Annotated in this window: 52 protein-coding genes and 2 pseudogenes (1 of these 54 running past the window's edge); 29 read left to right on the top strand and 25 right to left on the bottom strand. The window is 64.6% G+C overall.

What is annotated here, in order from left to right; genetic code table 11:
* Window positions 1–9, top strand: partial view of an NAD-dependent succinate-semialdehyde dehydrogenase gene (locus P0R31_RS31850; protein ID WP_275518536.1) — the 3' portion only. 1485 nt of this gene lie to the left of the window's left edge; 9 of the gene's 1494 nt are visible here — the last part of the coding sequence; its start codon lies off the left edge, out of view; the stop codon is at window positions 7–9.
* Window positions 10–214: 205 nt separating this feature from the next.
* Here the strand turns inward: P0R31_RS31850 and P0R31_RS31845 are convergent, their stop codons facing one another.
* Window positions 215–1129 carry a phosphoribosylaminoimidazolesuccinocarboxamide synthase gene (locus tag P0R31_RS31845; protein WP_275518535.1) on the bottom strand — a complete coding sequence of 305 codons (915 nt, stop codon included), beginning with the start codon at window positions 1127–1129 and terminating at the stop codon, window positions 215–217.
* 63 nt (window positions 1130–1192) lie between these two features.
* Entirely contained in the window at window positions 1193–2110 is a 918-nt protein-coding gene (locus tag P0R31_RS31840; protein WP_157284916.1) for a pirin family protein, read from the bottom strand.
* Window positions 2111–2404: 294 nt separating this feature from the next.
* Between P0R31_RS31840 and P0R31_RS31835 the strand changes: the two genes are divergently transcribed.
* Together P0R31_RS31835 and P0R31_RS31830 are read left to right on the top strand one after the other, a co-directional pair.
* Window positions 2405–3460: an AraC family transcriptional regulator gene (locus tag P0R31_RS31835; protein WP_275518534.1), complete on the top strand. Its 1056-nt coding sequence runs from the start codon at window positions 2405–2407 to the stop codon at window positions 3458–3460.
* 142 nt (window positions 3461–3602) lie between these two features.
* Window positions 3603–5072, top strand: coding sequence for a serine hydrolase domain-containing protein (locus tag P0R31_RS31830; RefSeq protein WP_275518533.1), 1470 nt, complete (start codon window positions 3603–3605; stop codon window positions 5070–5072).
* 93 nt (window positions 5073–5165) lie between these two features.
* Here the strand turns inward: P0R31_RS31830 and P0R31_RS31825 are convergent, their stop codons facing one another.
* Window positions 5166–6533 carry an MmgE/PrpD family protein gene (locus tag P0R31_RS31825; protein ID WP_275518532.1) on the bottom strand — a complete coding sequence of 456 codons (1368 nt, stop codon included), beginning with the start codon at window positions 6531–6533 and terminating at the stop codon, window positions 5166–5168.
* 117 nt (window positions 6534–6650) lie between these two features.
* Here P0R31_RS31825 and P0R31_RS31820 point away from each other — a divergent pair, with 117 nt between their 5' ends.
* Complete coding sequence (locus P0R31_RS31820) at window positions 6651–7766, top strand: FUSC family protein (RefSeq protein WP_275518530.1); 1116 nt, start codon at window positions 6651–6653, stop codon at window positions 7764–7766.
* A gap of 297 nt (window positions 7767–8063) precedes the next feature.
* Window positions 8064–8558, top strand: a complete 495-nt coding sequence (locus P0R31_RS31815) for a septal ring lytic transglycosylase RlpA family protein (protein WP_275518529.1) — start codon at window positions 8064–8066, stop codon at window positions 8556–8558.
* Window positions 8559–8593: 35 nt separating this feature from the next.
* On the opposite strand, the pseudogene P0R31_RS31810 reads toward P0R31_RS31815, so the two are convergent.
* Together P0R31_RS31810 and P0R31_RS31805 are read right to left on the bottom strand one after the other, a co-directional pair.
* Window positions 8594–9081, bottom strand: a pseudogene (locus P0R31_RS31810) (DUF2867 domain-containing protein).
* Complete coding sequence (locus P0R31_RS31805; RefSeq protein WP_275518528.1) at window positions 9050–10477, bottom strand: MATE family efflux transporter; 1428 nt, start codon at window positions 10475–10477, stop codon at window positions 9050–9052. The pseudogene P0R31_RS31810 and the gene P0R31_RS31805 overlap by 32 nt, the downstream one beginning before the upstream one ends.
* A gap of 158 nt (window positions 10478–10635) precedes the next feature.
* On the opposite strand from P0R31_RS31805, the gene P0R31_RS31800 reads away from it, so the two are divergent.
* The 5 genes from P0R31_RS31800 (at window position 10636) to P0R31_RS31780 (ending at window position 13256) form a co-directional block, all read left to right on the top strand.
* Window positions 10636–11364: an outer membrane protein gene (locus tag P0R31_RS31800; protein ID WP_275518527.1), complete on the top strand. Its 729-nt coding sequence runs from the start codon at window positions 10636–10638 to the stop codon at window positions 11362–11364.
* Window positions 11365–11371: 7 nt separating this feature from the next.
* The gene (locus P0R31_RS31795) at window positions 11372–12010 is read left to right on the top strand and encodes an RNA polymerase sigma factor (protein WP_275518526.1); all 639 of its coding nucleotides are present in this window, start codon (window positions 11372–11374) and stop codon (window positions 12008–12010) included.
* Window positions 12007–12435, top strand: coding sequence for a hypothetical protein (locus tag P0R31_RS31790; protein WP_275518525.1), 429 nt, complete (start codon window positions 12007–12009; stop codon window positions 12433–12435). Before P0R31_RS31795 ends, P0R31_RS31790 begins: the two co-directional genes overlap by 4 nt.
* Complete coding sequence (locus P0R31_RS31785) at window positions 12432–12875, top strand: periplasmic heavy metal sensor (RefSeq protein ID WP_275518524.1); 444 nt, start codon at window positions 12432–12434, stop codon at window positions 12873–12875. The genes P0R31_RS31790 and P0R31_RS31785 overlap by 4 nt, the downstream gene beginning before the upstream one ends.
* Before the next feature lie 78 nt (window positions 12876–12953).
* Window positions 12954–13256 carry a hypothetical protein gene (locus P0R31_RS31780; protein WP_275518523.1) on the top strand — a complete coding sequence of 101 codons (303 nt, stop codon included), beginning with the start codon at window positions 12954–12956 and terminating at the stop codon, window positions 13254–13256.
* Between the two features lie 6 nt (window positions 13257–13262).
* Here P0R31_RS31780 and murA read toward each other — a convergent pair whose 3' ends face one another.
* The 10 genes from murA to rpsT all read right to left on the bottom strand — a co-directional run bounded on the left by murA (window position 13263) and on the right by rpsT (window position 27386).
* Window positions 13263–14555: a UDP-N-acetylglucosamine 1-carboxyvinyltransferase gene (murA, locus tag P0R31_RS31775; RefSeq protein WP_128265862.1), complete on the bottom strand. Its 1293-nt coding sequence runs from the start codon at window positions 14553–14555 to the stop codon at window positions 13263–13265.
* A 258-nt stretch (window positions 14556–14813) separates the two neighbouring features.
* Window positions 14814–15281: a hypothetical protein gene (locus tag P0R31_RS31770; protein WP_275518522.1), complete on the bottom strand. Its 468-nt coding sequence runs from the start codon at window positions 15279–15281 to the stop codon at window positions 14814–14816.
* 263 nt (window positions 15282–15544) lie between these two features.
* Window positions 15545–17980 carry a DNA topoisomerase (ATP-hydrolyzing) subunit B gene (gyrB, locus tag P0R31_RS31765; protein ID WP_275518520.1) on the bottom strand — a complete coding sequence of 812 codons (2436 nt, stop codon included), beginning with the start codon at window positions 17978–17980 and terminating at the stop codon, window positions 15545–15547.
* A gap of 325 nt (window positions 17981–18305) precedes the next feature.
* The gene (locus P0R31_RS31760; protein ID WP_275518519.1) at window positions 18306–20468 is read right to left on the bottom strand and encodes a hypothetical protein; all 2163 of its coding nucleotides are present in this window, start codon (window positions 20466–20468) and stop codon (window positions 18306–18308) included.
* Between the two features lie 120 nt (window positions 20469–20588).
* Window positions 20589–21323: a hypothetical protein gene (locus P0R31_RS31755; protein ID WP_275518517.1), complete on the bottom strand. Its 735-nt coding sequence runs from the start codon at window positions 21321–21323 to the stop codon at window positions 20589–20591.
* Between the two features lie 108 nt (window positions 21324–21431).
* Window positions 21432–22568 carry a DNA replication/repair protein RecF gene (gene recF / locus P0R31_RS31750; RefSeq protein WP_275518515.1) on the bottom strand — a complete coding sequence of 379 codons (1137 nt, stop codon included), beginning with the start codon at window positions 22566–22568 and terminating at the stop codon, window positions 21432–21434.
* A gap of 46 nt (window positions 22569–22614) precedes the next feature.
* Window positions 22615–22902, bottom strand: coding sequence for a GIY-YIG nuclease family protein (locus tag P0R31_RS31745; protein ID WP_275518514.1), 288 nt, complete (start codon window positions 22900–22902; stop codon window positions 22615–22617).
* A 55-nt stretch (window positions 22903–22957) separates the two neighbouring features.
* Entirely contained in the window at window positions 22958–24076 is a 1119-nt protein-coding gene (gene dnaN / locus P0R31_RS31740) for a DNA polymerase III subunit beta (protein WP_036002613.1), read from the bottom strand.
* Between the two features lie 378 nt (window positions 24077–24454).
* Complete coding sequence (gene dnaA / locus P0R31_RS31735) at window positions 24455–25864, bottom strand: chromosomal replication initiator protein DnaA (RefSeq protein WP_036002610.1); 1410 nt, start codon at window positions 25862–25864, stop codon at window positions 24455–24457.
* Window positions 25865–27119: 1255 nt separating this feature from the next.
* On the bottom strand, window positions 27120–27386 hold the full coding sequence (gene rpsT, locus P0R31_RS31730) for a 30S ribosomal protein S20 (RefSeq protein ID WP_157284863.1): 267 nt from the start codon (window positions 27384–27386) through the stop codon (window positions 27120–27122).
* Window positions 27387–27809: 423 nt separating this feature from the next.
* Between rpsT and P0R31_RS31725 the strand changes: the two genes are divergently transcribed.
* Together P0R31_RS31725 and P0R31_RS31720 are read left to right on the top strand one after the other, a co-directional pair.
* Window positions 27810–28127, top strand: a complete 318-nt coding sequence (locus P0R31_RS31725) for a hypothetical protein (RefSeq protein ID WP_100236171.1) — start codon at window positions 27810–27812, stop codon at window positions 28125–28127.
* A 177-nt stretch (window positions 28128–28304) separates the two neighbouring features.
* Window positions 28305–29051 carry a polysaccharide biosynthesis/export family protein gene (locus tag P0R31_RS31720; protein ID WP_275518510.1) on the top strand — a complete coding sequence of 249 codons (747 nt, stop codon included), beginning with the start codon at window positions 28305–28307 and terminating at the stop codon, window positions 29049–29051.
* A 154-nt stretch (window positions 29052–29205) separates the two neighbouring features.
* On the opposite strand, the gene P0R31_RS31715 is transcribed toward P0R31_RS31720, so the two are convergent.
* The 3 genes from P0R31_RS31715 to P0R31_RS31705 all read right to left on the bottom strand — a co-directional run bounded on the left by P0R31_RS31715 (window position 29206) and on the right by P0R31_RS31705 (window position 31165).
* On the bottom strand, window positions 29206–29877 hold the full coding sequence (locus P0R31_RS31715) for a dienelactone hydrolase family protein (RefSeq protein WP_275518507.1): 672 nt from the start codon (window positions 29875–29877) through the stop codon (window positions 29206–29208).
* A gap of 163 nt (window positions 29878–30040) precedes the next feature.
* On the bottom strand, window positions 30041–30376 hold the full coding sequence (locus tag P0R31_RS31710; RefSeq protein ID WP_275518506.1) for a hypothetical protein: 336 nt from the start codon (window positions 30374–30376) through the stop codon (window positions 30041–30043).
* A 24-nt stretch (window positions 30377–30400) separates the two neighbouring features.
* A complete protein-coding gene (locus P0R31_RS31705; protein ID WP_275518505.1) occupies window positions 30401–31165 on the bottom strand; it encodes an alpha/beta fold hydrolase in 765 nt (254 codons plus the stop codon).
* Between the two features lie 369 nt (window positions 31166–31534).
* On the opposite strand from P0R31_RS31705, the gene P0R31_RS31700 reads away from it, so the two are divergent.
* The 3 genes from P0R31_RS31700 (at window position 31535) to P0R31_RS31690 (ending at window position 35778) form a co-directional block, all read left to right on the top strand.
* Window positions 31535–32026, top strand: coding sequence for a (2Fe-2S)-binding protein (locus P0R31_RS31700; protein ID WP_025033225.1), 492 nt, complete (start codon window positions 31535–31537; stop codon window positions 32024–32026).
* Complete coding sequence (locus tag P0R31_RS31695; RefSeq protein WP_275518504.1) at window positions 32023–34305, top strand: xanthine dehydrogenase family protein molybdopterin-binding subunit; 2283 nt, start codon at window positions 32023–32025, stop codon at window positions 34303–34305. The genes P0R31_RS31700 and P0R31_RS31695 overlap by 4 nt, the downstream gene beginning before the upstream one ends.
* 378 nt (window positions 34306–34683) lie before the next feature.
* Window positions 34684–35778 (top strand): HD-GYP domain-containing protein, encoded by a 1095-nt coding sequence (locus P0R31_RS31690; protein WP_275518503.1) that lies wholly within the window; start codon window positions 34684–34686, stop codon window positions 35776–35778.
* Between the two features lie 129 nt (window positions 35779–35907).
* Here P0R31_RS31690 and P0R31_RS31685 read toward each other — a convergent pair whose 3' ends face one another.
* Together P0R31_RS31685 and P0R31_RS31680 are read right to left on the bottom strand one after the other, a co-directional pair.
* On the bottom strand, window positions 35908–37488 hold the full coding sequence (locus P0R31_RS31685) for an AMP-binding protein (protein ID WP_275518502.1): 1581 nt from the start codon (window positions 37486–37488) through the stop codon (window positions 35908–35910).
* 221 nt (window positions 37489–37709) lie between these two features.
* The gene (locus tag P0R31_RS31680) at window positions 37710–38120 is read right to left on the bottom strand and encodes a VOC family protein (RefSeq protein WP_275518501.1); all 411 of its coding nucleotides are present in this window, start codon (window positions 38118–38120) and stop codon (window positions 37710–37712) included.
* 124 nt (window positions 38121–38244) lie between these two features.
* Between P0R31_RS31680 and P0R31_RS31675 the strand changes: the two genes are divergently transcribed.
* The 4 genes and pseudogenes from P0R31_RS31675 to P0R31_RS31660 all read left to right on the top strand — a co-directional run bounded on the left by P0R31_RS31675 (window position 38245) and on the right by P0R31_RS31660 (window position 40921).
* Window positions 38245–39219: a Bug family tripartite tricarboxylate transporter substrate binding protein gene (locus P0R31_RS31675; RefSeq protein WP_275518499.1), complete on the top strand. Its 975-nt coding sequence runs from the start codon at window positions 38245–38247 to the stop codon at window positions 39217–39219.
* Between the two features lie 150 nt (window positions 39220–39369).
* Window positions 39370–39822: an ArsR/SmtB family transcription factor gene (locus P0R31_RS31670; protein WP_275518497.1), complete on the top strand. Its 453-nt coding sequence runs from the start codon at window positions 39370–39372 to the stop codon at window positions 39820–39822.
* Window positions 39823–39830: 8 nt separating this feature from the next.
* Window positions 39831–40166, top strand: a pseudogene (locus P0R31_RS31665) (SRPBCC family protein); the annotation flags it as partial.
* Window positions 40167–40183: 17 nt separating this feature from the next.
* A complete protein-coding gene (locus P0R31_RS31660; protein WP_275518495.1) occupies window positions 40184–40921 on the top strand; it encodes a DUF899 domain-containing protein in 738 nt (245 codons plus the stop codon).
* A 300-nt stretch (window positions 40922–41221) separates the two neighbouring features.
* Here P0R31_RS31660 and P0R31_RS31655 read toward each other — a convergent pair whose 3' ends face one another.
* A complete protein-coding gene (locus P0R31_RS31655; protein WP_275518494.1) occupies window positions 41222–42469 on the bottom strand; it encodes a S1C family serine protease in 1248 nt (415 codons plus the stop codon).
* A 200-nt stretch (window positions 42470–42669) separates the two neighbouring features.
* On the opposite strand from P0R31_RS31655, the gene P0R31_RS31650 reads away from it, so the two are divergent.
* From P0R31_RS31650 to P0R31_RS31635, 4 genes are all read left to right on the top strand, one after another.
* Window positions 42670–43287 carry a hypothetical protein gene (locus P0R31_RS31650; RefSeq protein ID WP_036002509.1) on the top strand — a complete coding sequence of 206 codons (618 nt, stop codon included), beginning with the start codon at window positions 42670–42672 and terminating at the stop codon, window positions 43285–43287.
* Window positions 43274–43648 carry a transcriptional regulator gene (locus tag P0R31_RS31645; protein WP_025033235.1) on the top strand — a complete coding sequence of 125 codons (375 nt, stop codon included), beginning with the start codon at window positions 43274–43276 and terminating at the stop codon, window positions 43646–43648. The genes P0R31_RS31650 and P0R31_RS31645 overlap by 14 nt, the downstream gene beginning before the upstream one ends.
* A 28-nt stretch (window positions 43649–43676) precedes the next feature.
* Window positions 43677–44417 (top strand): di-trans,poly-cis-decaprenylcistransferase, encoded by a 741-nt coding sequence (locus tag P0R31_RS31640; protein WP_275518493.1) that lies wholly within the window; start codon window positions 43677–43679, stop codon window positions 44415–44417.
* A gap of 101 nt (window positions 44418–44518) precedes the next feature.
* Entirely contained in the window at window positions 44519–45004 is a 486-nt protein-coding gene (locus P0R31_RS31635) for a Crp/Fnr family transcriptional regulator (RefSeq protein WP_275518491.1), read from the top strand.
* On the opposite strand, the gene P0R31_RS31630 is transcribed toward P0R31_RS31635, so the two are convergent.
* Complete coding sequence (locus P0R31_RS31630; protein ID WP_275518489.1) at window positions 44943–45770, bottom strand: metallophosphoesterase family protein; 828 nt, start codon at window positions 45768–45770, stop codon at window positions 44943–44945. The two genes, P0R31_RS31635 and P0R31_RS31630, sit on opposite strands and share 62 nt — an antisense overlap.
* A gap of 208 nt (window positions 45771–45978) precedes the next feature.
* Between P0R31_RS31630 and P0R31_RS31625 the strand changes: the two genes are divergently transcribed.
* Window positions 45979–46665 carry a DNA-3-methyladenine glycosylase I gene (locus P0R31_RS31625; RefSeq protein WP_275518487.1) on the top strand — a complete coding sequence of 229 codons (687 nt, stop codon included), beginning with the start codon at window positions 45979–45981 and terminating at the stop codon, window positions 46663–46665.
* Between the two features lie 201 nt (window positions 46666–46866).
* Window positions 46867–47160, top strand: a complete 294-nt coding sequence (locus P0R31_RS31620) for a hypothetical protein (protein WP_036038628.1) — start codon at window positions 46867–46869, stop codon at window positions 47158–47160.
* Window positions 47161–47259: 99 nt separating this feature from the next.
* On the opposite strand, the gene dinB is transcribed toward P0R31_RS31620, so the two are convergent.
* Together dinB and P0R31_RS31610 are read right to left on the bottom strand one after the other, a co-directional pair.
* Window positions 47260–48360, bottom strand: a complete 1101-nt coding sequence (gene dinB / locus P0R31_RS31615; protein ID WP_275518486.1) for a DNA polymerase IV — start codon at window positions 48358–48360, stop codon at window positions 47260–47262.
* 135 nt (window positions 48361–48495) lie between these two features.
* Complete coding sequence (locus P0R31_RS31610; protein WP_275518562.1) at window positions 48496–50430, bottom strand: acyltransferase family protein; 1935 nt, start codon at window positions 50428–50430, stop codon at window positions 48496–48498.
* A 302-nt stretch (window positions 50431–50732) separates the two neighbouring features.
* Between P0R31_RS31610 and P0R31_RS31605 the strand changes: the two genes are divergently transcribed.
* From P0R31_RS31605 to P0R31_RS31595, 3 genes are all read left to right on the top strand, one after another.
* Entirely contained in the window at window positions 50733–51176 is a 444-nt protein-coding gene (locus P0R31_RS31605; protein ID WP_275518484.1) for a TspO/MBR family protein, read from the top strand.
* Window positions 51177–51272: 96 nt separating this feature from the next.
* Complete coding sequence (locus P0R31_RS31600) at window positions 51273–51482, top strand: hypothetical protein (RefSeq protein WP_157284847.1); 210 nt, start codon at window positions 51273–51275, stop codon at window positions 51480–51482.
* Window positions 51483–52138: 656 nt separating this feature from the next.
* A complete protein-coding gene (locus P0R31_RS31595) occupies window positions 52139–52792 on the top strand; it encodes a class I SAM-dependent methyltransferase (protein WP_275518483.1) in 654 nt (217 codons plus the stop codon).
* Between the two features lie 535 nt (window positions 52793–53327).
* On the opposite strand, the gene P0R31_RS31590 is transcribed toward P0R31_RS31595, so the two are convergent.
* On the bottom strand, window positions 53328–53834 hold the full coding sequence (locus P0R31_RS31590) for a hypothetical protein (protein ID WP_275518481.1): 507 nt from the start codon (window positions 53832–53834) through the stop codon (window positions 53328–53330).
* Between the two features lie 157 nt (window positions 53835–53991).
* On the opposite strand from P0R31_RS31590, the gene P0R31_RS31585 reads away from it, so the two are divergent.
* Window positions 53992–56322, top strand: coding sequence for a DNA-primase RepB domain-containing protein (locus P0R31_RS31585; RefSeq protein ID WP_275518480.1), 2331 nt, complete (start codon window positions 53992–53994; stop codon window positions 56320–56322).
* The last annotated feature ends 227 nt before the right edge of the window (window positions 56323–56549 follow it).

Genomic DNA, 56549 nt, shown 5'->3' with positions numbered 1-56549 from the left:
GGGGTGTGAGAGCCGCCGTTGTCGTCGCAAATGTGAGCCAGGCAGGAATGCTGGAGAGGCCGACCGGCCTCTCCACGTCATTGCGAGCGCAGCGACATGTCCGCCGAAGCCTTTCGGGGAAGGCGGAAGCAATCCAGAATCCCTCCGCGGCGGCAGCCTGGATTGCTTCGTCGCAAGAGCTCCTCGCAATGACGAAGCGCGGAGGCAAGGGACCCTAAATCTTCAGCTCCGTCCCCGTCACGCGCCGATACGCTTCCAGGTATCGCTTGCTGGTCGCATCCACCACGCTGGCTGGCAGCGGCGGCGGCGGCGCGTCGCCGTTCCAGCGGCCGGCGCGGCGTTCGACGTCGAGATAGTCGCGCAGCGGCTGCTTGTCGAAGCTCGCCTGCGGCTGGCCCGGCTTGTAGGCGTCCACTGCCCAGAAGCGAGACGAATCCGGCGTCATCACCTCGTCGATCAGGATGATGCGGCCGTCCTTGTCGCGGCCGAACTCGAACTTGGTGTCGGCGATGATAATGCCCTGTTCGCGGGCGAGCTCCTCGCCGAGCGTGTAGATCGCCCGCGTCATGCTCTCCAGCGTGTAAGCGACCTCGTCGCCGACCACGGCGCGCATCCTCGCGATGGTGATGTTCTCGTCATGGCCGCTCTCGGCCTTGGTCGCGGGGCTGAAGATCGCGGGCTCCAGCTTCTCGCTCTCGACGAGGCCCGGCTTCAGCTTCTCGCCCGCCAGCGTGCCACTGGCCGCATATTCCTTCCAGGCGGAGCCTGAGAGATAGCCCCGGATCACGCATTCGATCGGAAACACGGTGGTGCGCTTGCACAGCATGGCGCGGCAAAGGATCTCCGCGCGATGCGGTTGCAACGCCGGCACGGCCGCAATGATCTCGTCGGTATCCGCGCTGATCATGTGATGCGGCACCACGCCTTCGAGCTCGTTGAACCACCACGCGCTGATCTGCGTCAGCACCGCGCCCTTCATCGGGATGGTCTCGCCCATCACCACGTCGAAGGCGCTGATGCGGTCGGTGGTGACGAGCAGCAGGCGGTCGTCGTCGACGGCGTAGATATCGCGCACCTTGCCACGTCCGATCTTGGCAAGCGGCAGGTCGCTGGAGAGCATGGTGGTCATCGGCAAGGCCTTCGCACAGGACATCTGGCCGCGTCTGATCGCGCGGCCGGACACCGGATTAGCCTATTCCGGCAGCGGAATGAACTCGTGTTCCTGGGGAACTGCCGCGAAGCGGCCGGTTTTCCAGTCCTGCTTGGCCTGCTCGATCCGCTCCTTGCTGGAGGAGACGAAATTCCACCAAATGTGGCGCGGGCCCTCCAGTGCATCGCCGCCGAGAAACATCATCCGCGTCGCCTTCAGCGCTTTCACGGTGATGCGGTCGCCGGGCCGGAAGATCAGCAGGCGCGGCCCTTCGTAGCGCTCGTTCGCGATCTCGACCTCGCCGTCGACGACATAGATTGCGCGCTCCTCATGGTCCGGATCCAGCGGCACGCTCGCGCCTGCCACCGCCGTGACCTCGGTGTAGAACCAGGGCGAGACCATCGAGACCGGCGAGGTGATGCCGAAGGCGGAGCCCGCGATCACCCGCGCGGTGAAGTCGCGCTCGGAAATCATCGGCAAATCGCCTGCCGCATAATGCTGGAACGACGGCGCGATCTCTTCGGAGCCCGCCGGCAGCGCGATCCAGCTCTGCAGGCCGAGCATCTTCTGGCCCGAGGCGCGCTGCGCATCCGGCGTGCGCTCGGAATGCGCGATGCCGCGCCCGGCCGTCATCAGGTTCATCGCCCCTGGCGCGATCTCCTGGACGTTACCCTCGCTGTCGCGATGCATGATGGCGCCGTCGAACAGATAGGTGACGGTGGCGAGCCCGATATGCGGATGCGGCCGCACGTCCATGCCCTTGCCGGAGACGAACTGTACCGGGCCGAAATGATCGAAGAAGATGAAAGGCCCGACCATCTGCCGCTTGCCGTGCGGCAACGCCCGCCGCACCGCGAACCCGTCACCGAGATCGCGCGTGCGCGGCACGATGACGAGATCGAGCGCATCGCAGGACATGGGATCGCCGAGCACGGGATCGTTCGAGGGCTGCCAGCTCATGAGTGGACTCCTTTTGGCTTTGTTGGGCGCGACGCTAGCAGACTTTCACATCAGCGTCGCGACAAAGCGCGGGCCACACACTCCGCTGTCATGCCCCGGCTTGACCGGGGCATCCAGTACGCCGTGGCCTCACGATTCAATCACAACCGCCTCGGAGTACTGGATCGCCCGGTCAAGCCGGGCGATGACAGCGGTGGATGCCGCCGCTAAGCGTTCCATGCGGATGGACCTTGAAAAAGCGAGCCTGACGAACGATGTTCGGCTGCCTTCAACTGCGACCGTTCGACCCAGCCGATGACCCTTGCCGCAACTGAGCTTGCCTTCCGCGCTGCCAGCGTCGCGCTGCTGCTTGTGCTCGCGGCCTCGCTCGCCTCCGATTTTCGCAATGGACTCACCGCCCGGCTCGGCGCGGCCTTCGCGCTCGGCTCGGCGGCGCATGCCGCGAGCTATTCCATCGGCGCGTCGTCGCCCGTTCCGGTCTGGCACGCGCCGCTGATTGCGCTGTCGACCGGAAACATCGTCGTATTCTGGCTGTTCACGTGCGCGCTGTTCGACGACGAATTCCGGTTGCGCTGGTGGCATGGTTTGATCTGGGCGACGGTGACCGCCTTCAGCTTCGTCGGATGTCTCTGGATCGCGCCCGGCGGCAACGCGCGGTTCTCCGTGACGGCAGTGAATCTCATCGTGCTCGGCTTCATCGCGCTCGCGGTGGCGCAGACGATCGGATCGTGGTCCGCCGATCTGGTCGAGCGTCGCCGCCGCCTTCGCATCTTCATCGTATGCGCCGCCGCGCTCTATGGCGGGTTGAATGCGCTGCTCCAGATCCTCGTTGCCTTCAGCGCGAGCGATGTCGCCGACACCATCAATACAGGCGTGCTCGCCTGCATCGTTGTCGCGATCGCCTACGCGATGTTGCGCGTCGATGGCGCCGATCTGTTTCCGATTGCGCCAGAGCCCGCACTCGCGATCGCGCCGATCCAGCCTTTGGCCGAGGACTACGACCGGAAACTCATCGATGCCCTGATGCGCCTGATGGCGGACGAGCGGATCTATCGCCAGGAGAATGTCACCATCGGTGTGCTGGCGGGCCGGCTGAAGATTCCCGAATACAGGCTGCGCCGGCTGATCAACCAGCGGCTCGGCTATCGCAATTTCAATGTATTCCTGAACAACCACCGTATCGAGGAAGCCAAGGCCGCGCTCGCCGATCCCGCCCAAGCCGAGGTCCCCGTCATCACCATCGCCATGGACGCTGGCTTCCAGTCGCTTGGCCCATTCAACCGCGCCTTCAAGGCGGTGACAGGCGTGACGCCGACCGAGTACCGGCGGCTGAAGACGAGTGCGGCGTGATTTCCAAGCCGTTCTGATCACATCGAAATTTTGGAATCGGCGAGGTCGGTTCGATTTCAACCAACCCATTTTCCAAATCCGGCAAGCATCCCCCGCCCGCATCCCGCTTCCTCCCGGCATACGCCCCAGCCGGAGAACGCCCGTGACCCGCCGCCGCAAGATCCTCCTCGTCGCCTCCGCCATCGCCACAGCCGGCCTCGCGCTCGGCGCGGCCCGGGCTCGCGACGTGCCGAAGGTCGCGACCGGCTTCGTCGCCGACATCCTGTGCGCCGAGACGTTCGTCTCCGGCCTCGATCCCAGGCGCAACTTCGCCGAGACCACGGATGCCATGCCAGGAGCGAGCCTGATCGACTGGGCGATGGAGTACAGGGTCGACCGCGTCCGCAAGGATGTCACGGTGACGCTGTTCGGCATCGGCCGCAGCCATGCCGTCTATCGCGAAGGCCTCGGCTGCACGCTCGAGCACGGCGCCGGCATCGTCCCGATCGAGCCGCCGCCTGACGACAAACGGCCCACTTTGCTGCCCGCGATCGCCGGCCCCGCGATCGTGCCGCCGCAGAGCCCCTCACTCGGCGCCGCGCTCGACCGGGCCTTCGCCGAGCCCGCTCAGCCGCCTCACCGCCACACCCGCGCCATCGTCGTGATGAAGGCCGGCCGCGTCGTCGCCGAACGCTACGCCGACGGCATTGGACCCGAGACGCCGCTGCTCGGCTTCTCCATGACCAAGTCGGTGGTCTCGGCGCTGATCGGCGTGCTGGTGCGCCAGGGCAAGCTGAAGCTCGACGGCCCCGCACCGGTCGCCGCCTGGAAAGATCCCGACGATCCGCGCCATGCCATCAATGTCGATCAGTTGCTGCGTCACACCGCGGGCCTTGCGCTCGGCAGCTCGTTGCAGGCCTCGCTCGGCTCCGCCTTCGAGCCGGTCAACCGGATGAAATTCGTCGAGAAGGACATGGCCGCCTATGCCGAGAGCATGCCGCTCGCAACCGCGCCCGGCACCGCATGGAATTATCACGACGGCAACACCCTCATTCTCTCGCATCTGATCCGCGATGCGGCCGGCGGCACACCGGAAGACGCGCTACGCTTTGCGCGCCGCGAATTGTTCGCCCCGCTCGGCATGCGGAATGTGGTGCTCCAGCTCGACGGCGCCGGCACGATCGAAGGGTCGAGCGAGATGCTCGCCTCCGCCCGCGACTGGGCGCGCTTCGGCCAGCTCTATCTCGATGACGGTGTTGCCGGCCGCAAGCGCATCCTGCCGGAAGGGTGGGTCACCTATTCGGCGACGGCCTCGCCGAATGCCTGGGTCGGCATCGGTGCCGGTTTCTGGACCAACCGGGGCGACAGCTTTGGCGCAAACTTTCGCGTGGAGCACGGCTGGCCGCGCGATGCCTTCTTCGCCAAGGGCACGATGGGGCAGTACACCATCGTGATCCCGTCGGAGCAGCTGGTGATCGTGCGGCTCGGACGTTCCCCAAACGCACCGCCGCAAGCGGACGGCGTGTTCGACCTCGTGCGCGATGTGGTGGCGGCAACGCGCGCCGCCTCTTCTCCCTTTCCCCGCTTGCGGGGAGAGGGTCGGGGTGAGGGGGAGTCTCCGCAAGGGAGGTGAGAGTTGGATTCGCGGAGACTATCCCTCACCCGGAATCCAAGCTGCGCTTGGATTCCGGCCTCGCCCCGCAAGCGGGGAGAGGCGAAGATGCTCCTACCTCCCCAATTCCGTCGCCTGCGCCACGCGGTCGAAGCGCTCCAGCGTCATGATCGCATCCGCGAACTTCTCCGCGCGCGCGTTCAGCACGGGGCGGGCCAGCGTCAAAAACTTCTGCTGCATCGCCTGCGTATCCGGAAACGAGGTCGGCTCTCCGGACGGATCGGCGTAGAGCCGCTCGTGCACGCCGTCGTCCGTGGTGATGCTCACGCGCGCGCCAAACGGATGGGTGCGGCCGATCTCGAGCCGGTCGTCCTGCACCACGTCGAACTTGTCGGCGAGCGCGTCGATGGCGGCATCGCCGAGCCGGTTGTAATCGTCCCAGCCGAATGAACCCTGGTCGAGTGCGAGCGCGCCGGTGAAGAACATCGAGAACTGGCCGCCGACGATCGAGCGCGGGTGCCGCTTGGTCGCGGCGTCGCCGGTCAGCGTGATGCCGTTGCGGTGCAGGCCGATCTCGACGCGCTTGACCTGCTCCGGCGTCAGATTGTGCTCGCGCCGCATCGCGATCAGCGCGTCGATCGCGGCATGGGTGTAGCGGCAGCTCGGATAGGGCTTCACGCCGATCTTCATCGTTTCATAGGTCTTGCCGAGCTCGGCCACCGCCTTGTCGGGATGCGCATCGTCGGTGTAGCCGGCGAGCAGGCCGTGCTTGCCCTCGACCGACTCGGTCGCGCCGATGAAATCGTTGCGCGCCAGCGTCGCGGCGATCACGCCGTTCATCGCGGCGGCGCCGACTTGGTAACGCTTGTTCCAGGCGCCGTTGACCAGAAATTGCAGCGAGCCCGCGGCCTGGCTGCCGGAGACACCGAACGCGGCGATCAACTGCTTCTCGCTGAGGCCGAACAGCTTGCCGGCCGCGGCGGCAGCGCCGTAGGTGCCGGCCGTCGCTGTGGGGTGGAAGCCGCGTGCGTAATGCGAGGTCGGGTCGAGCGCGTTGCCGAGCCGGCAGCAGACCTCATAGCCAGCAACGATCGCCGTCAGCACGTCGCGCCCGGAGGCGCCGACCATCTCGCCGACGGCGAAGGCGGCCGGCACCACCGGTGCGCTCGGATGCAGCGAGGAATCGGCGTGGGTGTCGTCGAAATCGAGAGAGTGGCCGAGCGCGCCGTTGAGCAGCGCCGCCACCGCCGGCGTCCAGGTCTTGGCATCGCCGAACACGGTGGATTCGCCCCTGGCGTCGAGCGCCAGCGCTTCCAGCATCTTCAGCATCGACGGGGTCGATTCCGCCTCGCGCCGCGCCCGGATGGCGCTGCCGAGGAAGTCCAACGTCAGCACTTTGGCGCGCTCCAGCACCTCGGCCGGAATATCCTGGTATTTCAGATTGAAGACATAAGCGGCGAGCGTTGCGGTTTCGTGAGCCATCGTGTTTCCTCGTTTTGGCGCGCAAGTTAGGCGGGCTGATTTGGCCTTTCAAGCGGCCTTGCGTCGGCGGGGATCAGCCATGCTTTTGCTTAGGCGAAAAGGATCAGGATATTCCGTATGACGCGCGCAAGGCAGCTGTTCGACCGGGTCCGGGCGCGGCGGACGCAATTGGGGCTGGCGATCCGGGTCACCGTCGCCGCGACCGCGGCCTATGCGATCGCGACCGCGCTGCATCTGCTGCTGCCGCTCTGGGCGGTGCTGACCTCGCTGATCGTGACCCAGATGAGCGTCGGCCGCTCGCTGAAGGCGACGCGCGACTACATGCTCGGCACCATCGGCGGCGCCCTCTATGGCGGCGCCATCGCCATCCTGATTCCCTATTCCAGCGAGGCGGGCCTGCTCGGCCTCTTGGTCCTCTCCGTCGCCCCGCTCGCCTTCATCGCCGCGATCAATCCGAGCCTCAGCGCCGCCACGGTCACCGCCGTGATCGTGCTCCTGGTTCCGACCCTGCATCATGCCGATCCTCTGACCTCGGCGATCGATCGGGTCAGCGAGGTCGGTGTCGGTGCCGTCACGGGATTGCTGGTCTCCTTCCTGGTGCTGCCCTCGCGCGCGGTGCGGCAGATCCGCGCCAGCGCGGCGGTTCTGCTCGAATTGATCGCCGATGCCCTCGCCGAGCTGCTGGCAGGCCTCACGCGCGGCCGCGACAACGACGCGCTGCACCGGATCCAGGACGGCATCGGCACCGCGATGGTCAATCTGAATGCGATCGGCTCCGAAGCCGAGCGTGAGCGCGCGGCGCGGCTGTCGAGCGGTCCGGACACCGGCCCATTGCTGCGAACCATCCTGCGGCTGCGCCATGACGTCGTGATGATCGGCCGTGCCACGGTGGTGCCGTTACCGGTCGAGGTGCAGCTGCGGCTGGCTGCTCCGCTGACGGAAGTGTCGACCGTGATCGCGCGCTTCCTGCGCTCGGCCGCCGCGGCGTTGCGTGAAGGCGCCGGCGCGCCGCCGATCCATCCCGTCCATGTCGCGCTCCAGCACTACGCCGAGGCGGTCGCGTCCGTCCGTCAGGACGGCCTGATCCGCGGCCACGCGAGCGATACCGCCGAGCGCTTCTTCGCGCTCGGCTTCTCCCTGGAGCAGATGCACCAGAATCTCGGCGATCTCGACCGCGTGGTCGGCGAATGGTCCGAAGCAGCAAGCGACAAATCGGTGCGCGTTGCCGAGTGAGTTGAGCGTATCCTCGTAGACTCGTTTCGACAGCACTAGTTCAGCGGTCGTCGCTGCCTGCGTGTTCTGGCGCTGCATGCACAAGGTTCCATCGGGTCATGTTGCTGACGCAATCTCTGTCTTAATCGGCGGGAAGCTAAACACGACGTGAGGACCACTGCGGTTCACACAACGGTTCCGTAGCCAGGGGCTGGCTCGAATCCGCAAAACGATCGGCGCAAGTTGATGAACGCTGCTGCGTTCGCTTGACCACGTTTGCGTTTTTGGAACCGGGCAATCTAAAAAATCACAGGACTTATGATGCTCTTCCGCTCGAGCGCCGCAGTTTGCGGCGCCCTGGTTACGCTTGCATTCTCTGTTGCCGTTGCTCGAAGTGAAACGCGTGGGGATCACTCAAGTGCCGTCGTCGATGCCGCCTCCGGCGATGCGATTATTGGCGCGGCGTCCACCTATAATCCGTTCAAGCCTGGCAAGGAGGAGGGCGGTCCGAACACGGCTTCCGGCGAACGTTATGATCCCTCCGCCTGGACGGCTGCCATCAAGACGAGTCTGCGCCGGAAATTTGGTGGGGTCGAATTTGGCGCGAGGCCGAAATATGCTCTCGTCGAGGCCGTGGGCAAGAAGGTCATCGTCAAGATAAACGACGTGGGACCACTAAGATCTGGCCGCATCATCGACCTCAATGAGCGAACGATGCGCCATTTCGATCCGAGCATGGACCTCGGTGTCATTCCTGACGTGAAAGTCAGTCCGCTCGCTGGCGACAATTGGACTGCAGGGCCGGTGGGCTGAACACGGCGTGTTCGTTCAATGTCGGCCCGCACAGTTCATCGGACAGGCTCCACGATCCGTCCCATCATGCTGCGGACCACGAGCTTGTGGAAGGGCATGATCAGCGCAAGATAGGTCCGGCCGAGCAGGTTGTGCGTGCGCACCAGCGTGGTCGAGGTCACATGGCGGCGCGCGGCATTGCCTGAAACGTCGACCACGAGGCGGAAATCGAGGTGCGAATCATCGAAGCCCGCGACCAGCTGCTCCGGCGTCTCGCTCAGCACCGGAAACAGGCCGATCAGGCCGTACGGCGCCGGGGCGCCTTCGCCCGATGTCTTCAGCCCGAACGGCCTCACCAGAATGTTGCGCAGGCGCAGCAGCACATCGATCCAGCGGGCCCGTGCAGCACCATCCTGGTGCAGGCTTCGCGGGCATTCACCGCCGCGGCGCCGATGTCCACGCAAAACGCGTCGATGAACTGCGCGCCGGCGAGCAGCGCATCGGCATCGACTTCAGGCGCGACTTCGCGGACCGTTCCCTTCATCCCGCCATTTTGCGCGTAGCATCCGGAAGCGCAAGATCAGGAGCCCGGCATAGACGAACGTGCCGATCGAGAATCCGATCCAGACGCCGACCGCGCCCAGCCCTGTGTGGAACGCCAGCAACCAGCCGATGGGAAAAGAGACGCCCCAATAGCCGATCGCGGCGAACAGCAGGGTCATCTTGGTGTCGTTGATGCCCCGCAGCGCGCCGCCCATGATGGTCTGCAGGCCGTCGGCGATGAAGAAGCTGGCCCCGACCAGCAGCAGCGTTGCCGTCAGCTCGACGGTGGCCGTACTTTCGCTACCGGCGCCGAAGAACAGCCGGCCGAGCTGATAGCGACCGATCACGATGGCGATCGTCAGCGCGGAGACCAGCGCGAGGCCGAGCACGGCTGCGACGAGCCCTGCGCGCTTCACCGCCGCCGGATCATTGCGGCCGAAGGCATGGCCGACCCGCACCGTCGCCGCCATGCCGATGCCGAGCGGCACCATGAACAGCACCGCGGTGACCTGGAGCGCGATCTGGTGCGCGGCAATCGCGGTGGTCGAGATCAGGCCCATCAGCAGCGCGGCCGAGGAGAACAGGCCGTATTCCAGCAGCAGCGAGAACGAGATCGGCGCGCCGATCGCGATCAGCTGGCGCATCAAGGGCCAGTCGATCCGCCAGAGGCGGGCGAGCGGATGATAGTCCGCGAACGGCTTGCGCAGCCCGGCGATCGCGAGCGCGGCGAGGAAGGTGCCGAGATTGACCAGCGTGGTCGCAAGCCCCGCGCCGAACAGGCCGAGCTCGGGCAGACCGAACAGGCCGTGGATCAGGGCATAGACCAGCGCGGCATTGACCGGGATCGCCGCCAGCGTGATCCACAGTGGCGCCTGCGGCCGGTTCACCGCGCTCATCATGCTGCGCAGCGCGATGAATCCGAGCGCCGGTGCGATGCCCCAGGCGAGGCCATTCAGGTAGTGCTGTGCCATCGCGGCCGAGTGCGGCATTTGACCGAGCGTGAGCAGGATCTGCTCGCCATAGAGCGGCGAGGCCATCATCGGCAGCGAGATCAGCAGCGCGGCCCACAGACCGACACGCAAGGAGCGGCGGATCAGCCTGACGTCGCCGGCACCGAACGCCTGCGCCGCCAGCGGCGACACCGCGGACGTCAATCCGAGCCCGAAGGTGAAGCTGACGAAATAGACCGTATGGGCCAGCGCCGCCGCGGCCACCGCGTCCTCGCCGAGCCGCCCGATCATCGCGAGATCTGTCGTGATCATCGCGATCTGCCCGAGCTGGGTCAGCATGAGCGGCACGGCGAGCCGCAGCGTCTCGCCGAATTCCTCGGCAAGGTGGTTCTGCGTTGCGTCCAGGCGTGCCCGGTACGGCTGTTTGGTATCCAAAAGCTCGGTCATGCCGGGGACATAGCAGCCTCGATCGGCGAAGTAACGGCAAAGAAATGTGAGGGCGGGGCCGCTGAAAAAAAGACGTGCTCAGGCGAAGGAAAGTTCGGGTCGGGCCGTATTCGTCATGTGCGGCGAATCTGGGCCGGTCTCATATTGGGAATTTGAGCATGACAACGAGATTTAGGCTGACGTTCGCCGCGCTGTTGATCGGTTCTGCCATCCCGGGTGCCGGCGCCGCTGCAGCGGCCGACCTGAGGCTGCCCGCAGCGCCGCCCCCGCAGGCGGCCTCGGTAGCCCTGCTGAGCTGGGCAGGGCCCTATTTCGGCGTTCAGGCCGGCTATCTTTCGGGCCGCTCCGAGATCTCGCTGCCGGCGACGGGTGAATTCCACTTTGTCGATCCGAAGGGCGCGATCGTCGGTGCAACGGCGGGCTTCTCGGCGCAATGGGGCCGGATCGTCGCCGGGCTCGAGGGCGACGTGAACTTCGTCGGTGCGCGCGCGACGATCGATACCGGCTTTGCGCCGACCCCGGCGGTCACGCAGCTTCAATCCGCGGTCAATTGGAACAGCCACCTCCGTGGACGGATCGGCTATGCTTTCGACCGCACGCTGCTGTTCGCCGCCGGTGGCCTTGCCGTCGCAGGCGTCGAGAGCAAGGCGTTCGACAATGGGATCGGGGCCGTCGCGAGCTGGAGCGAAACACGAATCGGCTGGTCGATCGGAGCCGGCGGGGAATTCCGCTTCGCACCGCAGGCCTCGGTCCGGCTCGAATATCTCTATGACAATTACGGCTCGAAGACGCTGGCCGCACAGACGGTCGGCGCGACGACTTTCGGCGCGCGCGAGTCCAGGCTCGACACGCACACGGTGCGCGCCGGAGTCTATTGGCGCTTTTGATCGCTGGTTGGAGGCGGCTGTTGCCCGGGAGGATCGGTTCGCAATTCTCGGCTACGATGTCCGCAGGCCAGAGCAACAGATCGATGTGATGGAAGAGCCATCGGATGAGGCCTTGATGGCGGAGGTTTCGGCGCAGCGGCAGCACGCGTTTCGCGTTCTCATGCGGCGCCATATGCCTCGGGCGCTGCGGGTCGCGGAGCGGATCGTGCGCGACCCGGCCGAGGCCGACGACATCGGCCAGGAGGCCTTCATGCGTGTCTGGACTCACGCAGCCTCTTTCGACCCAGAGGTTGGGAAATTCACGACCTGGCTCTACCGCATCGTCCTCAACCTGACGTTCGATCGCACGCGGCGCCGAACGTTCCAGGCCCTCGAAGAGGCTGGCGATGTGCCCGATACGGGACCGCACGCCGTCGAACGGCTGATCGCCGATGAGGAGCTTCGCCTTCTCAACCGCGCGATGGCCGGCCTGTCGGACCGGCAGCGCGGCGCGATCGCCCTCTTCCACATGGAGGGATTGAGCGGTGAGGAGGCGGCGAACGCGATGAATCTCAGCGCCAAGGCGTTCGAATCGCTGCTGGGCCGCGCCCGCTCGGCGCTCAAGGCAAATGTTCAGAAAATACAGCAGACGGGGAGCCACGTATGACGCCCGAACAGTTCAGACAATTGGCCGAGACATGGGGAGGTGACATCGAGCGCTGGCCCGCGCCGACGCGCGAGGCCGCGCGGCGGATTGCGGCGACGGCGGAAGGTGCTGCGGTCCTGGACCAGCAGTCGCGCTTCGACCGGCTCCTTGCCATCGCCCCGGAGATCGAGACGGCGAGGGCGGATCGTTCGAGCTTTCTGGTCCTGCAAAGGCTCGCCGCCATCCCGCAGCAGCATCGGCTGGCATGGCATCAGCGCCTGCTGCGCTGGCCGGCGCTCGTTCCCGCCGCAAGTCTCGCCTGCTCTGTGATGGTGGGTGTGTGGCTGGCGGGAGCGCTGCCCTATGCCCACGCGCCGTCGGACCCCCTGTCCGTCATGAGTGGCGTCTTCGACATCTACGCAATCGGCTATGGATCGGTGCAATGAAGTTCTGGCGAGAATGGTCCACCCCCTGGCGGGCGCTCATGCTGCTGTCGCTGTGCGTCAACGTCGTCCTGTTCACCTATGTCTCGGCGCAATGGCTGCTGCCCGGCGGCTTTCGACCGGGCGCGGTCGTGCCGCTGCGCATGATCGAGCGTGTCGCCGAGAGACTTCCGGCGGAAGACGCGGAGATCCTGTGGAGCATCTATCGCGGCAAGGAGGCGGAGCTGGCCCCGCTCCAGGCCGAGTACCGGCTCGCATTGATGAAGGCGATGAAAACGGCGGCGCAGACGAACCTCGACAAGGCCGAGCTGGAGGCAGCCGTGAAGGATGCCCGCGATAAGCGCGTGAAGATTGGTGACCTCGTCGTCACGACCTTCGTCGAGATGCTGGAACGAATTTCAGCGAAAGGACGCCGACAACTCGTCGGCGGCTATTTTCGCTGAGCCGCGCAGAGTGAACGGGGGATTCGGCCCGTCCAGACGTATCACCTACATCGATGTCTGCGAATTGATGGAGGTGACATGGTGCAACGATTTGGCCGGACGGCAAGCGGACCGGTGGTGAGCTTCTCGCGGCGGGCGCCGGTGTATGTCCGTGCGGCTCTTGCGGCGGCGAGTTTGATCGCGCTTCTGGTTCTGTTCCTGTCGCAAGCCTCCGCGGAGGACGCGCGCAGTGAGGCAAAGCAGGCCTGCAAGGCCGATTATCAGCGCCTCTGCGCGGGAACGATGCCCGGGGGCGGCCGCATTCGCAAATGCTTCAGCGACCATTACGCGGAATTGTCTGCGGCCTGCAAACAGGCCCTCGACGCGCGTCCGCCGAAATAGGATGGCCTAACTCCGCTCCGGCACGCGCCGGATCTTCGCACCAAGCGCGTTCAGCCGCTCCTCGATGCGCTCATAGCCGCGCTCGATCTGGTCGGCGTTGTTGATGGTCGAGGTGCCCTCGGCGCAGACGGCCGCGAGCAGCATCGCCATGCCGGCGCGGATGTCGGGCGAGGTCATCGTCGCGCCGTGCAGGCGGCTGGGGCCGGCGATGATGGCGCGATGCGGGTCGCACAGCACGATGCGCGCGCCCATCGCGATCAGCTTGTCGACGAAGAACATCCTGGATTCGAACATCTTCTCGAACATCAGGATCACGCCCTCGCATTGCGTGGCCGTGACGATCGCGATCGACATCAGGTCGGCGGGAAAGGCCGGCCAGGGCTGGTCCTCCAGCTTCGGCACATGGCCGCCGAAATCGTCCTGGATCTTCAATGTCTGGTTGGAGGGCACGATGAGATCATCGCCCTCGATCCGGCAGACGATGCCGAGCCGCTCGAAGCCCATGCGGATCGAGCGCAGATGCTCGACGCCCGCGCGCGCGATGCGCAAGGGAGAGCGCGTCACGGCGGCAAGCCCGATCAGCGAGCCGACCTCGATGTGGTCGGGCTGGATCCGGTACGTCGTCCCGCCGAGCGTCGCTTGACCATGAATGATCATGGTGTTGGTGCCGATGCCTTCGATCCTGGCGCCGAGCGCGACCAGGAAATTGGCGAGGTCCTGCACATGCGGCTCGGAGGCCGCGTTGCGCAAATAGGTGATGCCGTCGGCGGCGACCGCCGCGACCAGCGCGTTCTCGGTGGCGGTGACGCTCGGCTCGTCCAGGAACACGTCCGCGCCCGCGAGCTTTGGCGCGCGGAATTCGAGCCGGTCGGTCGCGGTGACCTTGGCGCCGAGCTGCTCCAGCGCGAGCACATGCGTGTCCAGCCGGCGGCGGCCGATGACGTCGCCGCCGGGCGGCGGCAGCATCACTTCGCCGCAGCGGGCGAGCAGAGGCCCGGCGAGCAGGATCGAGGCGCGAATGCGCACGCACAGCTCGGGGTCGAGGTCGGCGGCGCGGATGCTCTTGGCATGGATATGAAGCGTGTTGCGCGCGGACCATTCGGCCGACGCGCCGACCGACCGGACCAGTTCGACCAGCGTCTCGGTGTCGCGGATCCGCGGCACGTTCTCCAGCACGACCGGATGCTCGGTCAGCAGCGCGGCGGCGATGATCGGCAGCGCCGAATTCTTGTTGCCGGACGGCTCGATCGAGCCCGAGAGCCGGTGACCGCCCTCGACGATGTATTGGATGGGCGCCACGGGGTTCTCGCTGTCCTGTTGATGGGAGGGCCTGTTTCGGGCGGAAACTACAGAGATTTGAGCGCGGGAGCAATTGTAGTGGGCGGTGGTTCGTGGCCGGTCCGTGAGCCCAGGCGAGGCTGCTGATCCCTCATGGTGAGGAGCGCGGAACGCGCGTCTCGAACCATGCAGGCCCCTATGTTGCCGGTGGCCATCCTTCGAGACGCCCGCTTCCGCGGGCTCCTCAGGATGAGGACGGGAGCTTGTGGCAAGCGGCCCTCAAAACAGCCCGATGATATTCCCGATCACGTAGAGGATCGCGATCAGGATCAGGACCCCCATCATGACGAAGGAGATTTCGATGGCGATGGCGCCGGTGCCGAGTGTCGCGGCGACGGCGGCAAGGAGCCGTTCCTCCCGGAAGATCAGGGAGAGCACCGAAAGCAGGATAGCGAGCAGGCCGAGCGAGATTGCCGTGACCGACGCGGTTTCACTCCAGCTTCGTCCAGCCGATTTCTCAGGCCTGGGGGACTGATACTCCACGCCCTTCACCTTCGCGACGATGCGGTCCTTGATGCGGTGTCCGGTGTCGACGATCACCTTGTCCGCCGGCGGCGGCGGAAACACGATCGGCACGACCCAATGCGGCAGCACCGCCGCCATCAGCGCCAGCACGCCGACAATGCTGCCGATGATGCCGAGACGGCGTGAGGGCGCGGCGGAGCTGGTCGTTGCAGAGGCGGTCATGGCGCGACATTTCCCGGCCGGAATTGGCCTTGCGGGCTCATGCCGTTTCGTCGCGACGGCGGGTGGAGAGGTTCAGGGCAGTTGTTGCCGCGAAGGTGGTGCGCTCCCTCCCCCGCTTGCGGGGGAGGGCTGGGGAGAGGGTGTCTCCACAACGGGACAATCCCCCAGAGGAGAAAGCGCCTACCCGCCGCTTCGCGTCGACCTCTCCCGCAAGCGGTAGAGGTTGCAGAGCGTGCGCGGCTAGCAGATCAGACCAACCGCCCTCAAATATCGATCGTCGCGCTCAGCGAATGTTCCTGAATGAAATCGCGGCGGGGCTCGACGACATCGCCCATCAGCTTGGTGAAGATGTCGTCGGCCTCGTCGACCTCCTTGACCTTCACCTGCAGCAGCGAGCGTGCCTCGGTGTCCAGCGTCGTCTCCCAGAGCTGCTCCGGGTTCATCTCGCCGAGGCCTTTGTAGCGCTGCAGGCTGATGCCCTTGCGGCCCGAATCGGTCACGGCCTCGAACAGATCGACCGGGCCGTGGACCACGTGCTCCGAATCCTTGCGCCGCAGCTTGCCGGAGCGGGCGTAGACGTCCTGGAGCTTGGTCGTATACTCGTCGAGCTTGCGGGCCTCGGCCGAGCCGAGCAGCGCATCGTCGATGACAGCGGCTTCCTTGACACCGCGCACGGTGCGCTCGAACAAATAGCCTTGGCCCTCGACGAATTGTCCGACCCAGCCGCGCTCGACCTCCTCGGCCTGGTTGTCCAGCCGGCTCGCGATGTACTGCGCGGCGGCGGCCGCCTTCTCGGGATCGCCGTAGATCTCCTTGTTCAGCACGCCGGTGATGGCGGCCTGCTCGACCACCTTGCGGTTATAGCGGCTGTGCAGGTTGCGCAGGATGCTGCGGACCACGCGGGCGTCGTCGACCAGCGCACGCAGATCGCGCCCGGAGCGGTCGCCGCCGGTGCCGGGGATGTACACGCAATCATCGAGGCCCGCGTCGATCAGATAGTCTTCCAACGCTCGCTCGTCCTTCAGGTACTGCTCTGACTTGCCGCGCGAGACCTTATAGAGCGGCGGCTGGGCGATATAGAGATAGCCGCCGTCGATGATGTCGCGCATCTGCCGGTAGAAGAAGGTGAGCAGCAGCGTGCGGATGTGGGCGCCGTCGACGTCGGCATCCGTCATCACGATGATCTTGTGATAGCGCAGCTTCTCGACCGAGAACTCGTCGCTGATGCCGGTGCCGAGCGCGGTGATCAGCGTGCCGATCTGCTCGCTCGACAGCATCTTGTCGGGACGGACGCGCTCGACGTTCAGGATCTTGCCGCGGAGCGGCAATACGGCCTGGAACTCGCGGTTGCGGCCCTGCTTGGCGCTGCCGCCTGCCGAGTCGCCCTCGACGATGAAGAGCTCGGACTTGGCCGGATCCTTTTCCTGGCAGTCGGCGAGCTTGCCCGGCAGCGAGGAGACCGAGAGCGGGCTCTTGCGCGTCAGCTCGCGCGCTTTTCGCGCAGCTTCACGGGCCGCCGCGGCCTGGATGACCTTCCCGACGATCATCTTGGCTTCGCTCGGGTGCTCCTCGAACCAGGCGGCAAGCGCCTCGTTGAGCACGTTCTCGACCACGGGGCGCACTTCCGAGGACACCAGCTTGTCCTTGGTTTGCGACGAAAACTTCGGATCGGGCACCTTCACCGAGAGAACGGCGGTGAGACCTTCGCGGCAATCGTCGCCGGTCAGCGCGATCTTTTCCTTCTTGGCATTGGCCTCGGCATAGCCGTTGACCTGGCGCGTCAGCGCGCCGCGGAAGCCGGCGAGATGGGTGCCTCCGTCGCGTTGCGGGATGTTGTTGGTGAAGCACAGCACGTTCTCGTGGTAGCTGTCGTTCCACCACAAAGCGGCCTCGACGCCGATGCCGTTGGCTTCCGCGCGCACCATGATCGGCGCCGGCACCAGCGCCTTCTTGTTGCGGTCGAGATATTTGACGAACTCCTCGACGCCGCCGGAATAGAACATCTCCTCGCGCTTCTCGACCGCGTGGCGCATGTCGGAGAGCACAATGTTGACGCCGGAATTGAGGAAGGCGAGCTCGCGCAGCCGATGCTCGAGCGTGGCGAAGTCGTATTCGACGTTTTTGAACGTCTCGGTCGAGGCCAGGAACGTCACCTCGGTGCCGCGCTTGCCCGGGGCATCGCCGACGACCTTCAGCGGCGCCACGGCATCGCCGTGGGCGAACTCGATATAGTGCTCCTTGTTGTCACGCCAGATGCGCAAGCCGAGCTTGCTCGACAGCGCGTTGACGACGGAGACGCCGACGCCGTGCAGGCCGCCGGAAACCTTGTAGGAGTTCTGGTCGAACTTACCGCCGGCGTGCAGCTGGGTCATGATGACCTCGGCCGCCGAGATGCCTTCGCCCTTGTGGATGTCGACGGGAATGCCGCGGCCGTCGTCGCGCACGGTGACGGAATTATCCGCGTTGAGGATCACCTCGACGCGCGAGGCATGGCCGGCGAGCGCTTCGTCGATGGCGTTGTCGACGACTTCGTAGACCATGTGGTGCAGGCCCGAGCCGTCGTCGGTGTCGCCGATATACATGCCCGGGCGCTTGCGGACGGCATCGAGTCCCTTGAGCACGCGGATAGATTCCGCGCCGTAATCGCTCGCGTTGGAGGGCTCGTTTTCGGCAGCGTGCTGCCGAGCAGGTTCTGTCATGAGAGGCCTTCGAGATGTCGCCCGAATCAGCGGCGCAAAAGGCGCTGATTTGCGAGGCTATTTGTGCCATGAAAGACCGCTTGCGCCTAGCGTAAAGTATCTCCCGGCAACCTATTGAGCAGATAGGGTTTTTTGGCCGGTTTTCAAGGCGCAGGAGGGCCGATTCTGGGCGCCGCAAAAAGCCCGATTCGAGGGCAGTTTTTTGCCTCGAAAAGCCGTGGATTTTGCGGGGGGCAGGAAGAGTGGTTTTGGGCACCTGAAACTGATTCATCGGTCGCCGTCATGCCCGGCCATGGCGACACCGCGAATCTGAAAGCGTGCAGCCTCAATACATCTGCAGCGGCAGCACGTCGCCGCTCGGGCCCACCAGAAGGCCCCAGGCCTCGCCGGCGTCAACGGTCAGGGACTCGCTACGCGCAGGGCGGCCGGGCAGGCGCAACGCGTACACGTATTTGCCGGGCGGCAGGTCGAGCATCGGGCCTTTCGGTGATTGCGGGCCGCCGGCGCCGGCTGCGATCTTCACCGTCTGCTTGTTGATCGTCAGCGCGGCCTCGTTCGCTGCCATGTTTCCGAGCATGAGCCGCGCTTGTCCCGCCTTCGGCATGATCTCGGCCTTGGCCGCGGCATCGGCATTCTTCTGCGCCAGGCTGACCGTGGTCTCGCCCTTGGCGCGGCCGAGCTTGAGCACGGCGGGACCTTGCGGCGAGGTGAATTCGATCTGCGCGCGTTCTGCGGACGCGGCTGCGCCGTCGGTCTTCTCCTGCCAGCCCAGCTTTGCAAGCTCGGCCCGGTAGAAGGCGAGGACCTCGTCGAGCGAAGCGGGGATGCGGGCCTCGAGCTCGCGGCGGAGCGGCGCTTCGCCTCCGGGTATCTTGGTGGTGGCGAGCGATTTCGACGAACGCTGCGTCGGCACCGGCAGCGGGGACTCAGGATCGGGCTTGAGCGGCTCGGCGGATTTGGCCTGAACCTCCACCTCCGCGCCGGCCGCAGGCTTGGCCGCTTCGGTCACCAGGCCCGATCCGTCGGCGCGGACATTCACCTTCGGGCCCATCTGCATCACGGTCATCGAGATCGACTTGCCACCCTTCGAGAACGCCATCACCGCCATGTTCGGCTGGTTGATGACGGAGGGCTGCTCCTTCCAGCCCGAGCTCTTCAGCGCGGTCCGATAGAAGCTGCTGAGCGCCTTCACGCTCGACGCCGAGGAGAATTCCAGGTGGCCGTCGCCGCCTTCGAATGTCACGGCTTCGGCGTTTTCGGGCAGCGGCACCGGCGTCTTGCTGTCAGCGAGCGCATTGAGCGGGGCGTCCGACAGGGAGGCGGCCTGCGTCTTGCGCCTGATATCATCGGCCGCAATGAGCTGCTGAGCCGTACCCAAGGCATCGCTCAGGAACCTCGCGTCGGCCTCCTTCTTCGCCTTGGCGCGGGCGGCGAGCGCGGATTCCTTCACCTGCGCGGTCAGGCTGACCATGGTGAAATCATACTTGCGGCCGAGCCGCAGCACGCCGGTTTCATCAGTGTTGGAGATCTTGATCGCCACCTCGTCGCCGGGCGCGAGCGGCGCGCTGCCATCCTCCTGCCAGCCGCGCGCGGCGAGCTCGCGCTGATAGAAGGCGCGCACGGCGGGCAGCTCGGCGATCGCGGCGGCCGAGATCTCGCGTTTGTTCGAGCTGGCGCTGCCGAGGCCCCGCGCAGATTTGGTTGGCTTCGGCCGCGGCAGGCCGGCCATGTCGTCGTCGGCCTCTAGCACCTCCGGCAGCGCGAACGGCGCGACCCGGATCTCGACATTGGTGCGGCCATCGTCGCGGCGCGTCAGGGTCAGCATCACCGGCTTCTGGTAGACGTGCGTCCCGTCGCGATCGGGGTGGTCGTAGAAGACGCGAACGCCGTTCGGAACGGCCCCGCCAAGATCGGCGTTCGGCCAGCGCGATGCCGTATCGGGGTTAAGCTTGTGCCATCCCATCGCCGCCATGTCCTTGGTAAAGAATGCTGCGGTCGCATCGAGCGCGCCGGGCGCAATGCAGCTGAGATAGGGCCGGGTCTCGTCGAACACGAGATCGATCGCGCCTTCCGGAAAGGGCACGTTCGCATAGATGCGGTTCGGCGTGTAGAACACGGCGGACTGGTCGGGTCGCCCGCGCGCCTGGGTGAAGGAAACGCGCAGCCCCTGCCGTCCCTTCTTGAAGGTCAACGCTGCGCTTTTCTCATCCAGCGGATACACATAGGGCACCCAGCCGTCGGCGCTCAGCAGCTTCCTGGTGGCGTCCGACGTGGCGGCAAGCGGGCTCGGCACGGTGTAGATCACGCGATAGGTGTCGGGACGCGAAGTGTCCTCCACCGCGCCGTCGAGCCGCGGCAGCGTATGGACGTCGACGATGCCGTCGTCTGCCGCGCCGGCGGGACGCGAGGGGATCACCACCGCGAGAATGCCGCAGGCAAGCAGCAGCCATCTTGCTGGGACTTGCGCCCCGCGCCGGATCATCGGCATCGTCAAAAAACTCCTGGATGTCGCGCGGGTCGTCATGCCCTTGCGCATTGGCGGGCTGCGGCGCCGTCGGCGCGGCCTCAGACGAGAAGTCGCGCCGGGAACCGGAGAGGTTCAACAGGCTCAGTACAGCTGGAGCGGCGGCCAGGCGTCACCGTCGCGCCCGACCGTGAGCTCCCAGGTGTCGCCGGCGGCGACGGTGAGGATGTGCGTGGTGGCGGATTGGCCCGGGACGCCCAGCCTGTACGAATATTCGCCCGGCTTAAGGTCCAGCGCGACGGCGTTGGCGCCGGCCGGGCGCGGGATGGTCCGCTCGTTGATGGTGAGGACCGCTTCCTTGTCGCCGATATTGCTGAACACCAGCTTCGCCTGGCCGGGCTCGGGCAGCACGTTCGCTCTGGTCGCCATGTCCGCGTTCTTCTGCACCAGATGAACCGAGGTGCCGGAATCCTTGCGGTCGAGCTTCAGCGCGGCCGGCCCCAGCGGCGAGACGAAGGCGAGCCGGACGTGATCGGCGTTGACCACTGCGCCATCATGCTGCTCTTGCCAGCCGAGCTTGCGAAGCTCGGTCCGGTAGAAGGCGAGCACGTCGCTGAGCCCCGCGGGCACGGTGGCCTCCAGCCTGACGCGGAGCGGCGCGTCGACGCCTTGCATCAGCGTGGTGTGGATCCCTCTGTAAGTGTAGCGGGTCGGTGCGGGCAGCTTGGCATCGGAATCCAGCGTGAGCGTCGTCGGAAACAGATGCGGCAGCGAGGCACCGGCGCTGGCCGCGAGCATGCACATCGCAAGCAGGGCGAAGCCGCACGCAAACAACTGCCATCGTGCCGGGGCTTGCGCCCCATGCCTCACCGCCGTCATGCTCATGCTCCAAGGATATCGCGCATGTCCGAGTGCTGCGCGATGGCCGCTTCTTGCTGCCTCAAGCAGCTAGTCGCGATCTGAAACAGGCGGGTTCAATGCGGCGGCCTAGCGGCGGGCCGAGACTCGTCCGCTCTCGACGTCAAACACTTCGCTCCCCGCGCCGATCTCGGCGAAGGCAGCAGGATCCGCACCGGTCAGCCACACCTGCGCGCCGAGCTTCTTCAGCTCATCGAACAGCGCCGCCCGGCGGTTCGGGTCGAGATGCGCAACCACCTCGTCGAGCAGCAGCAGCGGCACGATGCCGGTCATCTCGGCGACCAGGCTCGCATGCGCCAGCACGAGGCCGATCAGCAGCGCCTTCTGCTCGCCGGTGGAGGCATCGCGCGCCGGCATGCTCTTCGGCGCGTAGATCACCTGGAGGTCGGTGAGATGCGGGCCGTCGGTGGTGCGGCCGGCGATCGCATCGCGCGGACGGTTGTCGCGCAGGATCTGGCGGTAGCGGTCCTCGACCGAGGTCGCGGTCTCCTCGAGCAGCGCATTCTCCATCCAGCCGTCGAGCGCGATTTGAGCGGACGGAAATGCGGAGGCCTGCGCGCGCGCGTTGAGCATGCCGGTGAGCCTTGCCGCGGTCTGGCCGCGCGTGGCCGCCACCGCAACGGCGAGCTCGGCCGTCTCGCGCTCGATCGCGTCGCACCAATGGTCGTCGTAGTTGCGCGTCTCCAGCAGGCGGTTGCGCGAGCGCAAGGAGCGCTCGAGCGCGTTGATGCGGCTGGAATGCTCGCTGTCGATGGCGAGCACCAGGCGGTCGAAGAAGCGCCGCCGTTCGGACGCTGCGCCCATGAACAGCCCGTCCATCGCCGGCGTCAGCCACACCATGCGGATGTGATCGCCGAAGGCGCTGGCCGAGCCCACCGGCTCGCGGTCGATGCGGCAGCGCCGGCTGACGGTGGTATCCGCGCGCGGCGTATCGATGCCGGTGCCGAGCGTGGCGAGCCCCAGCGCGCCCTCGACCTGCGCCGACACCGCCCAGGAGCCGTCGCCCTGGTTGTCGGCGACATCCTCCAGCGTCGCCCGGCGCAGGCCGCGGCCCGGCGACAGGAATGAGATCGCCTCGATGCAATTGGTCTTGCCCGCCCCGTTCGGCCCGACCAGCGCCACCAAATCAGCCGCCGTCTCGAGCCCCGCCGCCCGGTAATTGCGAAAATGCGTCAGCGTCAGCCGATGAATGCGGGAGGGGGTCATATCACTCTGTCATTGCCGGGCTTGACCCGGCAATCCATCGCCCGCGTCAGCGGGCTATTTCATCATATAGGTCTTGCCACGCGGCATTGCTTTTCACGATCAGGTCGATCTTCCACTCGCGTGACCAGTGCTTCATGTTCTTTTCGCGCTGAAGGGCAGCGGCGATCGTGTCATGTGCCTCGAAATAGACCAGGGTCTTCACGCCGTAACGCTTGGTGAAGCCGTCCGCCAGGCCTTCGCGATGTTCGTAGACGCGCCTGACGAGGTTGTTCGTGACGCCGATGTAGAGTGTCCCACCGGGCTTGCTGGCGAGGATGTACACCCAATAGGTCATCTTGTTCGATGGATGGCCGGGTCAAGCCCGGCCATGACGAAAGGGAAAAGCAACCTCACACCCGCATCGGCATCAGCACGTACAGCGCGCTCTTGTCGTCGCGGTCCTGCACCAAGGTCGGCGAGCCGGGGTCGGCGAGGCGGAGCGTGGCGACGTCGCCTTCGATCTGGGCGGCGATGTCGAGCAGATAGCGGGAGTTAAAGCCGATATCGAGCGCGTCGGAGGCGTATTCGACCTCGAGCTCTTCGGTCGCGCTGCCGGAATCCGGATTGGTCACCGACAGCACCAGCTTGCCCGCCGACAGCGACAATTTGACCGCGCGGCCGCGTTCGCTGGAGATGGTGGAGACGCGGTCGACCGCGTTCTCGAAATCCTTCTTGTCGACCACGAGCTCCTTGTCGTTGTTCTGCGGAATGACGCGGCCGTAATCGGGGAAGGTGCCGTCGATCAGCTTCGAGGTCAGCACGACGTTGCCGATGGTGAAGCGGATCTTGGCCTGCGACAGCTCGATCGTCATCTCGGCCTCGGTGTCCTCGATCAGGCGCTGCACCTCGCCGACCGTCTTGCGCGGCACGATCACGCCGGGCATGCCCTCGGCCCCCTTGGGCTGGACGAGGTCGAGCTGGGCGAGGCGGTGGCCGTCGGTGGCGACGCCGCGCAGGGTGGCGGCCTTTGGCGTGCCGGCGGCATGCAGATAGATGCCGTTGAGGTAATAGCGCGTCTCTTCGGTGGAGATCGCGAACTGGGTGCGGTCGATCAGCCGCTTGACGTCCTTGGCGGCGAGCGAGAACGAATGCGACATGTCGCCGGCGGCCAGATCCGGGAAATCGTTCTCCGGCAGCGTCTGCAGCGTGAAGCGCGAGCGGCCGGCGCGGATCGCGAGCACCGCGCGGTCGCCGTCGGCCTCCAGCACGATCTGCGAGCCGTCCGGCAGCTTGCGCACGATGTCGTAGAACATGTGCGCCGGCACGGTGGTGGAGCCCGCGGTCGCGGTTTCCGCCGGCAGCGTCTCGGTCACTTCGAGGTCGAGGTCGGTCGCCTTCAGCGACAATTTCGCGTTCTCGGCGCGCACCAGCACGTTGCCGAGGATCGGGATCGTGTTGCGGCGCTCGACCACGCGGTGGACATGGCCCAGCGATTTCAGGAGTTGCGCGCGTTCGACCGTAACCTTCATTGCACTACTCGCCCGATCCCTTAGGAAAACACAGCGTTGAGAAGGCCGGGCGGCGGGACGCGCGCCACGGCACCGAAGACCCCGCAAGGCCGGATCATTCCTGCCGATATGACCAAAGCCGTCTGGGTCGCGCAAGGTGGCGCGGATGGCCCGCAGATTCAAGGGATTGGGGCCAGTTCCCCCACGATTTACCGCCCCAAAACGCAGACCGCCGCCCAGGTGTAGGTGCGCTCCCTCGCCCCGTTTTTACGGGAGAGGGGGTGAGGGGCTTCTCTCCGCGGGCGAGCCTGCCGTTGGATCGGTACCCCCTCACCCGGATCGCAAGAGCGATCCGACCTCTCCCCGCAAGCGGGGAGAGGTGAAAGAAGAAATAGGCCTTTATTCCTGAAGCTGGCGCTTCAGCGACTCCACTTCCTCCGACAGCGCGGTGTCCTTGGAGACCAGCGCCTCGATCTTTCGCACCGCGTGCAGCACGGTGGTGTGGTCGCGTCCGCCGAAGCGGCGGCCGATCTCGGGCAGCGAGCGCAGCGTCAGCGTCTTGGCGAGATACATCGCCACCTGGCGCGGGCGAACCACATTGGCGGTGCGGCGCGAGGACAAGAGGTCGGAGCGGCTGACATTATACTGCCGTGCCACCACGCGCTGGATGTCCTCGATCTTGATCCGCTTCGGCTCCTGCGGCCGCACCAGGTCGCGCACCTCGTGCTCGGCCATCTCCAGCGTCACCGGCCGGTTGTTGAGCTTGGAATGCGCCAGCAGCCGGTTGATCGCGCCTTCGAGGTCGCGGCCGTTATGGGTGATGGTGCGCGCCAGATAATGCAGCACCTCCTCGGGCACCTCGAACGTGGCGTGATGGGCGCGGGCCGCCGCGACGCGCGACTTCAGGATGCCGTGGCGCAGCTCCTCGCCGAGCGATCCCATCTCGACCACGAGGCCGCCGGCGAGCCGCGAGCGGACGCGATCGTCGAGGCTTTCCAGATCCGACGGCGGACGGTCGGCCGCGATCACGACCTGGCGGCCGGCGTCAATCAGCGCGTTCAGCGTGTGGCAGAACTCGGCCTGGGTCGACTTGCCCTGCAAGAACTGGAGATCGTCGATGACAAGCACGTCGATACCGCGCAGCGCTTCCTTGAAGGCCAGCGCCGTCTGCGTCTTCAGCGCGGCGACGAAGCCGTACATGAATTTTTCGGCCGTGAGATACAGCACCTTGCGCTCGTTGCCGGAATTGCCGGCCCAGGTCACGGCCTGCAAGAGATGCGTCTTGCCGAGGCCGACGCCGGCATGGATGTAGAGCGGGTTGAACATCACGGGATCGCCACGACGCCCTTCGGCGACCTGGCGCGCGGCCGCATGGGCCAGCGTGTTGGAGCGGCCGACGACGAAGCTGGCGAAGGTCAGGCGCGGATCGAGCGGCGAGCCGCCGAGCGCGTCGTGATTGGCCGAGACCGGCGCGGTCGCGGTCGACCGCAATTCCGGCGTCGGCGCGCGGCGCGCCTCGACCGGCGCGGGCGCTTCCTTCGGCTGCGCCGAGGGGCGCACGGCGGACCGCACCGTGAGGTCGATGCGATGCACTTCCGGCATCTCTGCCTGCCAGCACGACAGCACGCGCTCGGCATAATGGGCCTGAATCCAGCTCTTCAGGAACCGCGTCGGCACCGAGAGCCGCACGCTCTCGTCCTGCACGCCTTCCAGATCCATGCGTGCAAACCAGCTGGTGTAGACGTCCTCGCCAACGCTCGAGCGCAGCCGACCCTTCACGCGTGACCAGCGATCCTGTTCCATTGTCATCGTCAGAAAACTTCTCTTGAGAGATATAGTTGCGTTTGTGAGCGCCATGCAGGGTTCCTGCCACGGTCCCTGAAGTGGCGCGACCTCGAGCGAGTCCATCGTCGGGCATGGCTCGACCGTTCGGCGCGAACGCCGCGGGTCAGATCAGCGATGTCAGAGATGGAGGAGTCGCGAGGTCAGCGCGTACTCGGCGCTCCGTCACGCGCGGGAGGCTGGAGATCCGACGGAGCTGAAACGGCATCGTTGGAAAAGGAAACGTGCTGCAATACCGCGTTGAGTCCGTAAGACATGATACCTCCCCGTCCTGCCGTGATCGCTCACGACAAGGTCCTGCGTGTCCTGAAGACAACCGCGCCGTACTCCTGTCGCGGATGCCTGCCCAAATGTACTAGTCGTCCGCTCGACTTCGCCACCTTGTGTGCCGGGATAGCTTCGCGATGTCTCTCTTGTACGCCTTGGCGCGACGGGATGGATAAGATCCCGCTTGGAGACATTCAGACAAAGAGCTACCCTTCCCACATTGCTGTGGGTTCGTCCGACAATCACTTGTTGAAGCGTCGCCTACGTGCACATCGCCGCCGATTTGCACGCTCGCCCCGTTTCCTAAACCGCGCTGGTCTGAAGATCGTGGGCGCCGCTGACTGGGTTAAGGAATACACTAAGCGGAAAGACTCGCAACGAAATTGATTCACAGTTGAGCCGTCAAAAAACTTGACCTCGGTTAACGCGCGCACGACTTGTGCACAGGCTGAGAAGCAAGTTTTTGAATCCGTGCACAGAATCGAGAAGGTGGCGTGTCATGTGACATTTCTCGTTCAGCGCCAAAATTTTTTTATAAATCCGTCATGCGCCCGACGTGCGGGCGAATTTTCCAAATGCTTGTCGCTGCTATGTTGATAAGTGATTATCGAGTCATCGCTTTTCGAGACTCGTTTTGCAGGGTAACTCCACACGCACACGCGTTCCGGTGAATCTACGGTGTGCAGAACTCTTGCGCGCGCGAATTCATCTTAGCCCCGCGGCACAGGGATTTTTGCAACGCAGTGAAGTTTCGGCTGTTGCAGAACGTCGGCCGGTAGAATTACGGAATGAAGACTGACGCAGGCGATGTAGATCGTCCAAGCGACGCATGAGCCTCGCCTGACTGCTTGCGCAATATGACAGCCAATAAAAAAGCCCGGCGCGAGGCCGGGCTGTTTGACGCGCTGACCGGATCGACCGATCAGGCGATGTCGCCAAGATGACTTAGCAAGATTTACTTCGCGAGCTTGGCGATCTGCGCGGTGAGGCGCGAGACTTTGCGGCTGGCGTTGTTCTTGTGAATGATGTTGCGCTGGGCGGCGCGCATCAAGGCGGGCTCGGCTGTCGCGAGCGCCTTCACGGCAGCGGCGCGGTCGCCGCTCTTGATGGCTTCCTCGACGTTGCGCACGGCGCCACGCATCTGGGTGCGGCGCGACTTGTTGACGGCGGTGCGGCGGGCGATCTTGCGCGTCGCTTTCTTGGCGGAAGTGGTATTGGCCATGGTCTCAATGTCCTTTGCGGGTACCGGTCGCGTCTTGGTCGGGTAGCGCCGGCTTGCTTGACCGCGGAATCGACGCTCGGATTTAGGGTGTTCGGTTGCTGGGCCGTTCCCGGAACATGAGCGACCGCCTTGCGGCTGTCTCTGAGGCTCCAAGGTGTCTTCAAGCTCGGATGAGTCCTGAAGCCCAGGGTGCCTGCAACTGCTCAAAGAACAGCGGCGGCGGGATTGCGCCCACCGCCAGTTGGCGCCCTTATAGAGAGGGTCTTTCGCACCGTCAACGCTTTCGGGCGCCGGAAACGCGCCTTTGGCGGCCTGGATGAGTGCCGTAACGCCCTGAAGAGGTTGAATTTCTGCCGTCGCCCGGCTATTGGCTGGCATCGTTCCGAAAAGGTCGTCCGCTCGGACGGCTATCGTAGGTGAGGCATGATCCGCGGCTTTTTCCGACTGATAGGGCTGTTGCTGCTCGCCGGCGGGTTCATCTTCATGGTCTATGACGGCGCCCGCTGGGTGGCCGACCAGAGCCTCAAATTCACCCGCTTCGGCCAGTTCTGGAACGACATCAATCAGGCCAGCCAATCGGCCTTCCGCACCTGGGTCGAGGCCAAGGCGCCCTGGCTCTGGACCTCGGTGATCCGCCTGGTGCTGGAGCAGCCGGTCTTCGCCGTCCTCGGCATTTTGGGCATCCTCCTGATGATCCTGTTCCGCCCGCGCAAGCCTTTGATCGGCTATTCCCGGGATTGAGCCTGGAACTGGCGGCTACGTGACACTGCCTCTTACCCTCCCTTGGAGGGGCTTCTCATATTTCGCTGCGCTCCATATGAGCCGACCCTCCCCCTCCCGGGGAGGGTAAGACACTCAACGCTTTATTAACCATAACCGGTGCATCACTGGAGCCGTCTCGTTTCGAGGATGGGTCCGGTGCCGGTTGCACGCGCGTTTCGATGGTCGAACTTGGCGTCCTTGGCAGCGTCCGCCGCGCTCGTCCTGGGCGGCTGCATGCAGACCGCAACTCCCGTCGCGATGGTGCAGCCTCGTCCCGATCTCGATGCCATGGCCTATGGCCAGCCCTATAATGCGCCGCGGCCGGTCGTCGTCGCCAACAACGGCGGTGGCGCGATCGCCGCGCTCAGCAATTCCTTTACCGCTTCGCCCGCGCCGATGCCGGTCGGCTACGCCGCGCCGATGGCGGTGCCGGTGCGTAATGGCGCCTCCTACCATCTCGACGCCGGCGACAAGCTCCGCGTCGTGGTCTACGGCCAGGAAGGTCTCACCAACAGCTATGCGATCGACGCCGGCGGCTCCATCACCATGCCGCTGATCGGCGCGGTGCCCGCCCGCGGCCGCACCACGGCAGGGCTGGCCGGCGAGATCGCCGCACGCCTGCGCAACGGCTACATCCGCGAGCCTTCGGTGGCGGTCGAGATCGAGACCTATCGTCCGTTCTTCATCCTCGGCGAGGTCCTAGCGCCCGGCCAATATCCCTACGTGCCGAACATGACGGTGGAGAGCGCGGTCGCCATCGCCGGCGGCTTCTCGCCGCGCGCCAAGCGCGACATGGTCACAGTCACGCACACCGAGAACGGCGGCGCCATGCGCGCCGTGGTGCCGCTCGGCACGCCGCTCGCGCCCGGAGACACCGTGTTCGTCGGCGAGCGCTGGTTTTAGTTTCAGCTCGACGTTCTCTTTCGTCATTCCGGGGCGCGCGTAGCGCGAGCTAAGGTGCGCAATTGCGCACCAGAGAATCCATAACCATGATCGGGAGTATGGATTCCGGGCCTGCGCGGCGCATCCCGGAATGACGGTGGAGAGAGGCGGGGCTCTATTTCAAATGCTTCGCGAAAAAATCCATGCTGCGCGGCCAGGCGATGTCGGCGCTGGCCTTGTCGTAGCTGGCGCGCTCGTCGCAATGGAAACCATGCTGGGCGCCTGGATAGATGAAGACCTCCACATCCGGCCGCTTCGACTTGATGGTCTCGACGTCGGCGAGCGGAATCCCGGCATCCTTCTCGCCGAAATGCAGCTGGGTCGGCACCTTCGGCGTCTCGTCGGCGAAGCGCACGACGGCGCCGCCGTAATAGCCGATCGCGGCCTTCAGGCCGGTCAATCGCGTCGCCGCGACGAAGGCGATGCTGCCGCCCAAGCAAAAGCCGATGATGCCGACGGGCCCGATGCTCTTCACCGCATCGATCGCAGCTTGCGTGTCGTGCAGCATTGCCGCCCAGTCCGGATTGGCCACGAACTTGCGCGCCTCCGCGATCTCGTCGGGCGAATAGCCCGACTGGAAGTTCGGCGCCGTCCGGTCGAAGATCGACGGCGCGATCGCGACATAGCCTTCCCCGGCAAGGCGGTCGCAGACCGAGCGGATGTGGTGATTGACCCCAAAGATCTCTTGGATCACCACCACCGCGCCCTTCGGCGTGCCGGCGGAATCAGCGCGATAAGCGCCGAGCTGGAAATTGTCCGAGGCCGTCAGCTTGATGTCCTGTCCCACGCGGGTTGTCCTTCTTGTTGCTACTAACTCCAATCTCTCCCCTCATCCTGAGGAGCGCGCTCTTCGCGCGCGTCTCGAAGGATGCAAGGCCGAGATGCGAGAGCCGGGCCTTCATCCTTCGAGACGACCGCTTCGCAGTCTCCTCAGGATGAGGGGTAACACCTCACTCCCACATCCAGTTCTCACCGTAATCCTCCTTCCATCCGGCCAGCCGGCCGTGGCGGAATTGCAGGAACAGGCGATGACGGTAGGGGATCAGGCCGCTGCCGCCGATGTTGCGCAAGGCGAGATAGATCTCGTGGCCGGGACGGCCCCGCACATATTGCAGCTTCTGCCCGAGCGCGCGCGCGGTCTGCTCAGTATCCATGCCGAAGGCGAGCGGAATGTTGTTCGACAAGGTCGTGACGAAGGGCTGGCGCTGCGGCACGGCGCCGATCGGCTCGGCCTGCGCAGATAGCGACAGCAACATCGTGCCCGCAGCCAGCATCATCAGCTTCATCGCTTATGTCCCCGCTCGATCGGCCTATGCCGGCAAGTTCTTCAGGAAAGGCGCGACCGCGTCAACAAAAGCCTCGGGCTGATCGATGTTGACGGCGTGGCCGGCCGCGGGGATCACGACCTTTTGCGCGCCAGGGATCTTTGCGGCCATGTAGTCGGACGCGGCGAGGAACGGGGTGTCGTCGGCGCCGACAACGATCAGGCTGGGCACCCGGATGTCGGGCAGCAGTTCCATCACGCGCGCATCGCGCTGGGTCAGCATGCCGCGCGCGGCGAGCGCCAGGCCCCTGGCGCCCCGATGGTTCGCGGTGGCGCGCTCGCGCGTCGCCGATTTCAAGACATCGAGGCCTTCGCGGTCGAGCCGGTCGGCGGTTTCAAGCGCCCGCGCGTTCCAGGCTTCGCGCGCATCGTCCTTCCTGAAGCCGGGGCCGGTGTCGATGATCAGCAGCGCGCGGGCCCGCTCCGGATGTGCGCGATAGAACGCCAGCGACATGTAGCCGCCGAGCGAAAGCCCGCCGATGATGGCGCGCTTCGCGCCGACCGCATCGAGGATCGCCGCCATGTCACCGACCGTGAGCTCTTCGCTATAAGCACTCGCATCGTCAGGGTAATCGGACTGGCCGTGGCCGCGCATGTCCCACAGGATCAGCGTGTGGTCCCTCGCCAGCGCGTCGACCTGCCCATGCCACATCGCCGACGTCGAGGAATAGCCGTGCGTGAGCAGCAGCGGCGGGCCGTTGCCATGAACCTCGTAGTAGATGTTGACGCCGTCGCGATTGATCTCCGCCATTGTTCCTGCCCTTTCTTTTTTCTTTCAACCCAATGACGACGACGGTGGACCCTTCTCACCAGGGGAGAAGGGACGCCTGCGGCTGCGTCCGCACTCTAACGCGCCAAGTTACCTCGAAGAAACTGCCCGAATGCGATGGCACGCATGCCGGAGGCACGCGCTGTTGTGTCCAGTGGCTGCGTCGCCGCCCTTGGCGCGGCGCACAACGAGCGAGTGTGGCGGTCGGTTTTTCGACTCGTTCCAGATTGCATTTGCCTCGGCGCCAGAACGCGATCATGCTTGCCGGCAAGGCTGACGTCAGCCCGGTGGGCGTCCGCCATTCAAGTTGCCGCCGTAAGCGGCTTCATGCACCGGCAGGGGAAGACGCCTATGCCAACTCTCACCATCAACGGGCGGAGTCTGTCCGTGGATGCGGCGAACGACACGCCGCTCCTCTGGGCGATCCGCGAGCAATTGCAGATGACCGGCACCAAGTTCGGCTGCGGTGCCGGGCTGTGCGGTGCCTGCACCGTGCACGTCAACGGTGAAGCCGTGCGCTCGTGCCAGACCATGCTCAGTGACGTCGCCGGCAAGAAGATCACCACCATCGAAGGCCTTTCCGCCAAGGGCGATCATCCCTTGCAGAAGGCCTGGATCGCCGAGCAGGTGCCGCAATGCGGCTATTGCCAGTCCGGCCAGATCATGCAGGCAGCTTCGCTGCTCGCCAAGAATCCCAATCCGACCAAGGAGGAAGTGGTCGCGCACATGGACGGCAATCTTTGCCGCTGCATGACCTATTCGCGGATCCAGAAGGCGATCATGCGCGCCGCATCCGAGATGCGCACCGCCTCGGCCACCTCGAGCGAGCGGAGGCCCACATGAACGAGCATGTGAAGAACGCAACACCTGAGACGACCGATCTCAGCCGCCGCTCCTTCCTCGTCGGCACCGCCGCGACCGGCCTCGTGCTCGGCTATGCCGGCGTGCCCGGCATCGAATCAGCCGCCGCCGCGCCCGCCAATTTCGAGCCGAGCGTCTGGTACGCGATCTCGCCGGACGGGCTGGTCACCGTGACCTGCGGCAAGGCCGATATGGGCCAGCACATCGCCTCCACCCTGGCGCAGATCGTCTGCGAGGAATTGGGCGCGAAATGGAGCGACATGCGCGTGCAGCTCGCCTCCAACGATCCCAAGTTCAACGATCCCGTGCTGGGCGCGCAGATCACTGGCGGCAGCTGGTCGACCATGATGAACTTCGAAGCGATGAGCCGCGCCGGCGCCGCCGGTCGCATCGCATTGACCGAAGGTGCCGCCGCCGCCATGGGCGTGCCGGCATCGGAGCTTGTGGTGCGCGATTCCATGATCGTGCATCCGAAATCGAAGAAGCAGATGTCGTTTGCCGATGTCGTGAAAAGCGGCAAGGCGACGAAAACCTTCACGCCCGACGAGCTGAAGGCGATCAAGCTGAAATCGCCGGACCAGTACACCATGATCGGCGTCTCGGTTCCGCAGCTCGACATCCCCTCAAAGACCAATGGCACGGCGAAGTACGGCATCGATGTGATGCTGCCGGGCATGGTCTACGGCGCGCTGGTCACGCCGCCGGTGCGGTTCGGCGCCACGGTGAAATCGGTCGACGACAGCGCGGCAAAGAAGGTGCCAGGCTTCATCAAGGCCGTCACGCTCGACGACAAGACAGCAACGACGTCGGGCTGGGTCGTCGCCGTCGCCAGCACCTATGCCAACGCCAAGAAGGCGGCCCAGGCGCTGAAGATCACCTATGACGCGGGTCCGAACGCGAAGCTGTCGAGCGAGTCGCTGCTCGACGAGGCCAAGCGGCTCCAGAAGCTGGACGATTCCGGCCAGTTTTTCGTCAAGGACGGCGATCCCAATGCGGCCTTCGGTTCGGCGGCCAAGGTGGTGGAGGCCGAATACACCACCAGCATCAACATCCACGCGCCGCTGGAGCCGATGAACGCCGCTGCGGAGTTCAAGGCCGACATCCTGCACATCTATTCCGGCAACCAGTTTGCGACGCGCTCCGGCGCGATCGCGGCGGGCGCTGCCGGGATCGATCCGAAGTTCGTGGTCATGCACCAGATGTGGCTGGGCGGCGGCTTCGGCCGGCGTCTCGATGCCGACATGATGATTCCGGCGGTGCAGGCGGCCAAGGCGGTCGGCAAGCCGGTGAAGGTGATCTATTCGCGCGAGAACGACATGACGATGGATTTTTCGCGTCCGCTCACCTACCAGAAGGTCAAGGCCGGCGTGGATAGCGATGGCAAGCTCATTGCGATCAGCCACGACGTGGTCTCGGCCTGGCCGACCGCGCGCTGGGGAATACCCGACTTCCTGACGCCCTCGGTCGACAAGAAGGGCCCGCTCGATTCCTTTACGGTGAACGGGGCGGACTTCTTCTACACCGTGCCCAACCATTATGTGCGCGCGATCAAGAACGAGCTCGCGCACAACGCCACGCCCTCCGGCCAGCTTCGCTCGGTGGCGCCGGGCTGGACCTTCTGGGCGGTCGAAAGCATGATCGACGAGATCGCGGCGGCGACGGGCAAGGATCCCGCCCAGTTCCGCATCTCGTTGCTCGACGGCGCCGGCAAGAACGACGGCGGCGCGCAGCGCTTGCGCAACACCCTGCTCGCCGCGATGGGGCTGTCCGGCTACGGCACCAAGCAATTGCCGAAAGGCGAGGGCATGGGCGTCGCCTGCGTCTCGTCGCAGGAGCGGGCGACCGCGAGCTGGACGGCGTGCGTGGCTCACGTCGCCGTCGCGCCGTCGGGGGCGGTGACCGTGAAGAAGCTCACGGTCGCAACCGACGTCGGCACGCAGGTGCATCCCGACAATGTCCGCGCCCAGGTCGAGGGTGCGGCGCTGTGGGGCCTGTCGCTGGCGATGTACGAGAAGGCGACGCTGAAGGACGGTGGCATCGAGCAGACCAATTTCGATGGCTACACGCCCTTGCGCATGAGCCAGACGCCGGAGGTCGCGATCGCCGTGATCGCCAATGGCGAGAAGGCCACCGGCGTCGGCGAGCCCGCGGTCACCGTGGTCGCGCCGGCCATTGGCAACGCCATCTTCAACGCCACCGGCGCCCGCGTCCGCGCCCTGCCGATCACGGCGGAGGCCGTGAAGGCGAGCATGAAGGCATAAGTCGAGCCGTGATTGCCAAATGAGCTGATCCGCCGGAGGGCAACCTCCGGCGGATTGTTTTTGGGTGCGCTCAATATTTCGCTGTCATGCCCGGGCTCGTCCCGGCCATCCACGTTCTTCTCACGTCCGGGCCAGGACGTGGATGGCCGGGACAAGCCCGGCCATGACGGAGAAATTCCCCTTATCCATCAATGCCCGTTCTACTGTGCATGGGGTTGTTTTCGCCGGTTGTGAAATTCCCCCCGGGAACCCCAATACCTAAAATTGCGTGCAATTCCCCAAGGCTCCATTGAGCACGCCTCTTAAGGGCCAGAGAACCTGAACCGGCTTAGGCTGATGGGCCAATACGCCCGAGTTCCCGGTACTTGTGGGGAAGCCATGAACGCCTCAGCCAAACCCGCCGCCAAACGCCGGCTCCTGCTCGCCTCCGATCGGAGCGACGGGAGCAGCGAGCTCGCCAGCATCCTGAAGGCGGTCGGCGACGTCTCCACGGTGAAGACGGACGAGATCCCCGCCCAGCCCTCGCGCGATCTCTCCGGGCTCGTGGTCGACATCAACCTGCGCTCGCCCGAGAGCGTGCAGCGGGTCCGCAACAAGCTGCGCGGCGATGCCTATCGTTCGATGCCGCGGCTGTTCGTGCTCGCGGACGCCCTGCATCACGGCACCATGCAGGCCTGGGCGTTAGGAGCCACCGACACCATTTCACGGCCGCTCCAGGCCGACGCCATCCTGCAGCGCATTCGCGCCGCCTTCCCGGACACCGCGGCCTATGACGCGACCGATCGCGGCAAGACGCTCAACCGCGGCGTCGAGGCGGCGCATGCGGTGCTGACCAAGATGTTCGAGAAGCTGCCGCTCGGCGTGCCCCTGAGCTTCGACGACGTCATCGCCGCCGAGAGCAAGATCCTGAAGGCGATCAAGCATTCCTCGCTGCGCGAATGGCTCACCACGGTCGGCTGTCACCATGTCGGCAGCTACCGCCATTGCCTGTTCGTCACCGGCTTCGCCGTCGCCTTCGCCCAGCATCTCGGCATGCGCGAGGACGACCAGCGCCGCCTGACACGCGCCGCGCTGCTGCACGACGTCGGCAAGGCCTTCGTTCCGGCCTGGCTGCTCGACAAGCCCGGCAAGCTCACCGACGAGGAGATGGCTGAGGTCCGCCAGCATCCGCGCCGCGGCTATGATGCGCTCGCCGCACAAGGCGGCTTCCCGCCGGAGATGCTGGACGTGGTGCTGCATCACCACGAATTCCTCGACGGCTCCGGCTATCCGAACGGCCTGTCGTCGAACCAGATCAGCGACATCGTGCGCCTGACGACGATCGTCGACATCTACGCCGCGCTGGTGGAGAAGCGCGCCTACCGCATGCCTTTCACCCACTCCCGCGCCTTCACGATGATGGAAGGCATGGGCGGCAAGCTCGACCAGCAGCTGCTGCAGGCGTTCCGCCCGGTCGCGCTGGGGTCGTTCTAGCCGGGATGCCGTAGGGTGGGTTAGCCTCGCGGCTGCGCGAAGCGCAGGCGCCAGGCGTAACCTACCATGCCTCCGCAATTGCCGAACGAAGTTGGTGGGTTACGCCTTCGGCTAACCCACCCTACAAGATCACCCCACCAGCTTCCGCAGCTCCGCCTTCGCCACCTTCTCCAGCGTCGAGCGCGGCATGTCGTCGACGAGCCTGATCTCGCGCGGCAGCTTGAAGTCGGCGAGGCCCTTGCGGCAGGCTTCCATTACGCGATCCTGCAGGTCGGGCGCAGCGCCTGCGACGCCGCCTTGCGGGATGATGAAGACCACCGGCACCTCGTCCAGCATCGGATGCTTCTTCGCCACCACCGCGGCCTCGCGCACGCCCGGCACGAGCGCGATCACCTGCTCGATCTCGGAGGCCGCAACGTTCTCGCCGCCCACCTTCAGCATGTCCTTGGCGCGGTCGCCGAACTTGATGAAGCCGTTCTCCAATCGCTCGACGCGGTCGCCGGTGAGAAAGAAGCCGTGCTCGTCAAAACTCTCGCGCGTCGCCTTCTCGTTGTGCAGGTACTCGGCAAACAGCGACAGGCCGGGGATGCCCTTGATTGCGAGATTGCCGGTGTCGCCGACCTCCGTCGGCCGTCCCTCGTCGTCGGTGATGCGGATCTGATATTCGGGCGCGGCGCGACCGATCGACATCGGGATGTTGGGCTGATCCACCTCGCCGACGATGCCGTGGGTGATGGTCTCGGTCATGCCCCACCAGCCGATCATCTTGACGCCGAAGGCGGCAAAGGCCGGCGGCTCGTTGATGGCGGTGCCCCACAGGCGGAACTTATGGTCCTTCGGGATCTCCTGCTCGAGCAGCGCCTTCATGCAGAACGGGATGGTCGAGGTCCAGGTTGCGCCGTGCTCGCGCGCGACGCCCCAGAACCGGCTGGCGGAGAAGCGCGGCTGGATCACGCAAGTGGCGCCGACCCACAGCGTCGCCAGCATGGAATAGGCCAGCGCGTTGGTATGGAACAGCGGCAGGTAGGCCTGGTGCACGTCGCCGGCGTGAAGGTCCTCGTGCGCGGCGTTGATCTTGGCGCCCCACAGCGCGTTGGCATGGGTCCACAGCACTGCCTTCGGCCGCGACGTCGTGCCCGAGGTGTATTGCACGCTGCATGGCGCCAGCGGATCGGTCGCGCGCTTCGGACGATCGGCGCTGTCGGCGAACAGCGATTCGAAGCTGTCGCCGCGCGAGACGCCCCGCGCTGGCGCCGTGCCCGCATCGTGCGAGGTCACCGCCAGCCAGCGGATGTTATGGCAGTTCTGCGCGACGGCTTCCGCATAGGCCGGCTGCGTGATCGCGGCGACCGCGCCGCAATGATCGGCGAAATACGCGATCTCGGCCGGCGCCGAGCGCGTGTTCGTGGTGACGGCGACGGCCCCAAGCTCGACGCAGGCGAACCAGGCCAGCATCGCCTCGATGCAATTGTCGAGATGAATGAGCACATACTCGCCCGGCTTGACGCCGCGCCTGGCGAGGCCGGCCGCGAGCGCGCCGACGCGCTCGTGAAATTCGCCGTAGCTCCAGCGCCGCGCTGGCGCGTCGAACGCCGCCCAGATCAGGAATGGATGATCACGCCGGACTTCGGCGCGCAGCTTGAGCAGCCAGGGCACGTCGAGCCCGTCGAACGGGCCCACGATTCCGGCTGTGGTCTGTTGAAGTGGCATGGCGGCCTCCCGTGCAGCCTGCATCCTGCTGGCGGCTGCCTTTTGATTATTGCGTCTTCCTGCCATTGGACGACGCGGGACGCAATCGGGGGTATGCGTGAGCGCGCTCTCTCCGCCGTCATTGCGAGGAGCTCTTGCGACGAAGCAATCCAGACTGGTTCCGCGGAGGGATTCTGGATTGCTTCGCTGCGCTCGCAATGACGGGTCGGGCTGGGGGCGCCTCAATCCCCGTACGACGAGATCTCGATCAAACTGCCATCGGGATCGCGGCAATAGACCGAGCGCAGCGTGCCGCGGGCGCCTTGCCTCGGGCCCGGACCTTCCTCGATCGCGACGCCATGTGCCCGCAAATGCGCCACCACCTCGTCCGGCGTGGCCGAGGTGAGAAAGCACAAATCTTCGCTGCCCGCCGTCGGTTGGTCCGCGGTGAACCACTCCACCTTGTCGGCATCGCGGTGTCGGACGTTGATCCTCTGGTTACCGAATTCAAGGAAAGTCCGCGGCGCTTTGCCGCCGCCGGGATCGAACACCTTGACATCCATGCCGAGAATCTTGCCGTACCACGCAGCACTTGCCGCGACGTCGCTGACATTGATCACGAGATGATCCAGGGCATGAACCTTGACCGGCATGTCTCATCCTTTCGTCGTGATGTGCCCCGCGCACTTTCCGCACTCCGCAAGCTTTGTTACAACCTCGCCGGCGTTCCTTTCAAGCTATCGAACTTTCAAGAACAACACTGGGAGAACCCTCGAGATGATCACTCGCCGTACCGCGCTGGGCCTGCTCGCCGCCAGTCCACTTGCAGCCACCCCGCTGTCGAAGGCGTTTGCCGCCGATTATCCGGCCCGTCCGGTGAAATGGGTGGTGGGCTATCCGCCGGGCGGCGCCACCGACATTCTGGCGCGGTTGATCGGCCAGAGGCTCTCGGAGAAGCTCGGCCAGCAATTCGTGATCGAGAACAAGCCGGGCGCCGGCAACAACATCGCCACGGAATCGGTCATCAACGCGGAACCCGACGGCTACACGCTGCAGCTAGTCAACCCGGCCAACTACATCAACGCCTCGCTCTACAAGAATCTCAAGTTCAACTTCGTGAACGATATCGCACCGGTCGCCTCGTTCCAGCGCGTTCCGAACGTGATGACCGTCAACAAGGACGTGCCGGCCAAGAACGTCGCCGAGTTCATCGAGTACGTGAAGGCCAATCCCGGCAAGGTGAACATGGCCTCGTCCGGCAATGGCACCTCGGTGCATCTGTCCGGAGAGATGTTCATGGCCATGACCGGCTGCAAGATGCAGCACGTGCCCTATCGCGGCGCCGCGCCCGCGATCACCGACATGCTCGCCGGCCAGGTGCAGGTGATCTTCGACAACATGCCCTCGATCATCCAGCACATCCGCTCCGGCAGCCTTCGTGCGATCGGCGTCACCACGGCTGAGCGCTCGCCGCAATTGCCGGACGTTCAGACAGTCGCGGAGACCGTCAAAGGTTATGAGGCGAGCGCGCTGTTCGGCATGGGCGCGCCGAAGAACACGCCGAAGGAAATCATCGCCAAGCTCAACGCCGAGGTCAACGCAGTGCTCAAGGAGCCCGACATGGCCAAGCGCCTGGTCGAGCTCGGCGGCGAGCCGCGGGCGCAGACGCCCGAGGCGTTCGGCGAGGAGATCAAGGCCGAGACCGAGAAGTGGAGGAAGGTCGTCGACTTCGCCGGCCTGAAGGTCGAGTAGAAATCTCGTGATGACCAGGAAGAGAGCCCTGCCGTTCGGCAGGGCCTTTTTTCTTGGCTGCATTGCCAGCAACCCCATCACGCTCTCGTGCGGATCCGCGCCTTCGCCTTCCGGCTTGACGTTGCCGCGCTCGCGTCTATACTAAACCACATGGTTAAGTATCAGGACGAGACGCTGGACCGGACTTTTGCGGCGCTGTCAGACCCGACGCGTCGTGCCTTGCTGGCGCGCCTCGGCGAGCAAGACGGCCTGTCGGTGAGCGAACTGGCGGCCCCGTTTGCGGTATCGCTGCCGGCGATCATGAAGCATCTCGACGTGCTCACCGATGCCGGGCTGATCGTGCGCGAGAAGACCGGGCGCACGGTCGCCTGCCGGCTGACCGCGCAGCCGATGGAGCAGGCGATGAACTGGCTCAATCGCTATGCGCAGTTCTGGTCCCACAATCTTGATCGCCTTGCCGCCTTCGTGGAGGAAGAGACATGGCCAACGCAGCCGCCAACGCCGCCGAACGCCCGGCAGAACGACCAAGCCTCACGCTCACGCGCCGGCTCCGAGCGCCGCCGCAAAAGGTCTACGCCGCCTGGACGCAAGCCGCGCAGCTAGCGCAATGGTTCGGGCCGCCGAACATGAAGCCGGCGACGCTTCAAGCCGAGCTCGACGTTCGCGTCGGCGGCCGGTTTCGCATCAGCTTCACCGGGGACGACGGCGAATACTTCGAGGCCGGCGGCCGCTATCGCGAGGTGGTGCTGAACGAGCTTCTGGTCTTCACCTGGGCCTGGCACTCGACGCCGGAGCGTGAATCGCTGGTGACGATCTCGCTGAAGCCGGACGCTGCCGGCACCTTGATGATCTTCCATCACGCCCAGTTCTTCGACGAGACTGCGCGCGACAACCACCAGCGCGGCTGGAGCTCGATTTTCGACAAGCTCGATGCTTTCGTCGCCTGATCCCAGAGGAGACCGCCATGCAGCAACATCAGATCGTTTCGCGCGAGCAATGGATCGTCGCGCGCAAGGCCCTTCTGGCCCACGAGAAGGAATTGACCCAGGCCCGCGAACGGCTTGCCGACGAGCGCCGTCGGCTCCCCTGGGTCAAGGTCGACAAGGCGTACGAATTCGAGGGGCCGAACGGCATTGTGTCCTTGGGCGATCTGTTCAAGGGCCGGCCGCAGCTCATCGTGCAGCACGTGATGTTCGCACCCGATTGGGACGCGGCCTGCAAGAGCTGCTCGTTCTGGGCCGATGGGTTCGAGCGCATGGTGCCGCATTTGGCCGCGCGCGACACCGCCATGGTTGCGGTCTCGCTGGCGCCAAGCGCAAAGCTCGAAGCCTTCAAGAAGCGGATGGGCTGGACCTTCGACTGGGTTTCCTCAGGCCGCAACGACTTCAACCGCGATTACGGCGTGACGTTCTCACAGGAAGAGGTCGCGACCGGCAAGCCGATGTACAATTTCGGGACCACGCCGTTCTACGGCCCCGAGCTGCCCGGCATCAGCGTGTTCTTCCGCGACGAGGCCGGCGCGATCTTCCACACCTATTCCTGCTTCGCCCGCGGCCTCGACATGATGAACGCTGCATATCAATATCTGGATCTCACCCCGCTCGGCCGTCACGAGGAAGGCCTGCCCTATCCGATGGACTGGGTCCGCCTGCGCGACCAGTACGAACCGCAGCCGGCAAAGGCGGCGTGCTGCCACGGGTGAGGGGAGCGCGCGACGCACATCAAAGGTGCCATCGCCCGGCTTGCCGCCTTCGCTGAAGCTTCGGCGCGCCGAGCATCCGTGTGAGCCTCGGCCTAGCCTTGGCGGAGCCGGGACCGGGCGATCCAGTACTCCGAGACGGCAGTGATGAATCGAGAGGCCGCGGCATACTGGATTCCCCGCCTGCCGCCTACGCTAAAGTGTCGGCGCCCCTGGACCTCAACCCCGGCGAAGCCTTGGCGTAGCCGGGTCGCGGGGAATGACAGCCGAGGGTGAGGTGCAGGGTGTGCCTTGCCCCGATCGCTACCGCTTCGCTTCCGCCTGCTCCGCCGCGTTGCACGAGATCAGCATCGTGTAAGGCCGGGCGTTGGCGGCGATGTCGGTGGTCTTGAGCTCGGCCTTTGGCTCGGCGGTCTGATAGGACACGACGGAATTGTCGAGGAAGTCGCGCAGCACGCCGGTCTTGATGGCGAAGTTGATGTTTTCAGGAATATTGCCGGTCGCGACCGCGATGCGCAGTGCCGGGATCTTTGCGGTGACCACACCCACGACCTGACCTGTGTTGTCGAACAGCGGCCCGCCGCTATTGCCTGGCTGCACGGGTGCGCTGATCTGCAGGAAGCGCGAGTCGTTGCGCATGCCACTGAGCGAGCTCACGATGCCGGTGGTCACGGTGAAGTCCGAGGTCAGGATGCCGTGATAGGGAAAGCCGATCGCGATCACGGAATCGCCGGAGCGGATCGAGCGGTCGCGGATCCGGGCAAAGTCCTTGAATGTCGTGGTCGACGGCGCCTGCAACAGGGCGAGATCGTTGTTGGCATCGCTCGAGACGACGCGCAGCACCATTGCGGCCTCGCCGGTGAGATTGCCCTTGATGTCGCCGACGCAGCCGTCGATCACATGGTGGTTGGTGACGATGTGCCCGCTCGCGCTGACGACGAAACCGGTGCCGCTCCTGGCCCGGGCAGGTTTGCCGCCGGCCGGCGCTGCCGCCTGCTTCTCCGCCGTGGCCGCCGGCTTGGTCGCACCCCTGGTGAAATCGCCTGCCTTGCTGAGCCCGTCTGCCTTCACCCGCGTGACGCAGTTCGCCAGCGCCGCGATCAGGGGCGCCGTCGACGTCAGCACGAATTGGAGTGGCTTGCTGCCGTTGGTCGTCACCACCATCAGGCTTGCCTTCTGGAAGGTGCGAGCGACGTTGGGGGGCAGGATGGTCGTCACCATGTTGGTGGTGCCGGCGGTCGCAAACAACCTCGCCTGCTCCTGGCCGTCGAAGATGAAGTCGATGGGCGCGGTATCGCCCTTGTTGAAGCGAAAGCTGGGGCTGGCAAAGCTCAGCAGCCAGGAGCCGGCCGCATTCTGCGCGACGAAGAGACTCACGCCGTTGGCGTAAGGTGCGGTCGCCGCGCAATGGGAGAACGCGCCCGTCTCGTCATTGCTGAATGCGCCGCCGGCCCAGTTGCCGACATTGACGGTGCCGAACGGCCCCGCCGCGTTCGCCCCGAACACACTCACCTGCAACACGAACGCAACGACCAACGACCTCAGCCACATACCAGCCCCCCGGCAAACGCACTTGCATCCATCTTATCCGCGAGGGCAGGTGAGGCGCAACCGTCAGTTGTCTGCTCTCGTCCGGTTGGCCGCGACAATTCGGGCTTGCATATACTTTGCAACGCCGTATACTTTGCAGTACAAAGTAACGGGGCCGTTGCCTCGTAATGTCCGGGTGGAACGAGGTTTTGGCGTTGCCGATGCGCGATCTCGACAAAGCGCTGGCCGACATCGTGACGATCCGCAGCCAGATCGCGGCGGGCACCGCCTTCCGCGGCTATGGCCCGGCGACGATGGCGGCGACCGGCGCTGTTGCGCTCATCACCGCCGTCCTGCAATTCTGGTTGCTGGATGATCCCACCGGCGAGCCGCTCGTTTTCTTCATCGGCTGGTTCATCGCCGCCGCGCTGTCTGGATTGATCATCGGCATCGAGATGCGCGCGCGGTCGCGGCGCCATCATTCCGGCCTCGCCGACGCGATGATCCACCAGGCGGTCGAGCAGTTCCTGCCGGCGGGCGTTGCCGGCGTTCTGCTCGCGGTGGTGATGTGGAAGTTCGCGAGCGAGACGCTGTGGCTGCTGCCGGGCCTGTGGCAGATCCTGGTGTCGCTCGGCATCTTCGCCTCGGTCCGCTCGCTGCCGCGCACGGTCGCGCTCGCCGGCGCTTGGTATTTCGTGTCCGGCTTCGCGGTCGTGGTGCTCGCGAGCCGAACTCACACGCTGTCGCCATGGACCATGGGCCTACCTTTCCTGATCGGCCAATCGCTGATGGCGGCCATTCTGCATTTTGCGTCGGGAGACAACGATGTCGAAGACTGACAGCGCGCCCTTCTCCTATGAAGGGCTCGACCGCGTGATCCACGAGAAGGCGAGGCTCGGGCTTCTGACCTCGCTGATGGCGCATCCCAAGGGGCTGGCGTTCGGCGATCTCAAGCAGCTCTGCGGCCTCACCGACGGCAATCTCAGCCGGCACCTTGCCGTGCTCCAGGAGGCCGGGCTGGTCGAGGTGACCAAGGGCTACGAGGGCAATCGCCCGCACACCACCTGCCGCCTCACCAAGGCCGGCCGCCGCCGCTTCCTCGACTATCTCGCCGTGCTCGAGCGGCTGGTGCGCGACGCGGCGAAGGCCGCCGGCCGCGAAGCGCCGCCGCTCGGCCGTCTCGGCATCGCCTCGACCTGATCTCCCCTTTTTGACCGGAGACTTTGCAATGCAAAGTGACATCACGTCCCATGACGAGAAGCTCCATGTCGGCATCATCATGGACGGCAACGGCCGATGGGCGACGCGGCGCGGCCTGTCGCGCGTGCGCGGCCACGAGGCGGGTGTCGAGGCCATCCGCCGCATCGTCGAGGCCGCGCCCAAGCAGGGCATCGGCACGCTGACGCTTTACGCCTTCTCCACCGACAATTGGCGGCGGCCGACGGCCGAGGTCGCAGCGCTGATGACCTTGCTGCGCTTCTACCTCGCGAACGAAGTGCAGAGCCTCGTCAAGAACGGCGTGCGCCTCTCCGTCATCGGCCGCCGCGATCGCCTGCCCGACGGCATCGCCGCCGCGATCGCGCGCGCCGAGGCGGCCACCGCCGATGGCCGCGCGCTGCATGTGCGCATCGCCGTCGATTATTCCGCGCGCGACGCCATCCTCAATGCCGCGGCGAAGGCGGCCGCGCTGACCAGCCTGACGCGCGAAGCCTTCTCGCAACTCGTCACGGGCGAGGCTGGCCTTCGCGACGTCGACCTCATCATCCGCACCTCCGGCGAGAAGCGGCTGTCGGACTTCCTGCTTTGGGAAGGCGCCTATGCCGAGCTGCACTTCACCGAGCGGATGTGGCCCGAATTCGATGCTGGCGATCTTGCCGAGGCGCTCGCCGCCTTCCATGGCCGCCAGCGGCGCTTTGGCGGACTGCAGGCCATCCTGCCAGGCGAAGTACCTTCGCTCTCCCAGGTGTGAGGCCCCTCGCGCGCCAGCCGGCCCCCGCCGATTGCCGCCTGGCCTGGATCGTGCTCTAGTCTCCCGGCGTTGGGTACCCCCGCGACGGGAGCATTCGCACCATGCGTGCAGTCCTCGATTATTGCACCGGCGGAACGGAGCGGCAGCTTGCCGCCGGCACCATCATCGTCGCCGAGGGGGGCACCTCCGGCCATCTCTTCGTGCTGATGCAAGGCAGGCTCGAGGTGCTCAAGGGCGAGATGGTGGTCGCCACCGTCACCGAGCCCGGCGCGGTTCTGGGCGAGATGTCCGTGCTGCTGGGCCAGCCCCACACTGCCACCGTACGGGCCTGCTCCGACGCTATCGTCTACGAATTCGAGGATGCCGCCGCGTTCCTCGAGAGGGAGCCGGGCGTGGCGCTGCTGATCGCAAAAATGCTGGCGCAGCGGCTCAACGTCGCCAACACCTACCTCGCCGATCTCAAGCGGCAATATGCCGACCACGGCACGCATCTGGCCATGGTCGGCGAGGTGCTCCAGAGCATGATCAACCTGCCGCCGCTTGAGGTTTCGCCAGGCTCGGATCGGCAATCCGATCCAAGAATGTGAGCCAGTCGGGCGGCGCCTCGATGGGGGCAGCGGGCCGCTGCAGCGGCGCCTTCAGGTCGATCCATTGCGCCTCGCCGGCCGCCAGCCAGAATGCCTTGTCGGCGTCGAGATCGAGCACGATGTAGGTCGGGGGGCGTCCGGGTTGCAGGCCCGTGTTGAAGACCCAGCTCTGCCCCAGCCGGTCGAACCATGATCCGTTGCTGATGAAGGGTGATTGATGCACATGGCCCGAGATCACCATCGACGGCTGGTATTGCATGATCCACTGCACCAGCTCGACGTCGCCGAAGAAACGCTTGCCGCCCCAGCTCGTCGGTGAATCCGCCGGCGGCGCATGATGCACCCAGATCCAGCGCGGCGGCCTGACGGCCGCAGCATCGCGCAACTGCTCGATGAGGCGTTGCTTGACCTGGGGTCCATCCCACCACGGGCACACCGTGAATAGGGTATCGCCGACCGTGAGGCTGTCGCCGTCGCAGGCGATGCCGAGCTCGCGCACCTCAGAGATCCAGCGCGAAATCTTCTCACCCTCGGCGTTGCGCTCGTCGAGATCGTGATTGCCGGAGCAGAGGATCACGCGGGTCGTCGCGGCCAGCAGCGCGAGATACTTCTTCACCACCACGATCTGGGCGCGGAAATCCACCATCGAGCCGATGTCGAGCGCGTCGCCGGCGAAGATCACGAGGTCGAATTGCGGCGCCGCGCTGACCAGCCAGTCGAGCTGCGGCAGCGAATAGTGCAGGTCGGCCACGACCAGGCAGCGCATGGAAAATCCGACGGCCAGAGATCAAAATGTCAGGGAATTCCAAAACGGCATAAAGCAAGAAGCAGACCAGCCCGGCCGCCCCTTTGCATCGATCCAATGAGCGACAGCATGCTGCGTCCCGTCGCAGAGTGCAAGGGGCGGCAATGCGGGGGCTGGACCGGATCGCCGAATTCTGGTGTCGTGACCTGCCCTCAACACCTGTGTTCACATGACCCCCTTCAAGACCATTCGCGCCCGCGCCGAGAAGCGCAAGGGCGGGCCCAAGGCGCTGGACAAGTTGATGCCGGCCAAGCCGGACCTCAAGCGGCTGGCCAAGCTCGGCGACGATCGTATCCTCGCCGAAATGACCAAGCGGGTGTTCTGCGCCGGCTTTGCCTGGAGCGTGATCGATTCCAAATGGGACGGCTTTGAACAGGCCTTCCTGCATTTCCAGCCCGCCAAGCTCAGCTTCCAGCCCGAAGATTATTGGGAGGGCCTGTTGCGCGACGCGCGCATCGTGCGCAACGGCGCCAAGATCATGTCGGTGCGGGACAATGCCGCCTTCGTGCAGGAGATCGCGAAGGAGCACGGCACCTTCGGCAAGTTCCTGGCGAAATGGCCGTCCTCCGACGAGATCGGCCTGCTCGACCTGCTCAACAAGCGCGGCAGCCGGCTGGGCGGCAACACCGGCCAGATGCTGCTCCGCTTCGTCGGCTGGGACGGCTTCGTGACGTCGCGGGACGTCGTGGCCTGCCTGCGCGCTGCCGGTCTCGACATCGCCGAGGAGGTCAAGTCGAAGGGCGATCTCGCCAAGGTGCAGGCGCAGTTCAACGCCTGGGCCGAGGAGTCCGGCCTGCCGTACACATATCTGTCACGCATCTGCGCGCTGTCGGTCGGCGAGAACAGCAGCGAGTAGCGTGCCAATCGACCGATCGTGTGCATCCTGTGGCGATCTTGTGCCGCGAACGCGGCCGATGAAACCCGCGATCACGAAATACATTTCGCAGGAACATTTGTCCGCAGCACCTGTTCGGGATCAGAGCCAGGCGCACAAGGGCGCAGGGAATGCTCGCTCCCGCCTGGCTCGATGAAACCGGATACAACAACGGAGCAGCTCATGAAGCTCACATCTGAACAGGTGAAGCAGACCGTCAACCAGCTCGGCGCTCAGGTGCTGCCCGACGAACATCCGGCGATGCCGCAGCTCAACAGCATGTTCGGCGAGCACACCTTCTTCGTCGACGAGATGGGCCTCAAGGTGCTCGAGCCGACGGGATCGCTCGGCAGCGACCGCCAGAGTGGCGAGGTCGTCAGCCTCGCCGATTGGGGCGATTCCGACCTGACGCGCCTGATGGCGCATGAGCCCGAACCGACCGGCGTGATCGTGGTGTTCGAGCATATGAAGCATTGAGCGGCCCCGAGCGCGACCGACCTCCATCCGTGGCGGATCGAAATATCCGCCACGGTCCATCGCGCTTGGTGCGCTCCGTCGCCGAAGCTCGAGCCGCGTTCAGATGCCCAGCGTCAGCTGCGGCTCCGACTCGCCGGCGGCATGGAGTGACGACAGCGAGATCCCCAGCAGCCTGACGCGCTTGGGCAGCGGCATCTCGGCTTCGAGCAGGCCGCAGGCCAGCCGCTCCAGATCGTCGCGTCCGGCAATTGCCGCCGCGACGGATCGGCTGCGCGTGATGATCTCGAAGTCGGCGAACTTGATCTTCAGGGTGACGGTGCGGCCGCGATTGCCGGTCGTCTCGCAATGCCGCCAGACCTTGTCGACGAGCGGCCTGAGCTCGGCGGCAAGCGCGTCGAACGCGTCGAGGTCGGTCGAGAACGTGTTCTCCGCGCCGACGGATTTGCGAATCCGGTTGGCGCGCACGGGCCGCTCGTCGACGCCGCGTGAGATCCAGTAATAATACGCGCCCGACTTGCCGAAATTCGCGTTCATGAACTCCAGCGACTGGTTGCGGATGTCGCGGCCGGTGAACAGGCCGAGCGCGTTCATCTTCGCAGCCGTCGCCGGACCGATGCCGTGGAACTTGCCGACCGGCAGCGTCTCGACGAAGGCCGGCCCCATCTCCGGCGAGATCACGAACTGGCCGTTGGGCTTGCGATGATCGGACGCGAGCTTGGCCAGAAACTTGTTGTAGGAGATACCCGCCGACGCGGTGAGGCCGGTCTCGGCCTTGATCTTCGCGCGGATCTCGAGCGCGATGTCCCGCGCCAGCGGGATGCCTTGCAGGTTCTCCGTCACGTCGAGATAGGCTTCGTCCAGCGACAGCGGCTCGATGACGGGCGTGTGCTCGGCAAAGATGTCGCGGATTTGTCTGGAGATCGCCTTGTAGACCTCGAAGCGCGGCCTGACGAAGATCAGGGCGGAACATTGCCGCTTCGCCGTCACCGACGGCATGGCCGAGCGAACGCCGAACTTGCGGGCCTCGTAGCTCGCAGCAGCAACGACGCCGCGTTCCGCCGAGCCGCCGACCGCGACCGGCTTGCCGCGCAGCTCCGGATTGTCGCGCTGCTCCACCGACGCATAGAACGCATCCATGTCGATATGGATGATCTTGCGCACGGGCGAGGGCTCGCCGGTCGTCGGGTCGGATTCGCGCATGGAGAGATGATACAATCGGGTGGGGAAATACGCGAGCCGAGGGATGCTTCCGTCTGGCGGCTGAATCGAGCTGCAGAATCGCGGCAGGGTCAGAAGCCATCTCAGCTTGTGAAGATAGACGCTCGTCAGTTCCGCTCAGTGCCCACGGATGAACTCGAGGAGCTGGTTTGAGGCTCCGTCGCCAACGCGCTGCGCACCTGCGACCGTGAGGTGATTGACGTCCCAATAGAGCCAGAGCCCGTCCATGGCGGTCGGACACTCGGCTTCTCCGCACAAATAGCGCTCCGGATAGAGCAGGAACACCTGGTTCGGGTAGCGAATCCGGATCTCCTCGAGCATGGCATGGAATTCGCGATTGTCGGCCTGCACGCGATCGAGAGGCACAGCGGGACAGGGCTTACTTGGTGCGTGCCAGAGGGGGCCCGGTGCGAAGCGGGACATCGGACTGCGGCAGCCTGGCTCGACTCCTGGCGCGATGATCAGGATGCGCCGTCCGCTGCCGCCCAGCTCACGGATCGTGTTCTCGATGCCGGCCCGCCAGACTTGAAGGGCCGGTGCATCGACCTCCGGCGCGAACTCGTTGCGGAGCGCATTGCCGTAAGTCATCCAGGATTGACTGAGCACGATTGGAGCCTGGTTCTGCCTGATCGCGGCGAGGTAGGTATCGCGCTGGCGTTTGCAGTCCTGCGAGCCGTCGAAAGCTGTTCGCACGAGGCCGACGAGCAACGGACAACCTTCGGCCGTATAGGCCTCTCCCCGGACGGCGGCGCGCTTTGCCGCCGGGTCCAGCGCAGCGACATAGTGCTCGGCGAAGGAGTCGCCGAGCACTTGCACGCCGACGGGATCGCTCAACGAACCGAAGGCACATTTAGATTGTGCGCTCTTGGCGCACGGCCAGAAGCCGAAACGCTGCAGATCGGCGATCTCGCGGGCCTCTGCCGGGAGCCGCCATGGCCAGCCATCTTGACGGTTGGCCACAAATGCAACAACCGCGAGCGCGATGATCGTCGCGGCGGCGGGGCCGGCGACTCGCAGCAGCGACGAGCGACCCGCGCGATACGGCTTCTCGATCAGCCGATACATCAGCACAGCCAGCGCCATTGCGAGGGCGACGATCAGCACTTTCGCCGCAATCGACTTGGCGTCATCGCCCAGGATGTAGCCCGCGTAGACGATCAGGGGCCAGTGCACGAGGTAGAGCGAGTAGGATACCAGCCCGATCCCCGCAGCCAGCGGATTAGTCAGGACAGGCGAAAGGACGTGACGGTCGCCCGCCAAAATCACGCAGGCTGCACCCAGACATGGGACGAGGGCCGTCGCGCCAGGGAAGGAGGTCGCATTGTCAAAGCTGACGACCGCGTAAGCGATCAAGGCGAATCCGGCGGCAGCCAACAGCGAGCGCGCTCGGGCCGAGAAGGTCAGCCTCTGCTCCGCAAAGATGACCAGGGCTCCGATCGCAAATTCGAAGGCGCGACAGGTCGGCAGGTAGAAAGCACCCGAGCTGTCTGTTGCGAGTGTCGCTTGCGCGACGCCAAGCGAAAGGATTGCAATGCCAAGAATGAGCAAAGGCAGTGCGCGACCGAGTAGTCTGCGTCCCAGCAGAATGAAGACGGGCCAAAACAGATAGAATTGCTCCTCGACGGCCAGCGACCAGAAGTGAAGTACGGGGCTGGGATCGGTCGAGCTGGCAAAATATGCGTGGCTACCGCGCCAGAAGTAGAAATTCGAGACCGATACCAGGGTAGCCACGACGTCTTGAGTCAGGCCCTTGAAAAGCTCCGGGGAGAACCAGAGGCCGCCGACGGCCAAAATGCCGATGATGGTGACGATTGCTGCGGGAAAGAGGCGCCGGATGCGGCGCTCGTAAAATCGGGGAATCGAAAATTCGCCGCGATCAGCCTCGCTGAGAATGATCCGAGAGATCAGGTAGCCGGACACGACGAAAAACAGGTCGACCCCGACAAAGCCGCCGCCGAACGGCGGAACGTCCAGGTGATAGAAGAATACGCTCAAGACGGCGATCGCCCGGAGCCCGTCAATGTCGCGTCGATGGGATAGCTTTGTAACCAAGTGCTGGATCCACTGGCGGCGGTTCGTCCGACTGCGGATACACGCGCGCCGCTTGCCTTTAGCGCGCCTGCATGCGTTCCTCAACTGCGGAACGGGCTGAGTTCTCCCCCGATCGGCCCGTCGCAGTCGGGCCGTCTCCGTCAGAGCCGGCAACCCATCCGGCGCTGCTGCGAAAAGCAGGACGTTGCCATGCCGCTCAGCGCATCGCTTCTCGTCGCTCGGCCGCAGCGGCGCCAGGCATCGTGTAGGATTCGCTCATGGCAAGATGATACAATCCGGTGATGAGAAGCGCGGGGTGATGGATGTTTCAGTTGTTGATTTTCGTCGCGGGTGTGGTCGGCATTGGCTGGCTGATCGGCGCGACCAATCCCCCCGGTGCGTGGTATGCGAGCCTTGCCAAGCCCGGCTTCGTTCCGCCGAACTGGGCGTTCCCGATCGCCTGGACGATCCTTTACGTCCTGATCGCTGTTGCGGGATGGCGAACCTTTCGCCGTGAACCCAGGGGCAAGGCGATGCTGGCCTGGGCGGCGCAAATGGCGCTGAATTTCGTCTGGTCTCCCGTCATGTTCACGATGCACCAGATCGGCGCCGCGCTCGTCATCCTCATCGGCCTCTTCGTTGCGATCATGACCTACATCGGCCTGGAGATGTCACGCGACAGGCTGGCCGCCGCCTTGTTCGTGCCCTACGCCGCCTGGGTCGCGTTCGCCGGCGTGCTCAATGCGGCGATCTGGCGATTGAATTGAGGCGTTCACTTGAGAGTTCTTCAAAGAAGAATCTCAGGCTTGTGAGTGGCAAGCATGGCCGCGAAACCTAATATGTGCCCGCGGAGGACAAGGCCCATGCAATACAGCTCCGAGCTCATTCACACGATGCGTCAAGCGCTGGAGACCGTGATGGCGAGCGTACCCGCCCATCAATCGGTGTTCGGTCTGAAAGCTGCCGTCGCTGAATGCATCCTGAACGCCGCCGCACACGGCCAGACCTCATATGACGGGCTGGTGACGTCCGCCTCCGACCAGATCCAGGCGATCGTTGCGATGCTGACGTGAGGGCGAGGCAGGTGGTACTTGGCCAGGTGGTACTTGGCCGTGATGCCTGGCAACCTCTGCCTGTCTGAGCGCGTCACGTCGGCGCTGACGTAAGCTGGTCTGCAACATGCTGGCAACTATGCCCGCCGCCGCGCCGACATCCGCCAGGTACGCGGTGATAACTTGCTGCGTCGTCCGATCGGTCGGCGGCTTCTCCAGCATCTCCATGACCTGAGCGAGCGAAATCGGTCACGCGAAGTGGACGGTGCAGCCTGCAATGGGAACGCAGCAGGAAGCGCAGCGGCGAAGGTGACGAGGCGACCGCGAATTTGGTCGGACGACGGGACATGAGCTATGAATGCGTGCATGTACACGGGTCAGGCTTGGCGCAGGAGTCTCTGCAACGGGTCCATCGGCGACGAGCGTGCACGTTGTCGATCCGAAGCTTCGAAAACGTGCAGCGAATATCAAAAAGGGCAGATACCAATCGCGAAACGTGAGTTGACTGATGGAAAAACCAACAGGCCTTGCGGCGTCCTGCGAGCGGGTCGTTGTCGAAGACAAGGCGGCCGGCCGAAACCCGGTTCGAATAGCGTTCGCGGCTGTCACTCTCATCGGTAGGCTCAGGGCATTCGCCGATCCCGCGTCCGCTACGCCGACTGCAAAAGGAGTTATCTATGAGCACCGCGAGCGACGCCCGTTTCTGGGACAGGTCGTCACGGAAATATGCCAAGAGTGCGGTCGCGGATCCGGCTGGATATGAGCGCACGCTCGATCGGACCAGTGCCTTGCTAAAGCCGGGCGACCGGGTGCTTGAGCTGGGCTGCGGAACCGGGACGACGGCGCTGAGGCTCGCAGCCGATGTGCAAAGCTATCTTGCGACGGACTTTTCCGCCGAGATGATCGAGATCGCCAGGGAGAAGCACGGCGCCCCCTCCATCCCGGGGCTTGCCTTCCAGGCCGTGACGGCGGAGACGCTCGCCCCTGAGGCCGGGCCGTTCGATGCGGTCCTGGGCTTCAACTATCTCCACCTCGTCCGCGACCTGCCCGGCACCTTGCGCCGCATCAATGCGCTGCTCGCACCGGAGGGCCTGTTCATTTCGAAGACGCCGTGCCTCGGGGACATGAACCCGCTCATCCGGCTAGCGTTGCTGCCTGCAATGCGCGCGATCGGCATGGCGCCTTATGCCGGTGCTTTCCGGGCATCGGAGCTGGGCGAACTGATGGAGGCCGCGGGCTTCGAAATTCTAGCCACCGAAAACCACGCGACCAAAGGCAATGAGGCCCGGCCATATATCGCGGCGCGCAAGCGCCAAGGCAGGATGCGATGAAGCTGCCGAGCGGGCCGGTCTGTCGACGCTGCGATCCACGCAGTGCCGCTCGACCAGGATGTCTGGCAATGATCGCATGGGAGACCGCTGCCGGACCTACGGAGAGCCGTCAAGGCTCGCGCTGCGTGCGACCGACTTCGTCGGCTCGCGGTCTTGACTGCGCTCCGCTAGTCCGGCTCTCTTGCTGCCGCTGGATTGCGCGCCACTTGACGACTATGCGCGTGCAAGCATGCACCCTGCGATCTTGACTCAGATCGCCTGGCGCTGCTTACCGGACCGAACTAGGAATTGGCGCACCCGACACGATTCGAACGTGTGACCTTTGCCTTCGGAGGGCAACGCTCTATCCAGCAACACAAAAATTCGCTGCAAAATCAATGGTACGGCAAAAGGCTTCGGACCGCAACCCGCTGCGCAGCAGCGGGGCTGTGACAGGAGTGTGACAACCGCTCAAGGGTAAGCCGTACCAAACGCAGTTGCTAACCCGCAGAAAGCGGTCCCTCAAGTTGGCCACGCCGGTTACCGACACGCCAACTTACCGCTTAGGTTTCAGCTTCAGGCTCAAGCGTTCAGCGGTGCGCTCGTCCATCGACACCCAAGCGCTTCCAACTCTGCGCCCGTCGTTGATGATGCTCTTTACCGTACGCTCGGTAACACCCGTTTCGGCCGCCACGATTGCGCGTCGGTCCGTACCCTTGAGAGGAGCACCCTCCTTACGCCTGAGTTGCGTTATCCCTCGCTTCGTTTTGAAGACAAATTCCAAGCGTCCGCTCCTCATAACTCTCTGACACTTCCAACCGGTTCGCCGAGCGATTTCGTCCGCCAAATCGACGCTCATGTTTGTGTTCAATTCTTCAAATCGAAGAACCACCTCCGCGAACCGTTGTAGTGGAGAATCCCGAACGATCTTTAGTCGCTCGGTGATTTCCACATAGACGCCCGGCTGGTCTTTCAGCGGCACCCTAAAGACGAGCGCCATCTCGTTCTGCAAATTAGCGTACACGTCTTCAAGCACTACTTCGCTTAGTTCGAAGTGCAGCACGGCAATTCCTTTTTCGCGGAACCTTCACCTTGGACAATCGGGCCCAGATCAAAAATTGTCCAGTCCGTTTTGGCCAATTTATCGACCTCAACAATTTGTCCAGTTTCCGAATCGTCTCCAGCGTATCGATTGGGCGAAAGCATTTTGCGAGGACAAGGTGAACGCGAATTCTGCAAGCGAATCTGGCTGCCTAGATCGGCTAGAAACTGAACAATACGTTGAGCTTCTACATCGATCCGCCGATGGCGTCAGAGGGAAGCTGATCGTTTGCTGCTTCCATGACGATCATCCTGGCGTCGTGACGCACCACAATGTCGGGGACATCAATAGCACCGTCGAAGCTATTGCAGTGCATTTTGAAGTGCCCGGCGCAAATGTTTACATGCCACTCTCTGTGATGCGCCACGATCTTCCGCGCGGAAAGAAGGGTGGAGAGGCGGACGTCATCGCGGTGCTTGGACTCGTCGCGGATATGGATGCCGACACAGGCAAAATCGGTGAAATGCCGATCGAGCCGAGCTATGTGGTCGAGACCTCACCAGGCAATTCTCAACGGGTCATCCTTTTCGACAAGCCTCTTTCGCCCGTCGAGGCTAAACCACTTGCCGTTGCGCTAAAGAAGGCCAGCGGCTCCGACCACGGCACGGCTGATATCTCCCATGTGTGGCGCATCCCCGGCACATTGAACTGGCCAACGAAGACAAAGCTTGCGCGCGGGCGGAGTGTTGAACCGTTCCCCGTAACGATCAAGGAGCCATTCAGCGGCTTGATCTATGATTCCGCCACATTGAATGAACGTCTTCGGAGCGAAACTCATCAGTCCGCAACGAAATCGGACGCCGTTGGTTTGGATGGTCATATCGATACGACCGTGCTGTGGGCTGGGTTGACTGACATTGCACGCGCTCACCTTACGAGCGATGGGCAACCCAATCGCTCGGACCATCTTGCGCGCATCGTCGAGCAGCTTCATTTCGAAAAGCGCTCCTTGGATGAGACAAGAGCAATCTGTTGTGAACGGCCGGGGGCGTGGGCAGAAAAGTATGAAACTGACGAGCGCATGATCAAAGACATCGAGCGCATCTGGCGGAAGTACCCGGCTGAAAAAGAGAGACAGCACGCGAGAGACGCTGCCGCTGCGGAAGCATTTGTCGCTGCGCAGGTTGCGAGCCCGGCCGTTCGGACGGCGTTCCTGACGCCTCCCGCATTCGATGCAAAGCCATTCGACCTGGTGAGACCCGGTGGCCTAATTACCGATGTGGCAGCTTTCGTTCATGACACGTCGCCGTCGCCAATCCCAGAGTTCGCAATCGCATCCGCTGTTGCGTTGCATGCAGCGATGTTTGGACGCAGGTTTCTCACGCCCGATGGGTTGGGTTTGAACCTATACATTGCAAACGTCGCCGGGTCTGGCTTCGGCAAAGACCGGCCATTGAAGGCGCTTGGGCAGATAGCTGACGCAATCGGCATGGGACATATCGTCGGTCCCAATGACGTGGCTTCGGACTCTGCGATCGAAGTCATTCTCCGCCAGTATGCGTGCCAAGTATTGCCCATAGATGAAATGGGCATCTTTCTAAGCGCATCAGGTCGGGGTTCTGATTCTTATTTGCGCGCTAGACGCAAAACGCTGTTGGAACTGTACTCCTCAGCCACATCACCATGGGTGGCTAAGGTACGAGCATCCGACGCTGCAAACGGCAAAGATCCTAAGCCAAAAATCATATGGCCCACGCTATCTATTCTTGGCGCGACCACACCGCCGACATTCTATGAAGGGTTGGAGGATGATGCTTTTGCGAGTGGCTTTATGGCTCGGTTGATCGTCGTCGCGGTCGATCAGCCACCTAAACGCCAGCGCATCAATGGTTATCCCGAGGTGCCCCGGCAGCTTGTTGATCGTCTTTTGGAAGCCGTCAGTGTGGACGGAGGTCCTTTCGCCGGAAAGATCATTGTGGACCCCTATAAGAAGCCAAGCTACGCGGTTGCGCGTTGGTTCGACGAAGAGGCTGCACTCCGTTTAGATCAGATAAGGGATTGGGCACTTCAGGTGGCGCTCGCTGATGAACGGCGTGGGCAAATCGTCAACCGTGCCGGCGACCACACCAGCAAGCTGGCCACGATCCGGGCGATATCGCGAGACCCACGATCCCCAACGGTTACTGTAAACGACCTCGAATGGGCTTTTGGGATCGTTTGGAGGTCTATCCAAACGGTTGAAGACGGTGCCGAACGCTATATGTCCGGCAGCCCGTTCGAAGCTCTTTGCAAGGCAATCGTGGAGGCGGTCAGGCAGTGCAAGGACGAAGATGGGTTGAAGAACGCTGAGCTACTGCGGAAACCGGGAGTGAAGCAAGCTGATACGCGCACCGTGGACCAAGCACTGACGCGACTGATCAGCGGTACGGGACAGATCGTCAACGTTGGCAAAGAGCGATTAGGTCCCGGCGGAATGGGAGGGCGCTACAAGCTGGCCACGCTGCACTGATCCAACACCGGGTGAGCCCATGAGCCCGGCTGAACACTGCGTTCGGCCCTTCTGGTGTTCACCGGGCGTAGGATCACGTCACCCAGATCAACGCCTAAGCAGTCGTTCGTGAAGAACCGCCGCGGCGCCGGGCTTAGGCGATATTTAGCGCCGGGATGATCTCGAGGAAGGCTCGGATGATGGCACGAAAGAGCTCTGCGAGCCATCGCAGGAGCAAGCCGAAGTTG

The sequence above is a fragment of the Bradyrhizobium yuanmingense genome (assembly GCF_029167105.1).
In the GTDB taxonomy this organism is placed as follows: domain Bacteria; phylum Pseudomonadota; class Alphaproteobacteria; order Rhizobiales; family Xanthobacteraceae; genus Bradyrhizobium; species Bradyrhizobium yuanmingense_A.
Note: the sequence above shows the minus strand (reverse complement) of the source record. Positions and strands in the feature narration are given on the sequence as shown.

Coding starts and splice junctions, on each gene's coding strand:
- P0R31_RS31845 (WP_275518535.1), bottom strand. CDS start 1,129: ATGACCACCATGCTCTCCAGCGACCTGCCGCTTGCCAAGATCGGACGT.
- P0R31_RS31840 (WP_157284916.1), bottom strand. CDS start 2,110: ATGAGCTGGCAGCCCTCGAACGATCCCGTGCTCGGCGATCCCATGTCC.
- P0R31_RS31835 (WP_275518534.1), top strand. CDS start 2,405: ATGACCCTTGCCGCAACTGAGCTTGCCTTCCGCGCTGCCAGCGTCGCG.
- P0R31_RS31825 (WP_275518532.1), bottom strand. CDS start 6,533: ATGGCTCACGAAACCGCAACGCTCGCCGCTTATGTCTTCAATCTGAAA.
- P0R31_RS31820 (WP_275518530.1), top strand. CDS start 6,651: ATGACGCGCGCAAGGCAGCTGTTCGACCGGGTCCGGGCGCGGCGGACG.
- P0R31_RS31815 (WP_275518529.1), top strand. CDS start 8,064: ATGATGCTCTTCCGCTCGAGCGCCGCAGTTTGCGGCGCCCTGGTTACG.
- P0R31_RS31805 (WP_275518528.1), bottom strand. CDS start 10,477: ATGACCGAGCTTTTGGATACCAAACAGCCGTACCGGGCACGCCTGGAC.
- P0R31_RS31800 (WP_275518527.1), top strand. CDS start 10,636: ATGACAACGAGATTTAGGCTGACGTTCGCCGCGCTGTTGATCGGTTCT.
- P0R31_RS31790 (WP_275518525.1), top strand. CDS start 12,007: ATGACGCCCGAACAGTTCAGACAATTGGCCGAGACATGGGGAGGTGAC.
- P0R31_RS31785 (WP_275518524.1), top strand. CDS start 12,432: ATGAAGTTCTGGCGAGAATGGTCCACCCCCTGGCGGGCGCTCATGCTG.
- P0R31_RS31780 (WP_275518523.1), top strand. CDS start 12,954: ATGGTGCAACGATTTGGCCGGACGGCAAGCGGACCGGTGGTGAGCTTC.
- P0R31_RS31770 (WP_275518522.1), bottom strand. CDS start 15,281: ATGACCGCCTCTGCAACGACCAGCTCCGCCGCGCCCTCACGCCGTCTC.
- gyrB (WP_275518520.1), bottom strand. CDS start 17,980: ATGACAGAACCTGCTCGGCAGCACGCTGCCGAAAACGAGCCCTCCAAC.
- P0R31_RS31760 (WP_275518519.1), bottom strand. CDS start 20,468: ATGCCGATGATCCGGCGCGGGGCGCAAGTCCCAGCAAGATGGCTGCTG.
- P0R31_RS31755 (WP_275518517.1), bottom strand. CDS start 21,323: ATGACGGCGGTGAGGCATGGGGCGCAAGCCCCGGCACGATGGCAGTTG.
- recF (WP_275518515.1), bottom strand. CDS start 22,568: ATGACCCCCTCCCGCATTCATCGGCTGACGCTGACGCATTTTCGCAAT.
- P0R31_RS31745 (WP_275518514.1), bottom strand. CDS start 22,902: ATGACCTATTGGGTGTACATCCTCGCCAGCAAGCCCGGTGGGACACTC.
- dnaN (WP_036002613.1), bottom strand. CDS start 24,076: ATGAAGGTTACGGTCGAACGCGCGCAACTCCTGAAATCGCTGGGCCAT.
- dnaA (WP_036002610.1), bottom strand. CDS start 25,864: ATGACAATGGAACAGGATCGCTGGTCACGCGTGAAGGGTCGGCTGCGC.
- rpsT (WP_157284863.1), bottom strand. CDS start 27,386: ATGGCCAATACCACTTCCGCCAAGAAAGCGACGCGCAAGATCGCCCGC.
- P0R31_RS31725 (WP_100236171.1), top strand. CDS start 27,810: ATGATCCGCGGCTTTTTCCGACTGATAGGGCTGTTGCTGCTCGCCGGC.
- P0R31_RS31710 (WP_275518506.1), bottom strand. CDS start 30,376: ATGAAGCTGATGATGCTGGCTGCGGGCACGATGTTGCTGTCGCTATCT.
- P0R31_RS31705 (WP_275518505.1), bottom strand. CDS start 31,165: ATGGCGGAGATCAATCGCGACGGCGTCAACATCTACTACGAGGTTCAT.
- P0R31_RS31700 (WP_025033225.1), top strand. CDS start 31,535: ATGCCAACTCTCACCATCAACGGGCGGAGTCTGTCCGTGGATGCGGCG.
- P0R31_RS31695 (WP_275518504.1), top strand. CDS start 32,023: ATGAACGAGCATGTGAAGAACGCAACACCTGAGACGACCGATCTCAGC.
- P0R31_RS31690 (WP_275518503.1), top strand. CDS start 34,684: ATGAACGCCTCAGCCAAACCCGCCGCCAAACGCCGGCTCCTGCTCGCC.
- P0R31_RS31685 (WP_275518502.1), bottom strand. CDS start 37,488: ATGCCACTTCAACAGACCACAGCCGGAATCGTGGGCCCGTTCGACGGG.
- P0R31_RS31680 (WP_275518501.1), bottom strand. CDS start 38,120: ATGCCGGTCAAGGTTCATGCCCTGGATCATCTCGTGATCAATGTCAGC.
- P0R31_RS31675 (WP_275518499.1), top strand. CDS start 38,245: ATGATCACTCGCCGTACCGCGCTGGGCCTGCTCGCCGCCAGTCCACTT.
- P0R31_RS31670 (WP_275518497.1), top strand. CDS start 39,370: ATGGTTAAGTATCAGGACGAGACGCTGGACCGGACTTTTGCGGCGCTG.
- P0R31_RS31660 (WP_275518495.1), top strand. CDS start 40,184: ATGCAGCAACATCAGATCGTTTCGCGCGAGCAATGGATCGTCGCGCGC.
- P0R31_RS31655 (WP_275518494.1), bottom strand. CDS start 42,469: ATGTGGCTGAGGTCGTTGGTCGTTGCGTTCGTGTTGCAGGTGAGTGTG.
- P0R31_RS31650 (WP_036002509.1), top strand. CDS start 42,670: ATGCGCGATCTCGACAAAGCGCTGGCCGACATCGTGACGATCCGCAGC.
- P0R31_RS31645 (WP_025033235.1), top strand. CDS start 43,274: ATGTCGAAGACTGACAGCGCGCCCTTCTCCTATGAAGGGCTCGACCGC.
- P0R31_RS31640 (WP_275518493.1), top strand. CDS start 43,677: ATGCAAAGTGACATCACGTCCCATGACGAGAAGCTCCATGTCGGCATC.
- P0R31_RS31635 (WP_275518491.1), top strand. CDS start 44,519: ATGCGTGCAGTCCTCGATTATTGCACCGGCGGAACGGAGCGGCAGCTT.
- P0R31_RS31630 (WP_275518489.1), bottom strand. CDS start 45,770: ATGCGCTGCCTGGTCGTGGCCGACCTGCACTATTCGCTGCCGCAGCTC.
- P0R31_RS31625 (WP_275518487.1), top strand. CDS start 45,979: ATGACCCCCTTCAAGACCATTCGCGCCCGCGCCGAGAAGCGCAAGGGC.
- P0R31_RS31620 (WP_036038628.1), top strand. CDS start 46,867: ATGAAGCTCACATCTGAACAGGTGAAGCAGACCGTCAACCAGCTCGGC.
- dinB (WP_275518486.1), bottom strand. CDS start 48,360: ATGCGCGAATCCGACCCGACGACCGGCGAGCCCTCGCCCGTGCGCAAG.
- P0R31_RS31605 (WP_275518484.1), top strand. CDS start 50,733: ATGTTTCAGTTGTTGATTTTCGTCGCGGGTGTGGTCGGCATTGGCTGG.
- P0R31_RS31600 (WP_157284847.1), top strand. CDS start 51,273: ATGCAATACAGCTCCGAGCTCATTCACACGATGCGTCAAGCGCTGGAG.
- P0R31_RS31595 (WP_275518483.1), top strand. CDS start 52,139: ATGAGCACCGCGAGCGACGCCCGTTTCTGGGACAGGTCGTCACGGAAA.